This window comes from Roseivirga pacifica (assembly GCF_900111145.1).
In the GTDB taxonomy this organism is placed as follows: Bacteria; Bacteroidota; Bacteroidia; order Cytophagales; family Cyclobacteriaceae; genus Roseivirga; species Roseivirga pacifica.
Genome location: NZ_FOIR01000001.1, coordinates 1,218,600 through 1,276,270, shown reverse-complemented (window position 1 = coordinate 1,276,270; position 57,671 = coordinate 1,218,600). Strand labels below are relative to the sequence as shown.

The 57,671-nt window shown below is 42.4% G+C and carries 50 protein-coding genes (2 of these 50 cut by a window edge); 20 read left to right on the top strand and 30 right to left on the bottom strand.

Annotation, left to right across the window (positions count from 1 at the left end):
• The 4 genes in view from BMW98_RS05610 to BMW98_RS05595 are tightly spaced (at most 26 nt apart) and all read right to left on the bottom strand, a layout consistent with a single transcriptional unit that may run on beyond the window.
• On the bottom strand, positions 1-923 hold the 5' portion of the coding sequence (locus tag BMW98_RS05610; RefSeq protein WP_090257532.1) for a bifunctional heptose 7-phosphate kinase/heptose 1-phosphate adenyltransferase. It extends 73 nt beyond the left edge of the window; the window shows 923 of its 996 coding nt (coding positions 1-923); the start codon lies at positions 921-923; its stop codon lies beyond the left edge, outside the window.
• A complete protein-coding gene (locus BMW98_RS05605; RefSeq protein ID WP_090257531.1) occupies positions 924-2,120 on the bottom strand; it encodes a pyridoxal phosphate-dependent aminotransferase in 1,197 nt (398 codons plus the stop codon). It abuts the gene before it with no gap.
• A gap of 5 nt (positions 2,121-2,125) precedes the next feature.
• Positions 2,126-2,731 (bottom strand): recombination mediator RecR, encoded by a 606-nt coding sequence (gene recR / locus BMW98_RS05600; RefSeq protein ID WP_090257530.1) that lies wholly within the window; start codon positions 2,729-2,731, stop codon positions 2,126-2,128.
• A gap of 26 nt (positions 2,732-2,757) precedes the next feature.
• A complete protein-coding gene (locus BMW98_RS05595; protein ID WP_090257529.1) occupies positions 2,758-3,039 on the bottom strand; it encodes an ATP-dependent Clp protease adaptor ClpS in 282 nt (93 codons plus the stop codon).
• Positions 3,040-3,181: 142 nt separating this feature from the next.
• On the opposite strand from BMW98_RS05595, the gene BMW98_RS05590 reads away from it, so the two are divergent.
• From BMW98_RS05590 to BMW98_RS05580, 3 genes are all read left to right on the top strand, one after another.
• Positions 3,182-4,609, top strand: a complete 1,428-nt coding sequence (locus BMW98_RS05590) for a sodium:solute symporter (RefSeq protein WP_090257528.1) — start codon at positions 3,182-3,184, stop codon at positions 4,607-4,609.
• 374 nt (positions 4,610-4,983) lie between these two features.
• The gene (locus tag BMW98_RS05585; protein WP_090257527.1) at positions 4,984-5,994 is read left to right on the top strand and encodes a hypothetical protein; all 1,011 of its coding nucleotides are present in this window, start codon (positions 4,984-4,986) and stop codon (positions 5,992-5,994) included.
• Between the two features lie 117 nt (positions 5,995-6,111).
• Positions 6,112-6,606: a hypothetical protein gene (locus tag BMW98_RS05580; protein ID WP_090257526.1), complete on the top strand. Its 495-nt coding sequence runs from the start codon at positions 6,112-6,114 to the stop codon at positions 6,604-6,606.
• A gap of 177 nt (positions 6,607-6,783) precedes the next feature.
• Here BMW98_RS05580 and BMW98_RS05575 read toward each other — a convergent pair whose 3' ends face one another.
• From BMW98_RS05575 to BMW98_RS05565, 3 genes are read right to left on the bottom strand one after another with little or no spacing between them, the layout of a single operon-like run.
• Positions 6,784-7,521, bottom strand: coding sequence for a TerC family protein (locus BMW98_RS05575; protein ID WP_090257525.1), 738 nt, complete (start codon positions 7,519-7,521; stop codon positions 6,784-6,786).
• Positions 7,522-7,528: 7 nt separating this feature from the next.
• Positions 7,529-8,443 carry a mechanosensitive ion channel family protein gene (locus tag BMW98_RS05570; RefSeq protein WP_090257524.1) on the bottom strand — a complete coding sequence of 305 codons (915 nt, stop codon included), beginning with the start codon at positions 8,441-8,443 and terminating at the stop codon, positions 7,529-7,531.
• 32 nt (positions 8,444-8,475) lie between these two features.
• On the bottom strand, positions 8,476-8,814 hold the full coding sequence (locus tag BMW98_RS05565) for an MGMT family protein (protein WP_090257523.1): 339 nt from the start codon (positions 8,812-8,814) through the stop codon (positions 8,476-8,478).
• A 313-nt stretch (positions 8,815-9,127) separates the two neighbouring features.
• Between BMW98_RS05565 and BMW98_RS05555 the strand changes: the two genes are divergently transcribed.
• Together BMW98_RS05555 and BMW98_RS20640 are read left to right on the top strand one after the other, a co-directional pair.
• On the top strand, positions 9,128-10,636 hold the full coding sequence (locus BMW98_RS05555) for a sodium-dependent transporter (protein ID WP_090257521.1): 1,509 nt from the start codon (positions 9,128-9,130) through the stop codon (positions 10,634-10,636).
• Positions 10,633-10,761: a hypothetical protein gene (locus BMW98_RS20640; protein ID WP_262501582.1), complete on the top strand. Its 129-nt coding sequence runs from the start codon at positions 10,633-10,635 to the stop codon at positions 10,759-10,761. The genes BMW98_RS05555 and BMW98_RS20640 overlap by 4 nt, the downstream gene beginning before the upstream one ends.
• Positions 10,762-10,804: 43 nt before the next feature.
• On the opposite strand, the gene BMW98_RS05550 is transcribed toward BMW98_RS20640, so the two are convergent.
• From BMW98_RS05550 to BMW98_RS05505, 10 genes are all read right to left on the bottom strand, one after another.
• The gene (locus BMW98_RS05550) at positions 10,805-11,707 is read right to left on the bottom strand and encodes an SDR family oxidoreductase (RefSeq protein ID WP_090257520.1); all 903 of its coding nucleotides are present in this window, start codon (positions 11,705-11,707) and stop codon (positions 10,805-10,807) included.
• Positions 11,708-11,710: 3 nt separating this feature from the next.
• On the bottom strand, positions 11,711-12,589 hold the full coding sequence (locus tag BMW98_RS05545) for a peptidylprolyl isomerase (RefSeq protein ID WP_245733494.1): 879 nt from the start codon (positions 12,587-12,589) through the stop codon (positions 11,711-11,713).
• Complete coding sequence (locus BMW98_RS20660; RefSeq protein WP_090257518.1) at positions 12,576-13,439, bottom strand: peptidylprolyl isomerase; 864 nt, start codon at positions 13,437-13,439, stop codon at positions 12,576-12,578. The genes BMW98_RS05545 and BMW98_RS20660 overlap by 14 nt, the downstream gene beginning before the upstream one ends.
• A 3-nt stretch (positions 13,440-13,442) precedes the next feature.
• Positions 13,443-14,327, bottom strand: coding sequence for a peptidylprolyl isomerase (locus BMW98_RS05535; RefSeq protein ID WP_222843603.1), 885 nt, complete (start codon positions 14,325-14,327; stop codon positions 13,443-13,445).
• The gene (hemC, locus tag BMW98_RS05530; protein WP_090257517.1) at positions 14,324-15,244 is read right to left on the bottom strand and encodes a hydroxymethylbilane synthase; all 921 of its coding nucleotides are present in this window, start codon (positions 15,242-15,244) and stop codon (positions 14,324-14,326) included. The genes BMW98_RS05535 and hemC overlap by 4 nt, the downstream gene beginning before the upstream one ends.
• Positions 15,244-16,152 carry a 30S ribosomal protein S6--L-glutamate ligase gene (rimK, locus tag BMW98_RS05525; RefSeq protein ID WP_090257516.1) on the bottom strand — a complete coding sequence of 303 codons (909 nt, stop codon included), beginning with the start codon at positions 16,150-16,152 and terminating at the stop codon, positions 15,244-15,246. The genes hemC and rimK overlap by 1 nt, the downstream gene beginning before the upstream one ends.
• On the bottom strand, positions 16,149-16,595 hold the full coding sequence (locus BMW98_RS05520) for an ATP-dependent zinc protease family protein (RefSeq protein ID WP_090257515.1): 447 nt from the start codon (positions 16,593-16,595) through the stop codon (positions 16,149-16,151). Before BMW98_RS05520 ends, rimK begins: the two co-directional genes overlap by 4 nt.
• Positions 16,596-16,603: 8 nt before the next feature.
• Positions 16,604-17,728, bottom strand: a complete 1,125-nt coding sequence (locus tag BMW98_RS05515) for a DNA polymerase III subunit (protein ID WP_090257514.1) — start codon at positions 17,726-17,728, stop codon at positions 16,604-16,606.
• The gene (locus BMW98_RS05510) at positions 17,725-18,879 is read right to left on the bottom strand and encodes a GlmU family protein (protein ID WP_090257513.1); all 1,155 of its coding nucleotides are present in this window, start codon (positions 18,877-18,879) and stop codon (positions 17,725-17,727) included. The genes BMW98_RS05515 and BMW98_RS05510 overlap by 4 nt, the downstream gene beginning before the upstream one ends.
• Positions 18,880-18,947: 68 nt before the next feature.
• Positions 18,948-19,193, bottom strand: coding sequence for a type B 50S ribosomal protein L31 (locus tag BMW98_RS05505; RefSeq protein ID WP_090257512.1), 246 nt, complete (start codon positions 19,191-19,193; stop codon positions 18,948-18,950).
• Between the two features lie 157 nt (positions 19,194-19,350).
• Here BMW98_RS05505 and BMW98_RS05500 point away from each other — a divergent pair, with 157 nt between their 5' ends.
• The 4 genes from BMW98_RS05500 (at position 19,351) to BMW98_RS05485 (ending at position 25,075) form a co-directional block, all read left to right on the top strand.
• On the top strand, positions 19,351-21,018 hold the full coding sequence (locus BMW98_RS05500) for a hypothetical protein (protein WP_090257511.1): 1,668 nt from the start codon (positions 19,351-19,353) through the stop codon (positions 21,016-21,018).
• Positions 21,019-21,062: 44 nt separating this feature from the next.
• Positions 21,063-22,895, top strand: a complete 1,833-nt coding sequence (locus tag BMW98_RS05495) for an ABC transporter ATP-binding protein (protein WP_090257510.1) — start codon at positions 21,063-21,065, stop codon at positions 22,893-22,895.
• A 67-nt stretch (positions 22,896-22,962) separates the two neighbouring features.
• Positions 22,963-23,550: a D-sedoheptulose 7-phosphate isomerase gene (lpcA, locus tag BMW98_RS05490; RefSeq protein WP_090257509.1), complete on the top strand. Its 588-nt coding sequence runs from the start codon at positions 22,963-22,965 to the stop codon at positions 23,548-23,550.
• A complete protein-coding gene (locus BMW98_RS05485) occupies positions 23,540-25,075 on the top strand; it encodes a YifB family Mg chelatase-like AAA ATPase (RefSeq protein WP_090258223.1) in 1,536 nt (511 codons plus the stop codon). Before lpcA ends, BMW98_RS05485 begins: the two co-directional genes overlap by 11 nt.
• A 66-nt stretch (positions 25,076-25,141) precedes the next feature.
• On the opposite strand, the gene BMW98_RS05480 is transcribed toward BMW98_RS05485, so the two are convergent.
• Positions 25,142-25,504 carry a DUF6249 domain-containing protein gene (locus tag BMW98_RS05480; RefSeq protein WP_090257508.1) on the bottom strand — a complete coding sequence of 121 codons (363 nt, stop codon included), beginning with the start codon at positions 25,502-25,504 and terminating at the stop codon, positions 25,142-25,144.
• 151 nt (positions 25,505-25,655) lie between these two features.
• On the opposite strand from BMW98_RS05480, the gene BMW98_RS05475 reads away from it, so the two are divergent.
• From BMW98_RS05475 to BMW98_RS05465, 3 genes are read left to right on the top strand one after another with little or no spacing between them, the layout of a single operon-like run.
• Positions 25,656-26,246: an RNA polymerase sigma factor gene (locus BMW98_RS05475; RefSeq protein ID WP_090257507.1), complete on the top strand. Its 591-nt coding sequence runs from the start codon at positions 25,656-25,658 to the stop codon at positions 26,244-26,246.
• The gene (locus BMW98_RS05470; RefSeq protein WP_090257506.1) at positions 26,243-26,629 is read left to right on the top strand and encodes a hypothetical protein; all 387 of its coding nucleotides are present in this window, start codon (positions 26,243-26,245) and stop codon (positions 26,627-26,629) included. The genes BMW98_RS05475 and BMW98_RS05470 overlap by 4 nt, the downstream gene beginning before the upstream one ends.
• 59 nt (positions 26,630-26,688) lie before the next feature.
• On the top strand, positions 26,689-27,447 hold the full coding sequence (locus BMW98_RS05465) for a carboxypeptidase-like regulatory domain-containing protein (RefSeq protein ID WP_090257505.1): 759 nt from the start codon (positions 26,689-26,691) through the stop codon (positions 27,445-27,447).
• On the opposite strand, the gene BMW98_RS05460 is transcribed toward BMW98_RS05465, so the two are convergent.
• The gene (locus BMW98_RS05460) at positions 27,444-28,085 is read right to left on the bottom strand and encodes an arylesterase (RefSeq protein WP_090257504.1); all 642 of its coding nucleotides are present in this window, start codon (positions 28,083-28,085) and stop codon (positions 27,444-27,446) included. The two genes, BMW98_RS05465 and BMW98_RS05460, sit on opposite strands and share 4 nt — an antisense overlap.
• A 67-nt stretch (positions 28,086-28,152) precedes the next feature.
• On the opposite strand from BMW98_RS05460, the gene BMW98_RS05455 reads away from it, so the two are divergent.
• The 5 genes from BMW98_RS05455 (at position 28,153) to BMW98_RS05435 (ending at position 34,553) form a co-directional block, all read left to right on the top strand.
• Positions 28,153-28,851 carry an ABC transporter ATP-binding protein gene (locus BMW98_RS05455; RefSeq protein ID WP_090257503.1) on the top strand — a complete coding sequence of 233 codons (699 nt, stop codon included), beginning with the start codon at positions 28,153-28,155 and terminating at the stop codon, positions 28,849-28,851.
• A complete protein-coding gene (locus BMW98_RS05450; protein ID WP_245733493.1) occupies positions 28,848-31,397 on the top strand; it encodes an ABC transporter permease in 2,550 nt (849 codons plus the stop codon). Before BMW98_RS05455 ends, BMW98_RS05450 begins: the two co-directional genes overlap by 4 nt.
• A 102-nt stretch (positions 31,398-31,499) precedes the next feature.
• Positions 31,500-31,874: a hypothetical protein gene (locus BMW98_RS05445; protein ID WP_090257502.1), complete on the top strand. Its 375-nt coding sequence runs from the start codon at positions 31,500-31,502 to the stop codon at positions 31,872-31,874.
• 71 nt (positions 31,875-31,945) lie between these two features.
• Positions 31,946-33,529 (top strand): amidohydrolase family protein, encoded by a 1,584-nt coding sequence (locus BMW98_RS05440; protein ID WP_090257501.1) that lies wholly within the window; start codon positions 31,946-31,948, stop codon positions 33,527-33,529.
• A gap of 1 nt (position 33,530) precedes the next feature.
• Positions 33,531-34,553, top strand: coding sequence for a tetratricopeptide repeat protein (locus tag BMW98_RS05435; RefSeq protein WP_090257500.1), 1,023 nt, complete (start codon positions 33,531-33,533; stop codon positions 34,551-34,553).
• A gap of 76 nt (positions 34,554-34,629) precedes the next feature.
• On the opposite strand, the gene BMW98_RS05430 is transcribed toward BMW98_RS05435, so the two are convergent.
• From BMW98_RS05430 to BMW98_RS05420, 3 genes are read right to left on the bottom strand one after another with little or no spacing between them, the layout of a single operon-like run.
• Positions 34,630-35,553, bottom strand: a complete 924-nt coding sequence (locus BMW98_RS05430; RefSeq protein WP_121505232.1) for a hypothetical protein — start codon at positions 35,551-35,553, stop codon at positions 34,630-34,632.
• A gap of 24 nt (positions 35,554-35,577) precedes the next feature.
• A complete protein-coding gene (locus BMW98_RS05425) occupies positions 35,578-37,302 on the bottom strand; it encodes a SusD/RagB family nutrient-binding outer membrane lipoprotein (RefSeq protein ID WP_090257498.1) in 1,725 nt (574 codons plus the stop codon).
• A gap of 28 nt (positions 37,303-37,330) precedes the next feature.
• Complete coding sequence (locus BMW98_RS05420; protein WP_090257497.1) at positions 37,331-40,525, bottom strand: SusC/RagA family TonB-linked outer membrane protein; 3,195 nt, start codon at positions 40,523-40,525, stop codon at positions 37,331-37,333.
• A 523-nt stretch (positions 40,526-41,048) separates the two neighbouring features.
• On the opposite strand from BMW98_RS05420, the gene BMW98_RS05415 reads away from it, so the two are divergent.
• Positions 41,049-41,750 (top strand): hypothetical protein, encoded by a 702-nt coding sequence (locus BMW98_RS05415; RefSeq protein ID WP_090257496.1) that lies wholly within the window; start codon positions 41,049-41,051, stop codon positions 41,748-41,750.
• 69 nt (positions 41,751-41,819) lie between these two features.
• Here the strand turns inward: BMW98_RS05415 and BMW98_RS05410 are convergent, their stop codons facing one another.
• From BMW98_RS05410 to BMW98_RS05380, 8 genes are all read right to left on the bottom strand, one after another.
• Positions 41,820-43,238, bottom strand: a complete 1,419-nt coding sequence (locus BMW98_RS05410; RefSeq protein WP_162844690.1) for a SusD/RagB family nutrient-binding outer membrane lipoprotein — start codon at positions 43,236-43,238, stop codon at positions 41,820-41,822.
• A 5-nt stretch (positions 43,239-43,243) separates the two neighbouring features.
• Entirely contained in the window at positions 43,244-46,384 is a 3,141-nt protein-coding gene (locus BMW98_RS05405; RefSeq protein ID WP_090257494.1) for a SusC/RagA family TonB-linked outer membrane protein, read from the bottom strand.
• A gap of 305 nt (positions 46,385-46,689) precedes the next feature.
• The gene (locus tag BMW98_RS05400; protein ID WP_162844689.1) at positions 46,690-48,738 is read right to left on the bottom strand and encodes a carboxy terminal-processing peptidase; all 2,049 of its coding nucleotides are present in this window, start codon (positions 48,736-48,738) and stop codon (positions 46,690-46,692) included.
• 166 nt (positions 48,739-48,904) lie between these two features.
• On the bottom strand, positions 48,905-51,286 hold the full coding sequence (locus tag BMW98_RS05395) for an ABC transporter permease (RefSeq protein WP_090257492.1): 2,382 nt from the start codon (positions 51,284-51,286) through the stop codon (positions 48,905-48,907).
• Between the two features lie 77 nt (positions 51,287-51,363).
• The gene (locus BMW98_RS05390) at positions 51,364-52,308 is read right to left on the bottom strand and encodes a S41 family peptidase (RefSeq protein WP_090257491.1); all 945 of its coding nucleotides are present in this window, start codon (positions 52,306-52,308) and stop codon (positions 51,364-51,366) included.
• A 199-nt stretch (positions 52,309-52,507) separates the two neighbouring features.
• A complete protein-coding gene (locus tag BMW98_RS20410) occupies positions 52,508-52,678 on the bottom strand; it encodes a hypothetical protein (RefSeq protein WP_162844688.1) in 171 nt (56 codons plus the stop codon).
• A gap of 65 nt (positions 52,679-52,743) precedes the next feature.
• Positions 52,744-53,211 (bottom strand): MarR family winged helix-turn-helix transcriptional regulator, encoded by a 468-nt coding sequence (locus tag BMW98_RS05385; protein ID WP_090257490.1) that lies wholly within the window; start codon positions 53,209-53,211, stop codon positions 52,744-52,746.
• 3 nt (positions 53,212-53,214) lie between these two features.
• Positions 53,215-56,331, bottom strand: coding sequence for a VPS10 domain-containing protein (locus BMW98_RS05380; RefSeq protein WP_090257489.1), 3,117 nt, complete (start codon positions 56,329-56,331; stop codon positions 53,215-53,217).
• A gap of 139 nt (positions 56,332-56,470) precedes the next feature.
• Between BMW98_RS05380 and BMW98_RS05375 the strand changes: the two genes are divergently transcribed.
• Both BMW98_RS05375 and BMW98_RS05370 read left to right on the top strand, forming a co-directional pair.
• A complete protein-coding gene (locus BMW98_RS05375) occupies positions 56,471-56,977 on the top strand; it encodes a RidA family protein (protein ID WP_090257488.1) in 507 nt (168 codons plus the stop codon).
• Positions 56,970-57,671, top strand: partial view of a hypothetical protein gene (locus tag BMW98_RS05370; RefSeq protein WP_090257487.1) — the 5' portion only. The gene runs 426 nt beyond the window's last position; the window shows 702 of its 1,128 coding nt (coding positions 1-702); the start codon lies at positions 56,970-56,972; the stop codon falls past the right edge of the window. The genes BMW98_RS05375 and BMW98_RS05370 overlap by 8 nt, the downstream gene beginning before the upstream one ends.

Here is a 57,671-nt window from a genome sequence, read left to right as displayed (position 1 = left end):
TCACAAACCAAGCCTCCACCAAGGTTGGCGAGTGCAGCCGTTTGTTTTGCATTGAGGCCGGCAGCCAAGGCACAAGCCACAATACTAATTACCGTGTCGCCTGCTCCGGAAACATCAGAGATCTGACGCACGTGGGCAGGGATCAAATGCGTTTCGCCATTGTCTTTAATGAAAACACCATGCTCTGAAAGCGTTACCATGATCATTTTGGCATCAAGTGCTGCCTGCAAAGCCTTTGAAGCAGACTTAATAGAATCGAGGTTATTCGGATCTACATCAAGCTCCATACCTTCGCGAAGCTCCTTCAAATTCGGCTTGAAAAGCGTAGCGCCTTTGTAGTCTAGGAAGTTACGTTTCTTAGGGTCAACCACAGTTGGAATGCCCAGCTTATTGGCTTCGGCAATGGTGGTAGCAATCACGTTTTTTGTGATCACCCCTTTGTCGTAATCTTCAAAGATCACCACATCGCTTTCCGGCAAAAGGTTTTTAATGTGCGCCAAAAGGCTTTTTTCCTCAATGGCGCTTAACTCCTTATCGGTTTCATAATCGACACGAAGTAATTGATGCGAACCCGAAAGCACTCTTTCTTTTACCGTGGTCATGCGCTCCTCGCTGGTGATCACACCTTTGCTCGGAATGCCTTTTTCCTGTAAGCGATTTAGAAAGAATTCACCGTCCAAATCATCGCCCACAATGGCGCAAGGAATTGGCGTAGCACCCAATGCTTGCACATTCAAGGCTACGTTGGCAGCTCCTCCCAGTCGCTTTTCTTTCTTAGTAGCCAGCACCACTGGTACTGGAGCTTCAGGCGAAATTCGGCTCACCTTTCCCCATACGTAAGAATCGACCATCATGTCGCCAATTACCAAAACCTTAAGTTTTGAAAAGGCTTCAAAAAGAGCTTCCGGGTTCGTAAAAGTCATTTATGAAAGTTTTGCTAATACTTCTTTAATCTGGGCAATTGCCTTTCTCAAGTTTTCTTCTGATGCCGCATATGACAAGCGGATACAGTCAGGGTCGCCAAATGCCTCGCCAGTTACTACCGAAACGTGGGCATTGTCTAAAATGTACATAGCCAAATCGCTGGCATTGTTAATGGTAGTTGTGCCATCAGACTTGCCAAAGTAGGCGCTCACGTCTGGGAAGAAATAAAATGCACCTTGAGGCACATTGGTTTTTACACCCGGAATTTCATCCAATAACTCCTTCACCATTTCTCTTCTGCGTAAATACTCTTTGGCCATCTCTTGGGTAGGCGCAAGGTCGGTAGTTAACGCAGTTAGTGCAGCACGCTGTGCAATTGAACAGTTTGCCGAAGTAAACTGGCCTTGGATTTTGTTACAAGCCTTAGCCAACCAAAGTGGCGCGCCAATGTAACCAACTCTCCAGCCCGTCATGGCGAAGCCTTTGGCCATACCATTTACGGTTACAGTTCTATCGATCATACCCGGAATGGCACCAATGCTGGCATGCGCACCCGTATAGTTAATGTGCTCGTAAATTTCGTCAGAAACCACCACCATGTTTTCTTGCTTTAGCACTACCTCAGCAATAGCCTCAAGCTCCGCTTTTGTAAATACCGAACCGGTAGGATTACAAGGCGAAGAGAAAATCATCGCTTTAGTTTTTGGCGTAATTACCTCTGCCAACTGAGCGGCCGTAGCCTTAAAGTCATTGTCGATGCTGCCTTTTACATACACTGGCACACCGCCAGCCAATTCAATAAGTGCCGAATAGCTCACCCAGAATGGAGAGAATACTACTACTTCGTCACCCTCGTTGATAATGGCTTGGAAAATATTGGCAATAGACTGCTTAGCTCCATTCGAAACCACAATTTGATCAGGGCCATATTCCAGCCCATTTTCGTTTTTGAACTTAGCAGAGATTGCTTCCCTCAAATCGGCATAACCGTTTACTGGTGGGTAAGCAAAGTACTTACCTTCATCAATCGCGGCCTTTGCTCCATCTTGAATATGCTGAGGGGTTTTGAAATCGGGTTCTCCCAAACTAAGGCTAATCACGTTGATGCCTTTTGCTTTGTATTCTCGTGCTTTGGCGGCCATGGCAAGTGTAGCCGATTCCGCCATGTTCTTAATGCGGTTAGAAAGGATGTCCATACCTTTTATTCGTATATCGTTCTTGTCAAAATACTTCTTCCTAATGTAAGCTCATCGGCATACTCCAGCTCTCCTCCCATTGGGATTCCCCTGGCAATTGTAGTTACCTTCACGCCAAGCTCCTTCAGCTTTTTGGTCATGTAAAATGCCGTTGTATCGCCCTCCATTGTCGGATTCAGGGCCAATATTACCTCTTCTATTTGAGGCTCGCTATTTTTAATGCGATTTATTAATGATTCGATCTTAAGATCTTCGGGACCAATGCCTTCAATGGGCGAAATTAGCCCTCCCAAAACATGATAAAGTCCCTTGTATTGATGGGTATTTTCTATCGCCATTACATCGGGGGTATCTTGCACCACGCATACCGTGGCCAGGTCGCGCGTAATGGTTTTGCAAGTACAGTCGGTGGTTTCGGCAATAATATGGCAAGTGCTGCAATACTTTACGTCTTTGCGCAAATGCACAATGGCCTCGGCCAATTCGTTGGCACTCGACTGCTCTTGTTTAAGCAAATGAAGCACTAAACGAAGCGCAGTTTTTTTACCAATACCGGGCAGCTTAGAGATTTCCTCTATGGCGTTTTCAACAATTTTAGGGGGAAAGTTCAATGCGTTGAATTACAGTTGGCACATAATTATAGAACCGTGGCAGTAATACCTACCGACAGAATGCTTTCGCACATTGGGCGTAGCTCGGTAAAGCTGCCGTGCTTTACGGTACACTTGCCCTTGTAGTGGATGAGCAATGTACACTGTTCGGCCTGCTCAACGGAATGATTGCAAACCTTAACCAATGTGTTGATCACGTGTTCGAAAGTATTTACATCATCATTGAACACTACAAGGTCGCACAGGTCGTCCTCTACAACCTCTTCTAAAACTTCAACTGATTCTTGTTCCTGATAGCTTAGGCGCATACTTATAGGTTTTGTGCAAATTTAATGAAATTCATTGTCTTAACCAGTTGCTGAGGTGTATGGTTGAGCGGAAATTGGCAATCGCTCTTCTGATTTACGTTTAACTGTTTTCTGATTACTGATATACTGATATCTTTACCCAATGAGTCCTGAACTGGTAATTGGCCTAATTGGAGGCTATTTTTTAATGCTGATCATTGTTGCTCGCCTTACTTCAAAGGGAGCCAACACACAAACTTTCTTTACTGCCAACCGCAAAAGCCCATGGTATTTAGTGGCTTTCGGTATGATTGGAGCATCCTTAAGCGGGGTAACTTTCATTTCCGTTCCGGGCGAAGTAGGCAACAGCTTCTTCTCTTACTTTCAGGTGGTAATCGGATACTTGCTTGGTTACTTGGTTATTGCCACAGTGCTAATGCCGCTGTATTACAGGCTGAATTTAGTTACCATTTATTCTTACTTGGAAGAGCGCTTTGGATTTTGGAGCTATAAAACCGGTTCTGCCTTCTTCTTACTAAGTCGTGTTGTTGGTGCCTCCTTTCGATTGTTCTTAGTGGCCATAGTATTACAAACTGCCATATTCAATGCGTATGGCATTCCATTTTGGGTATCGGTATTGGTGACCATTTTGCTTATTTGGGTGTATACTTTTCAAGGCGGAATTAAAACCATTGTTTGGACAGACACCTTGCAAACCTTCTTTATGCTGACCGCAGTGGTGGTAACCATTTACCTGATCACCAAAGAGCTTGGCTGGAGTTTGGGCGAAACCATTACGCAAATCAAAGGCAGCGAACTTTCGAAAACATTCTACTGGGAATGGGACAACGCCAAGTTCTTCCCGAAGCAGTTTATCTCTGGTGCGCTTATCGCTATTGTAATGACAGGTTTGGATCAGGACATGATGCAAAAAAACCTTACCTGTAAAACACTGAAAGACGCGCAGAAAAACGTGTTCTGGTTTAGTGTGGTGCTGATTTTCGCAAACCTGCTTTTCTTAAGCATGGGTGCTCTGTTGTACTTTTATGCCAACAGCAAAGGCATTCCTATTCCTGAAAAAACAGACACGCTTTATCCATTGTTAGCGATGGATCATCTGGGCACCTTGGCCGGAGTGGTTTTCTTGCTGGGAATTATTGCTGCGGCTTACTCTAGTGCCGACTCAGCATTAACCGCCCTCACCACGGCTTTCTGTGTCGACTTTTTGAACTTTGATAAGCGAGAAGAAGCCGACAAAAAACGTACGCGTTTGAAAGTACATGTAGGCTTCTCGATATTGCTATTCTTGGTGATTTTGGTCTTTAATGCCATTAATGACGACAGCGTGATCAACTCCATCTTTAAGGCCGCGGGCTATACCTATGGGCCAATTTTGGGGCTTTTCAGCTTTGGTTTGTTAACGAAAAGAGCGATTCAAGATAAGTACGCGACAGTTGTTTGTGTAGCCGCGCCAATCCTTTCTTTCATTATAGATGTGAATACCGGTGGCTGGTTTGGCTTCTTTATTTTGGCCTTAAACGGTGCTTTAACATTCCTTGGTTTGTTGTTGATTTCGAGAAGGGAAGAATAGTCCCCCACTCAAGTGTTAACACAGAAAATGCTTCGGTGAGGACACCGAAGCTGGCAAACTCATCACAATTGATGCTTACCATTACCCTATACGGTTAAAACAGAGACTTATTAAACTGGGTCGACCCCTCCGCTACGGTCGGGGAGGAAAGGCTTTTGTAGGGACAATTGCATCTAACTACTGAGGTCGGGGAGAAAAGATAAGACACTCATCCTCGATTGTATCTAGGATGGGAGAATAAGAGGTTTGCAACCTCATGTATAGCAACACAAAGCTGTCTCAAATTACAGCCTTTGCTCCCTTCTTAAGCCCGCTTATTTATCTGGCCATGAGGCTTTAATTCGTAGGCTTATCTTTGTGTAAAATTCAGCGCTATGGTAACAGCATCAAGTTTAAACAGAAACAGAATCGGTTTATTCATTTTGATTGCGGGCGCCATACTGAGCGTGAGTTGGTGGCTAATGAATGCGACTCAATTTTCGGCTGACAGGTCTGCCCTAGCGGTTGGTAGTTCTTTAGACATTGCCATTCTTATTCCTCTTTTTTACTTTCTACTGATTCGAAAAACTGAGATTCCGAAAATCACCTTGCTACCGATTACGGTTCTCAGCTTAATTATAGCTTATCAAATTATTCCTACCGAAAACCATAGCACTTTGGGCTATATAGAGTTGGCTCTCTTTCCCATTGAAATTGGAGTGATAGGCTACCTGATTTACAGTGTTAGAAAAATTGTAAAAGGCATGGGTGCGAAAGATCATAGCCTAAGAGATTTCCCTGAAGCTTTGAAAAGCCTTTTGTTAGAAAAGAACACGAAGCCGCTTTTGGCGAATGTCGTTTCGTCCGAAGCGTCACTTTTTTACTACACATTTACCGGTTGGAGGAAGCCGAAAGCACTAGCGCAAAACGAATTTAGCAGCACCAAAAGCTCAAACTATGGCCTGATTTTCGGCTTTATACTGTTCATTTTGCCTGTTGAAACGGTTGTACTTCATATTCTTCTAAACTCATTCAGCCCAATACTGGCTTGGGTGCTTACAGGCATTAGCATCTATAGCCTATTCTTTGTTTTTGGTGATAGAAACGCCATGCGCCATCGCCCAAGTAGTGTAGAAACAAACGGGTTACAACTCAAAACCGGCATTCGCTGGTCCGTGTTTGTTCCATTCGATCAGGTAAGCCAAATTGAGTACCGTGAAGGAGATAGTAGCGAAGAAAAGTTCGTGAACCTAAGCCCATTCGGTGCGGGCAATGTAGTAATCACCATGAAGGATCCGATTGAAGTGAACGGCATCTATGGCCTGAAGAAAACTACCGACAAACTCGTTTTAAGTATAGATCAGCTGGAAGAGTTTAAGGCACAATTGTCTAACGCGCTCAACTAAGACAACTTATTAAACTGTGTCACCCACTGCGGTCGGGGAAAAAAGAGGTTTACAACCCCCTGAATAACACACTCACACTGGTTTCAACCAATTTGAGCAAAGTGGTGTCTTTATAATATGAGCCATACCAAAAACTTTCAGAGCAAGTATCTAATACTACTTTTCATCTACCTATTTTCGTGTAGCAAACAACCTGAACCAGCAATTGAGCACCCTTTGAATGGTACTTGGCGACTAATTGAAACTGGAAGCCCGACCGACCCGAATAATGTAAGCGCTGTAAATAATGGTTATTTCCTGCGTTTTCAATCGAACGGAGAGGTAAGGGCTGTATGCCGAAACTATGAAGAGCTATTGGATAATGGGATAGTGAAAGGTTTATGTTGGCAAGTGAACACAGCATCTATTACAGGCACTTACCTTGTTGAAGAAGACGACAATTATAACAAGGTCTTTATAGAATTGAATGAAGATGTACCTAACATCGATTCATCTGACGGAAGAAGCAGAAACTATATTTTCTATTTCGAAGAAGGCTTTCTCTTCCTTTTAAACGAATCGTGCGATGAAGGCTGCTACGACAAGTTTGGACAGGTTTTACCGATAGATTAAAGAAAACTATTCTTCAAGCCACAAGCTGTGTCCTCACAGCGTAATACAGGACCATTTGTGAAGACACAAATGGTGGCAGAGTGTAAGATACATCTCTTAAGAGCCCTATGAAATAGAGTGAAAATTTGTCATTGGCCACCAGCCTTCGCTAATACCCAATGACAAATAACCAGAAACCTATTCTTTGATGCGCTTTTTCAAGCGAATGGCCTCTGCATTCTTTCTGCGCTTCATATTTAGTATCTCTACTGTAAGTGAGAAGAACACTGCAAAGTAGATATAACCTTTCGGCACGTGCTCACCAATTCCTTCCAACACCAACATAAACCCGATTAGGATTAGGAACGACATGGCCAGCATTTGCAATGATGGATGACGATTGATAAAGGCACTGATCTTTCCAGCAAATGTCATCATCACAATCATTGCCAGGGTTACGGCCACAATCATAATAAATACGTGCTCAGTTAAGCCCACAGCTGTCAAAATAGAATCGAACGAGAACACCATATCCAAGGCCACAATCTGCAAAATAACCTTGCTCATGGTTGTAGCTTTTTGCTTAGTTTCATGATGGTGATCCACCTCTAGCGATTCGTGAATTTCGGTAGTACTTTTTCCTATTAGGAACAAACCACCAACAATAAGAATAAGGTCTTTCACACTTACATCGTGCTCCAAAACTGTAAAGAGTGGCTCCGTAAAACCAATGATCCAGCTGATTCCTAAAAGCAGACCGATGCGCATTACCAAAGCCAAAATTAAACCGAGGTTTCTGGCTTTGCTTTGCTGCTTTTCGGGCAGGCGATTTGAAATGATTGAGATAAATATGATGTTATCTACACCTAGTACTATCTCTAAAAAAGTAAGGGTGAGTAACGCAATTATCCCTTCTGATGTAAGTAAGGCTTCCATTTATTAATTAGTCTTCTTTTCTATTTTTAATGTCTTTTGAGTAGGCCAAGATCGATTTGTTCACAAACCTTCTTACAGGCCTTTCTAAATCTTTTTGCCTTCTATCTAAGGTAATGTGCAGTTTTAAAACCACAGCATCTTTCTTAATCGATTCAATCTTCAGGCTAAACTTCTCTAGCGATATTTTTGGAAACTCGCCCTTCAAAGCCTCTGTAATATATGCTTCCAAATCGTCTACACTCGAGATGGCCTCGGGCAGTAATTCAAAGTCGAAACTTAGTTTTTTAAAGTTCTTTTTCGAGCTGTTTACCACGGTAGATGATGCTACAAGCGCATTTGGCACGTACACAATTTCATCATCATCGTTTAGCAGCACCACATTCATCAAGGTAATATCCATTATTCGGCCGCTGTATTCACCCACCTTTATATAATCGCTTAGCGAAAACTGGTTAGAGAACATCATGATAAATCCGTTGATTACGTTCACAATGTATTCCCTGGAAATAATGGCGATGGCCGCAGCCACAATGCTTATTGAGGTAAAGAATTGCTTGGTTTCTACATTGAAGAAATACAACACCGAAATGATGAGCATAAGCACTTGCAGCATTGACGCAATGCGGTTAACGGCAAGAATGAAATTGTCCTTAAAATCGGACTCTTTGTGCTTTCGCCTTAGGTACAGGTAAACAAAAACTGTACGGGCAAAAGAGATTAATACTATGCTGGTAAAGTAATAGAAAAGTGCAGGCAAAATATTGCCGTCTAAGTGTAGGCTTTCAAAGCTCTCTTCAAAAAACAATCGCCAACTAAAGCCAATAACCAAAACCGCCAGCTTAAGTACAAAGTACAGCCGTTTCTTATTTTCTAGCCTTACCTGATCTTTGGGCTTGTTCGTTTTTCTTGTTCTGTTAACCATTCGAGCAGCAAAATTAGTCTAAAAAGCACAATTCAAAGCGCCAGTTCGGTGTTTGGATCCCAGAATATTTTGTCAAAGTTTTTGATCTTATCATTGACCACTTCTACGCCTTCGGCCTCTAGCCGTTCTTGCATAATGGTAGGCGTTTCGAAATGACTTTTACCGGTTAATACGCCCGCCCGATTTACTACACGATGAGCCGGCACATCGGCCATTCCGTGTGCTGCATTCATGGCCCAGCCCACCATTCTGGCACTGCCCTTTGTTCCCAAATAGTTGGCAATGGCTCCGTAGTTAGTGGCCCTTCCGCTCGGAATCAGCCGCACTACCTCATAAACATCATTAAAAAAATTACTGTGGTCTTTTGCCATAATTTGAAGCTACCAAAAAAACGGCTCAGCCAAAAGTCTTTTCACCGCTACCATTGCTCATATGGCATTCATAAAATTTCGAGCTTCTGAAAAAGCCCCGTGCCGATAAAATAAAATTCTACCATCAATGAAAACCCATACTTATCTTTCATAATTAAGCTATAAGCCAAACGCTGTTCGGAATACATTTTTTTCGGCTTTTGTCTGTTGCCAAGTCCATCAAACAATACTTGGGATTCTGACTTATTTATATAGCTTACCAAGCTTGTAGAAGTAATAAAATCAACCATTTAAGCAAAAAAACTAAAGCTACATGGCAGAAAAAAGAGAAGAGTTTAGTAATCGGTGGGGGATTATTTTGGCCGCACTGGGAATGGCCATTGGTGCCGGTAACCTGTGGAGGTTTCCACGGATTGCCGGAGAACACGGTGGTACTTTCATCATCCTTTGGATGTTCTTCCTGGTAATTTGGTCCATTCCCCTTTTAATGGCAGAACTCGCCATAGGTAAACATTATAGAAAAGGAACATTAGGGTCGCTCGGAAGTCTTTCCGGCAAAAAATTTAATTGGATGGGCACCTTTGTTACGCTGGTAACAGTGGGTATTGCCTTCTATTATTCGGTGGTAACAGGCTGGTCGCTTCGCTACTTTTTACTCAACACACAGAATTTAGTTAACTACCTGTTCGGCTCGGGGGCTATGAATGAAAGCTTTGCTGACCCGAATGTAAACTTTATGGATAATTTCTGGGCAAGCCTTTCTAATTCTAGCTGGGAGGCCGTGCTCTGTTACATGGTAACTATTACCGTGGCCATTTGGGTACTTGGCAAAGGCATTAAAAAAGGCCTTGAAAAGACCAATAAGATATTGATCCCTACCCTGTTCATCTTGCTTTTGGTTGTTTCGGCTTTTGCCATTCAAATGCCAGGTGGGGTTGAAGGTTTGGAATACCTCTTTACCATTGATGTAGAAAAATTTAAAGACCCTATTATTTGGATTGAAGCCATTACTGACTCTGCTTGGAGTACCGGTGCCGGCTGGGGTTTAATGATTACAATCGGATCATTCTCTAGACAGAAAGAAGACGTTACCCTCAACACCTTCCTTGGTGCGTTTGGTAACAACACCGCAGCCCTACTTGCTGCAATGGCCATTTTGCCGGCAGTATTCGCTATGGCAGCCACACCTGCAGAGGCCATCGACTTCTTACACGGTGGAAATACTGCGTTGGTGTTTACTATTTTGCCGCAGCTATTTGCACAAATGCCAGGAGGCCCCTTCCTATCATGGATATTCTTTGGTGCCTTTGCAATGGCAGCGTTTAGCTCCATTCTACCAATGATGCAGCTAATTATTAAGAACTTAACCGACTATGAAATACCTAAGAAAAAGGCCGCCATTATTGCCGGTGCCGCTTGTTTTGTGGTTGGTTTTCCATCAGCTTGGTGGCTCGATTTCTTCGAGAATCAAGACTGGGTTTGGGGTGTAGGACTACTTGTAAGTGGAATATTCATTTCATTCCTCATCATTAAGTATGGCCCAATGAAGTTCAAAAAAGACTTTATCGATCAGAACTCTGACTTTAAGGTTTCGAAATACTACTTCGCGGGAATGATCTATTTCAACTTTGTAGCAGGACTTTTCCTTGTTTACTGGTGGATGGACCAAGGTTACAGTGAGTATCCATGGTTCGATGAAAACGGTAAATGGAACGTAATCGACAAGTTCAGTAACGCTACAATTGTTACGCAGTGGGCAGTGGCATTAGTAATTGCCGTGGTATTTAATGGATGGTTTTATAGAAAATTCGTGAAAAAATGAGTCAAGAAGCAATAATTGGAATGATCATATGCCTCTCCATTACAGTGGGAGGTTTCTTAACCTTTTTAGTAATCGCACTAAGAGCAGATAAAGACGAAGACCCTGAAACGGGTGAAACGGCTTAACCACCCCTAATCCCTCCTTAAACAAGGAAGGGAATGGTAATAATTAAGCTTTAATTTGCTCAGCCACTATGGCTATTCCTTCATCAAAAGAACGAGGCTCGTATCCTAACTGGGTGCGAGCCTTTTCTATAATTAACCCTGTTCTTGGTGGACGTTTAGCGGTTTGCGTAAAGGTAGAGGCATCGGCCTTAGTCATGGTACTAACATCTAAGTTGAAAAAGTCTGCCGTTTTAATGGCCATTTGGTAAGGAGTCAGCACATCTTTACCCGAAATATTGAAAACACCTTCAGCTTTTTGCTTAGCCATTAGATAGCAGCCCATCGCTAAATCTTCAGCCAGGGTTGGGCTACGCAACTGGTCATCAACTACTTTAATCTCCTTTTTATCTTCTAGGCTTTTCTTTACCCAAAGAATGATGTTATTGCGGCTCATATCGTGGGCAATGCCGTATACCAACACCGTGCGAGCAACGCCATAACTAATCGAACTCTTGAAAAGCAATTCTTCCGCAGCCAACTTACTCTCTCCGTAGTAGCTTATCGGGTTTGGCTTACCTTCTTCATCATAAGGGCCATCTTCACCATCAAAAATAAAGTCGGTTGAAAGGTGAAGTAGGTACGCTCCTGTGTTTTCACAAGCCTCAATCAAATACTCAACTGCATCTACATTCAGTTTCCAACATGCTTCTTGCTCTGTCTCGCATTGGTCTACATTCGTCATGGCTGCTGTGTGCACCACTGCATCGGGCTTAAAGCGCTCAATGGTTGCCAAAACGTCCGCCCTATTGGTAATATCCAGCGATTGGTAAGTATACTTTTCTTCAGGAATTGGCAGCCTGTTAGCACCACGAGCCGTGGCAATCAGTTCATCTTCTCCTTTTGCTAGTATAAGCTGCACCAGCTTTTGGCCCAAAAGACCATTCGAACCTGTTATAAGAATTTTCATAGTTTACTGTTGTGGATATTGATAACCGTATTTTTGTTCAATTTCGGATTTTTTCATCTTAACCACACGCACATTCATACGGATTTCTGATGTTGGCCTGTCTCGTGCGTCAGTCTCAGTTGTAGCAATTTCATCTATCACTTCAATTCCCTCCAGCACCTGGCCAAACACCGTATACTCGCCATCTAAGTGCGGAGCACCACCATCAGTAGCGTAAATATCTTTTGCCCATTGTTCGAAGCCCGGGTCGGGTTGCGGGCCAAATCGTTTCTCAATTACCGGCAGCGAGTTAAAGATCAATTCCTTTTGTGCTTTGTTAAAGTCGTAGGTAGAATCCTCTTCCAACTGACCAACATGGTAGTAGTATTTCTCTGTAAGTTCCGGATAGCGCTTAGACTTTAACATGCGCTCGAAAAAACCATAAAGCTTAAGATACTGCCTTCTATCGGCACGCTCCAAAAGCCCCTCCTCATCAAAAGTTTTTCCATGTATAATGTAGAACTGCGAACCGCTCGATTCTTTTAAAGGGTTAGAAGCATCGCCCATTCGTGCAGCGGCAATCCCCCCTTTTTTGTGTATGTACCTTTCTGGTCTAAACTCAGCTTCCAAACGATAATTCGCACCCTTCTCTTCCGTTCCGGTAGAAAGGTCGCCCGTTTGGATCATAAACTCCTCAATCACTCTATGAAAAAGCACCGAATCGTATTTACCTTCTTTAGCCAGCTTTAAAAAGTTCGCTTTATGAATTGGTGTATCATCATAAAGAATGGCTGTCATATCACCATATGGTGTTTCTATTACCACTATTTCGTCTGTTTCAGCGCAAGAAAAGGCCATAAAGGCGAGCAGAAATAAGAGCAAAAAATGCTTAAGGGTAGACATAGCCATACTTTTTAGTGATTTTCTTTTTGCGCATATATTCCACCGAAATAAACATGCGCACATCTTCGATTGGGCGGTCTGCCCTATCAGTTTCTACTTCGGAAATTTTGTCAATTACATCTAAACCAGCAATCACCTGCCCAAAAACGGTGTATTGCCCATCGAGAAATGGAGCACCGCCAATGGTTGTGTAAGCTTCCACTTGTGCTTCAGAAAGTTTGATTACTCGGCCAGTAGCTTCTTCCAATTCTTTGTATCGCTCTTCAGCCAACTTAGCAATGGCATCTACACCGCCCTCCATATAAGCTTCGCGCAAGGCTTTTACCAATTCGTGCTCTGGGTTATTTCTAAAAAGCTCCATGGCCACCTCTTCTATTTTAGCATCAGGCAAGCCTTCAATATCTTCTCTTTTGTGTACTTCGCCCTCCACAATATAAAACTGGCTTCCGCTCGATTCCCTTTCTGGGTTTACCCGATCGCCTGTTCTTGCCGCAGAAAGCGCTCCTTTCTTGTGAAAAAACTGTGGGTTAATTTCTGCCGGCACACGATAACCCGGGCCACCATTACCCAACCTTTGGTTTGCTCCGGCATTTTTTGAGTTAGGGTCTCCACCCTGAATCATAAACTCATCGATTACACGGTGAAAAAGCAGGCTATCATAAAAGCCCTCCTCAATCAACTTCAGAAAGTTCTCCTTATGCTGTGGAGTTTCATCGTAAAGAATGGCCTGCATTTCGCCATAATTAGTCGAAATAGTGACTAGATAATCTTTTTTAGACTTCTTCTGAAAAGAGAAGCCTTGATTAAACAAGGCTCCTAATATTGTAATGACAAGTAATGTTCGTTTCATGAATTATTGAATGTACGGGTTTCCGTAGCGTTCGGCAATCTCTTTTTTAGGTAGCTCCTCCACCGTTACGAACATGCGCACATCTTGCGATGGACGGTCTGCTGAATTGGTTTGAACAGCCGCAATAGCATCTACCACATCTAAACCAGAAATAACCTGACCGAATACAGTGTATTGCTCGTCTAACCATGGTGAACCACCAATGGTAGAGTATACTTCAATTCTTTCTTTTGGTGTAATCATTTTAAGGCCTGTAGCTTCTGCAAGCTCATCTTTCTTTTCCTTCACCTTGGCTATATAGGCAGCATCACCACCCGTTTGGAAAGCCGTGTAAAACTCAATAGAAAGTGGATGCTGTGGCTGGTTCTGCAACAAGCTCTGCGCGGCATTCATCATTGGATTTTCACCCTCAAGGCTCTGCGCAGGAATTACCTGCCCCTGAACAATGTAGAACTGGCTACCGCTCGACTCTCTTTCTGGGTTTACAGCATCGGACTGACGCGCAGCCGAAAGGGCTCCTTTTTTATGGTAATACTTATCGTTGAATTCTGCAGGCACAGTATAACCAGGGCCACCATTACCAAGTCTATCTCCAGGCTGTGCGTTTTTCGAGTTCGGGTCACCACCTTGAATCATAAAGCCAGGGATTACTCGGTGAAACAGCAAACTATCGAAGAAGCCTTCGTTGGCAAGCTTCACAAAGTTTTCTTTGTGTTTAGGTGTTTCGTCATGAAGAATGGCCTTCATTTCACCCAAGTTGGTTTTAATGGTTACTAGGTAATCGTTACCCTCTAAAGCACCCTCGCTAGAAGAGCCGCTGCCTCCACAACTCCATACTACCAATGCCATCATTAGCATGGCAAAAAGTCCTTTTAATCTATTATTCATAATTGGTTTTTGATTTCGTCAAGTATCTGTTTTCCGCCCGAAGTTAATACCTCCGAGGCCAATTCAAAGCCCAACTTCATTGGTTTATCGAGCGGGCCAGTTTTGGTGATTCTTATCTCTTCTTTTCCATCGAGCGAAATAATTCCTCCCACAATTTTCAGTGCATCGCCCTGAATAGTTGCCATAGCAAAAACAGGAATGCTACAGCCGCCATCCATTGTTTTCAGGAAAGAACGCTCTGCCAAAAGGCATGAAGCCGTTGGTCCGTGATTCAAAATTCGTTTGAGTGATTTCTTCTTATCATCATCGAGCGAGTTGTGTACCTCTATTGCCACACTGCCCTGCCCAACCGCTGGCGTAAATTGATCTAAAGGCAGATGCTGACTGATCATCTCCTCGTAGCCCATGCGGTGCACACCCGCATAAGCAAGCAAAAGCGCATCGCAAGCACCTTCGTTCATTTTACGAATGCGAGTTTGCAAATTACCCCGCACCGCCACAGTTTTTACCTTAGGATAATGCGCCTTTAAAGTGGCTACCCTTCTGGTAGAAGAGGTACCCAAAAGCACTTCCGAATCTGGCGTAAGGTTGATTTTTTTATTGCTTACAATTACATCGTTGGCTTGTTCACGCTCCATAAATGCAATCAATTCAAAACCTTCCGGCAGAGAAGACTGCATGTCTTTGGCACTGTGCACGGCAATGTCAATAGTGCCGTTTTGCAGCTGCTCTTCAATTTCTTCGGTAAAAACGCCCTTGCTACCAATTTTAGCGATTGAAACATCAAGGATCTTATCTCCCTTGGTTTCAATGGTCACTATTTCTGTTTCAAAACCGGCTGCTTTAAGCTTGTCTTCCACATGGTGGGCTTGCCACAAAGCCAGTTTACTCCCCCTCGTTCCTATCTTAATTTTCATTAGGCTTTTAGTTTGCTAATGGTGCCTTTTTTCTTTGGCTGATTTTTTTCGATGTATTCTACTATTCGTCCGGCAATGTCCACCCCGGTGGCTTTTTCAATTCCCTCTAACCCTGGCGATGAATTCACCTCCAAAATTAACGGACCTCTGGCCGATTGCAGTATGTCTACACCCGCCACGGAAAGTCCCATAGCGTTTGCAGCTTTTATAGCGGCTGTGCGCTCTGCACGGCTAAGCTTAACCACCTCGGCATTACCACCTCGGTGCAGGTTGCTTCTAAACTCACCTTCTTTTCCGGTACGTTTCATGGCACCTACCACTTTGCCATCAACAACAAAAACCCGTAAGTCAGAAGCTTTCGCTTCTTTAATAAATTCCTGAACAATGATTCGTGCTTTCAACCCATGAAATGCCTCTACAACCGACTGAGCGGCTTTTCTGGTTTCGGCTAGCACCACCCCAAGCCCTTGAGTTCCCTCTAAAAGCTTGATAATAACAGGCGCACCACCAACGGTATCAATTAGGTTTTTTTCTTCTTTCGAATAGTTAGTGAAGGCAGTTTTTGGCATTGGCAAACCGGCTCCACTTAGCAACTGCAAACTTCTGAGCTTATCTCTCGAGCGTACGATTGACTGCGAATAAGTAGTGCTAAAAACTCCCATCATCTCGAACTGACGCACCACGGCCGTACCATAAAAGGTTACCGAGGCACCAATTCTTGGAATTACGGCACTAATGCCTTCCAATTTTTCTCCTTGATAGTATATGGAGGGGCCTTCTGCTTCAATTACCAAATCGCACTTTAGGTGGTCAATCACCACGCCTTCGTGCCCTCTGGCCTCAATAGCTTGTAATAGCCTTCTTGTTGAATAGAGGCTTGAATTTCTTGAAAGTACCGCGATTTTCATTTTTTCAGTTTCGCTTGATATGATAGGTTCTTTTTACTTACGTCTACAACAAATCGTTTGGCCAACAGCTTTCTTCCCAACAAAATCGGGAATTTCATTTTGCTTCTATCTGCCAATGAAAGCTCCATTTTAACCTTTTTACCAAAGAACACAGCATTTGTTGTAATGATGAAACGCTCTTCCATCTGGCCATTGCTGCTTCTTATTCGCTTCTTTTTGAAGTTACTGGTTACAAACCTTCTGGCTTTCTTCTCGTGAATTTTGCTGCCCGATAAATAAAAGGTAAGCTGTTCAACTCCGTTGATCTCTTTAACCTTAACGCGCGAGCAATTTATGGAAGAAGTGTAAGCGCCAGTATCTACTTTGGCTTCTACGTTTTCCAGCTCAAAATCAGGCAAATCGATGATTTCCTGTCTACCGATTGTTTGTAATTTCTTTGCCATCCACAAAATTAGCTTCTCGCAATTTGGGCAATGGTAAGCGATAAATCAAGGAAGAGGATTTTCGGGTTGGCATTTCGCTCAATATGATACTGCGCCTCGTCAAATTTAGGCGCTATTTTCATTATTTTTTCTTCGGTAAAAACCTTGCTGAATTTACCGATAAAATCTTCTTCTCCCTCTGGAATTCTCGCCATCTGAGGCACTTGCACCAAATGGATCATGCTTTCGCGCATTACTTTTGATGCCGTAGCAAGCAATGCCAACTGAAACTCTTTACCCTTCTTTTGAAATGCATCGCCCAGCGCAATTAAATTTTCAAAATTATAAGTAAAGCACTGCCTGAACCAGTCTTTAAACACCTCTTGCGTGTCGCTTTCATTGCCCGTTGCCAAGCGTTTGGCTTCTCGCAAATTGCCTTCACTAAAGTAAGCCAGCTTTTGTGCTTTTTCTGCTTCAAGCGAAAATTCATTTTCTAGGCTTTCAATAATCTCGCTATCATTAAACGGCCTAATCAAAAGCTTTTGCGTTCGAGAGGTAATGGTGGTTAACAACTTATTTGGGTCGTTTGAAACCATTAGGAAAATGGTTTGAGCAGGCGGCTCTTCCAAAATCTTTAGAATACCATTGGCCGCATTGGCATGCATTACCTCTGGCAACCAAATGATCATCACCTTGTATTTACCTTCGAAAGCCTTTAGCGACAGGGCGCGAATAATGTTCTTACTCTCGTGAGTCGGAATCATTAAAAGTTTGTTTTCCCAGCCAAAATGAGCAGCCCAGTCCGTAACATTGCCATAGGGAGTTTGGAGTAAAAATTCTCTCCATTCCTTTAAAAACTTGTCACTCGTAGCATCTTCCCTTTTGAATTTTGGCGTGGCAGCCGTTGGAAAGATAAAGTTCACATCGGGGTGAACGAACTTACTATTCTTTTCGCAAGATGGGCAAACGCCACAGGCATCGTCTGGGCCAGGGTTTTGGCAGTTTAGGTAAGCCGCAAAAGCCAAGGCCATTGCCAAATTTGCAGAACCTTCGCCCCCGGCAAAAAGCTGCGCGTGGGCAACATGGTTTGCATTTACTGCATCAATTAGTTTTTGCTTAACCTCGCCTAAGCCTGTAATATCCTGAAACCTCATGCCTTATCCCAAATTCTGTATTCGCTGGTCAATTCAAAAACCCTGTCTACAATTCTTTTTTCTACCTCGTCAAATGACTCGCCTCTTCTACCCATGGCAGCATCGGCCACCTCGTAGAATTTACGTGGCTGAAAAGTAGTAAAACCAGCGGCTCCACCCCAAGAGAAAGATGGAACAAAATTTCGAGGAAAACCAGCACCGAAAATATTGGCGCCCACACCCGTAACCGTTCCGGTATTAAACATGGTATTGATACTACATTTGGAATGATCGCCCATCATTAGCCCACAAAACTGAAGGCCAGTATTAGCAAAACGGCCAGTGGCATAATCCCAAAGCTTTACCTTAGCATAGTTATTTTTAAGGTTCGAAGTATTGGTATCGGCACCCAAATTGCACCATTCGCCAATTACGGAATTACCCAAGTAACCATCGTGCGCTTTGTTAGAGTAACCAAAAATTACTGAGTTACCCACTTCGCCCCCAATTTTAGAATACGGCCCTACGGTAATATCTCCCCGCATTTTCCCACCTATATTTACAGTAGAACCCTCGCACAAGGCAAAAGCTCCAGAAATAATGGTTCCGGCCTGAATTGTTGTATTCTTTCCAATGTACACTGGGCCATTCTCGGCATCAATAATTGCTGCTCTTATAGAGGCCCCTTCTTCTATAAAGAGGTTTTCTTTTCCGTAAACTACGGTGTGAGGGTCGGTAATTTCTTGCGAGGTTCTACCAGCCGTAATTAAGGCAAAGTCGGCTTCAAGCTGCTCTCGGTTATTCCTAAAAATATCCCAGGTATGTTCTACCAGCCTAAAGTTGCCTTCGAACTCCACTTGTTCAGCTGCACCTTCTGAAGTTGCAAGAACTTGGCCGTTCGCCACAAGCTGTTCGCCAGCTTTAAGCTGCTTAATAGCATCGGCCAGCTGAGCATTTGGACAAAGCGCTCCGTTAACTTTTAAGCTTGCCGAAGAATCGCCAAATTTTTCTTGAAGATAGTCTTGCGTACTAAAGCCCACATTGAATCCGTATTTCTCCCATTTTTCGGAGATTTTGAGGATTCCTATGCGTATTTCGGCTACAGGGCGAGTAAATGTGAAGGGTTTTAATTGCTCCCTGATTTCGGGAGAATCAAACAGTGCAATTTCCATGCACAAAAATAAAAAAGTCTCCATCCTTACAAATGGAGACTCTCATAAATGCTTTATGATTTAGAAGATTATTTCTTCTTGTATCTTCTGTTGAATTTCTCAACTCTACCAGCGGTATCCAAGAACATTTTCTTACCTGTGTAGAAAGGGTGTGAAGCAGAAGAAACTTCCACTTTAATTACAGGGTAAGTATTACCATCTTCCCACTCTACAGTTTCATCAGAAGTCATAGTAGACTTCGTTAAGAATTTGAACTCACTTTGAGTATCGTAAAATACAACTGGTTTATAATCAGGATGAATGTCTTTTTTCATGACGCTACTGTTTGCTATTCCCAAAAAGGACTGCAAATGTAGTGACCTATTTATTAATACACAACCCTTAGCCAATTATTATTCAACAAATTAAATGAATTTACGGGTATAGCGCGAGTATCGTGTAGAAGTATTTAATTTGAAGCACACTAAGCCTATGAAAAAGTTCATAATTGCCTTCGCCTTTTTGGTTTCAATTGTTCAGCTACACGGACAAAGCACTTTTATCTCTTACAACCGAGATTATTATCATTTAATAGACAGGTTCGACATACTTTATTCAGGAAAAGAACTTCGGCTTAAAACCACCTATAAACCAATCAGAAGGGCAGAATTGACCAACTTTCTTAAGGGAATGGAAAGTCGATACGAGATGCTTTCACCTCAAGACAAATTCAATTATGAATACTTGATGAACGACAACTGGGAGACAGCCGGCAACAAGTATAACAGCAATGACAAATCGTGGTGGGACATATTCTACAACCGCAAGTCGGACTTTCTTTATTATGAGGCCGAGAATTTCACCCTGAGGTTAAATCCGGTAATTGACTTTTCCGCAGGGAAGGAAACAGACAATGACGAATTTCTCTATACCAACACGCGAGGCCTAGAAGTTCAGGGCACCATTGATGATAAAATTGGTTTCTATACTTTTCTTACCACCACACAACTCAGGGTACCATCTTATGTAGGCTGGTACAACACTAGGTACAAGGCTTTTCCTAATGAGGGGTTCTACAAAATAGATGATCATGACAAAACGCTTTTTGACCTTACCCATGCGAGAGGTTATTTCACCTTTAACCTAACCAATAGCATAGATATTCAGGCAGGATACGATAAGCAGTTTATTGGAAGCGGAATTAGATCCATGGTGCTTTCGGACATTTCGAGCCCAATGTTGTTTGGCAAGATCAACACAAGACTAGGCCCATTTTTATACACCAACTTATGGGCTGAGTTAACCGAAGACATTATTTTTTCTGGAGGGGGAAGCCCAGCTGATGGCAGCTACCCGAAAAAATTTATGGCCATGCACAGGCTGGGTGTAGACATTACATCTAAGCTCAACTTGGGGGTGTACGAAGTAATTATTGCTGACGATGCCGACATTAACTATTTCAACCCAATTATCTTTTATCGTGCTATTGAACAGCAGCAAGGCAGCCCTGACAACATATTATTGGGCATGGACTTTCAGTGGAACCTACTTAACAAGTTTCAGCTATACGGGCAATTTATGCTAGACGAATTCTTGATTGATGCCCTAAGAAGTGGCGATGGAGACTGGCGCAATAAGTTTGGCGTACAATTGGGCGGAAAGTACATCAATGCCTTCAATATAAACAACCTAGATTTTGGGGCTGAAGCTAACTTTGCCAGGCCATATTTTTATGCTTACGACCGCCCAGAGTTAAGCTATACAAACTACCGCAACCCATTGGCTCACCCACTTGGCGCCAATCTTAAGGAGTTCATTCTTACAGCCCGTTATCAGCCAATTAACAGATTAACCGTTAGTGGTAAAGTAATCCGCAGCCAGTTTGGCGAAGATGAAAACGGACTAAACTATGGCGGCAACCCATTGCTGAGTACTGACGACAGAGTTGGCGCCACAGGCAATACAATTGGTCAAGGTGTAGCAACAACCAACACCTATTTGGAACTAACAGGCTCCTACATGCTGTTGCAAAACCTGTTTGTCGACTGGAAGAATATTTACAGGAACTTTGATAGTGAAGACGCTACAAGAAGTAGCAGCCCTTTTATTTCAATGCTTTCGCTTAGATGGAATATTGCTCAGAGGCAACACGAGTTTTAATTATACAGTATAATATCCCTAACTTGCCGCCTCTTATTTAAAATATGAGCACCTACGGTCGTATTATTTCCTTTGCGAAACCCTATCACAGGTATTTTCCGCAGTACATAGTTTTTGCTTTTTTAGCCATCATTTTTGGCTTAATGAACTTGGCGTTACTGGAGCCGCTCTTCTCTGTTATTTTCGAAACCAAAACAACAGAGCAGCTCACCGAAATTGCCAACGCCCCGAGAACAGGCCTTAATATTGACTCCATTAAGAGCGTTTTCTTCGAAAAGCTTTTAGATGTAAAAGCACAATACGGCAAGCAAAGCATGCTGATTTATGTAAGCTTGGTAATTGGTGCTTCGGCCTTGCTTTCCAACCTTTTCACCTACCTATCGAATGTTACCATGGGCTACTTAAAAGCCGATGTAATTCAGAAAATTCGAGCAAAAGTTTTTCTAAACACCACAGGCCTGCACCTTGGTTTTTTCTCTGGCGAAAGAAAAGGAGACATCATGTCGCGCATGACCAATGATGTGCAAGAAATAGAAAACACACTCGTAAGCTCATTAAAAGTGTTTTTCCGCGAACCAGCCACAATTATTGTTTACCTGGCCTACTTGTTTTCAACCTCGGTAAAGCTTACGCTTTTCACTTTGGTCTTCTTCCCAATCATGGGCTTTGTAATTTCTGAAATTGTAAAGCGATTAAAGAAAAAAGCAATTATGAGCCAAGAATCGTTAGGTAGAATTGTAAACCTGATGGACGAGGTTTTTGGCGGCATGCGCGTTATCAAAGCCTTCAACGCAAAAGGCTACATAAACGAATTATTCGATAAGGAAACCCAAACCTACAAGCGCATTAACAAATCCATGGCGCGAAAGAATGAACTGGCATCTCCGGTTTCTCAGTTCTTGGGCATTATTGTGGTAGCTACACTATTAGTTTACGGTGGAAATTTGGTGCTAAGCGAAGATACTAACCTTGACCCAGAAGGTTTGATGGCATACATTATTGTATTCAGTCAAATTCTTAACCCAGCAAAAAGTATTTCGCAGTCTATTAGCAGTATTCAGCGTGGCATGGCTTCAGCAACCCGTATTTTCAAACTGATTGACGAGCAACCTAAGATCAATAACATCGAGCAGGCCACCCAAAAACACGATTTTGAAAATGCTTTGGTCTTTGAAAATGTAGGGTTTCGCTATGAGAAGGAATACGTACTTCAAGGCATTAACCTTACCGTTGAAAAAGGCAAAACCATTGCACTCGTGGGGTCTTCTGGTGCTGGAAAATCGACTTTGGCAGATTTGGTCCCTCGATTCTACGACCCAACAGAAGGCAGCATTCAAATTGACGGTGTTGATATCCGCAACATCGACATTAATTCACTCCGTGGCTTAATGGGGATTGTAACCCAAGAATCGATTCTTTTCAACGATACCGTTGCCAAGAACATCGCCTTTGCTATGCCAAATGCAAGCCAAGCCGAGATTGAGCAGGCAGCAAAAATTGCCAATGCCCACGACTTTATAATGGAGCTAGAAAAAGGTTACGAAACGAATATTGGCGACCGTGGCGGTAAACTTTCTGGTGGTCAAAGGCAACGCTTAAGCATTGCCCGTGCCGTAATGAAAAACCCTCCGATTCTGATACTAGACGAAGCCACCTCGGCCCTCGATACCGAATCGGAAAAGTTAGTGCAACAAGCACTGACAAACCTTATGAAAAGCCGCACCTCAATCGTGATAGCCCACAGATTGAGCACAATTCAGCATGCTGATACAATTCTGGTTATGGACAAAGGAAGAGTTGTAGAAAGCGGCAATCACGACACGCTTATGGCACAACAAGGCATGTACCATAGGTTAATCACAATGCAATCTATTTAGACTAATCGAAGATTTTTATTGTCTTCAAACTCAATAATTGTTTTATTCAATTAATAACAAACACCTAATGGACGCTAAACAGTTGATTCTTGACGAGCTAAATGAAGCCGCAAAGGTGCTCGATCAGTTTTTGAGCAATGATGCAAATATTGCCCAAATTGAAAAAACTGCTGTATTAATGGCCAATGCCATTAAAGATGGAGGGAAGATATTTTCATGTGGTAACGGTGGCTCACACTGCGATGCCATGCACTTTGCCGAAGAACTAACCGGCCGGTACCGAGAAGATCGCAAAGCCCTACCCGCTATCGCAATTTCTGATGTAAGCCATATTTCATGCGTTTCGAACGACTTTGGCTACGACTTCATCTTTTCAAGATACATTGAAGGCTTAGGAAAAGAGGGCGATGTACTACTTGCCATTAGCACCAGCGGAAACTCGAAAAACGTGCTTCGCGCAGCCGAAATGGCCAAGCAAAAGAAAATGAAAATTGTGGCACTTACGGGTAAAAACGGTGGAGACCTACGCGAATTGGCCGATTTAGAAATTCGTGTACCGCACTATGGCTATGCCGATAGAATTCAGGAAATACATATTAAAGTAATACACATACTCATTCAATTGATAGAAAAACACACTGTTGATACTCTCTAAAGGATATGGAAGTGCAGTATTTGGCGTAAATGCCCAGGTTATCACCATCGAGGTAAATATTGTTGATGGCACCAAATTCTACCTTTCCGGCTTACCAGATGGGGCCGTTAAGGAATCGGAACATCGCATAGAGTCGGTTTTCAAATATTTTGAATACCGAATGCCGCGTAAAAAAGTGGTGGTAAACATGGCTCCTGCCGACATTCGTAAAGAAGGTTCTTCTTACGATTTACCCATTGCATTAGGCGTACTCAAGTCATCGGGGCAAATTACTGCTCCCGATATGGAAAAGTACGTGATTATGGGCGAGCTCGCGCTAGACGGCAACTTACGGCCAATCAAAGGGGCGCTTCCTATTGCTATTGAGGCCAGAAAACAGGGTTTCAAAGGATTTATTCTTCCTTCGGAAAATGCCAATGAAGCTGCCATTGTAAACAACTTGGATGTAATTGGGGTAGACAACCTGATTGAAGCCATTGAGTTTTTGGATGGAAAGCGCGAAATAGAACCATTGGCATACGACACCCGAGAGCATTTTTACAATCAGCTAAACGATTACGAGGCCGATTTTTCGAATGTTCAAGGGCAAGAAAACATAAAAAGAGCGCTGGAAATTGCCGCTGCCGGTGGGCACAATGTAATTATGATTGGTCCACCGGGAGCAGGTAAAACCATGCTGGCCAAAAGGCTACCATCGATTTTACCTCCATTAGACCTTCACGAGGCGCTCGAAACCACCAAGATTCATTCAGTGGCCGGCAAATTAGGAGGCAACGCCCAGCTAATTACCCGCAGGCCTTTTCGTAGCCCTCACCACACCATTTCTGATGTAGCTTTGGTTGGCGGTGGCGGTGTACCACAACCGGGTGAAATTTCGCTTTCGCACAATGGTGTGCTGTTTTTAGACGAACTTCCCGAATTTAAAAGAACTGTGCTGGAAGTAATGCGCCAACCATTGGAAGAGCGTAAAGTAACCATTAGCCGAGCGAAGATTTCCGTAGACTTTCCTGCCAATTTCATGCTCATCGCCAGCATGAATCCCTGCCCTTGCGGCTATTACAATCACCCCGAAAAAGAATGTGTTTGCGGAGCAGGACAAGTACAGCGCTACCTTAACAAGGTGAGTGGCCCACTGCTCGACAGGATTGATTTGCATGTAGAAGTTACGCCCGTTTCGTTCGATGAGATGACACAAAATCGTAAAGCTGAAAGCAGCGAACAAATTCGTAAACGTGTAATTACTGCAAGAACAATTCAGCAAGAACGCTTTAAAGAAATGGAGATCCACTCCAACAGTATGATGGGCAGCCAAATGGTAAAAGAGGTTTGCCAGATTAACGAGGCAGGTAAAACGCTACTCAAAACTGCTATGGAGCGTTTGGGACTTTCTGCCAGAGCCTACGACCGTATTTTGAAAGTGAGCCGCACCATTGCCGACCTAGACGGCAAAGAAAACATAGGCATAGAACACCTTGCCGAAGCCATTCAATACCGCAGCTTAGACAGAGAAGGCTGGGCTAGCTGAACCAATTGAACATAGAAAAGCCCTTACGTTTCCATAAGGGCCTTACATCCAAATCTATCAATGCTATTATTGATTCAGTTTTTTGTTTAGGAAAAAAGTGGAAACAAAGCCTATTCCAACCATTAGGAATACACACACAAAGTAAGGCATTGGATTTCCACGGTTAATCATGCCTCCTGAATACAAGGAATCTTGTACTAAAAAGCCTAGTACAATTCCCAAAGAAATACAGATAAACACTGTACCAATTAGAATAGTAAAAAAGTAATTTCTCTTTTTTGGTTCTGTCTGAAAAAGCTTGGCATCAGCGCCTTTTTCAATCAGCATTATTTTCTCTTTGTGTCGTGTATGTATCGTATAATAAATTAACCCTACTGTACCCGCCACCAGGCTGGTAAAGAATAAAGCGAATGCGGTTCCTTCGTGCATAACAATTCGATTTTGTGTTCAATGGCTTTGATGTCAGTCTTCGAGTTAAGGTTACACGCTAGCCTAAAAATATTCATTTTGATTTAGCTCCATAAGTTTCGAGTTTTAAGTGTAACCTCATTAAAAGTACTGTAGTCTAACCCCAAAACAAATGAAAGGGCACAATGAATCTTACGCTATGGAGTTAATTATCGCTAAGGTAAAACAAGGCGATATGGTAGCGTTCAATGCCCTGATTGACGAGTACAAAGCGATGGCTTTCACGCTTTCTTTACGGTTATTAAAAAATCGAGAAGACGCTGAAGAAGCCACACAAGACGCCTTTGTTAAGGCCTATAAAAACATTGGTCAGTTTGAAGGGAAATCAAAGTTCTCCACTTGGCTTTATACCATTGTTTATCACACCGCACTTACGCAAATGCGCAAGAGAAAGCTGGAAACGACAGACATAAGCAATGAACTGATTGAAAACTCGGGGGCATTTTCAGAGTCGGGGAAAGAGTGGCAGCGCCTGCAGCGTGTAGAGCGTAGCAACTACATACAGCAAGCGCTAGACCGACTATTGGAAGACGACCAAGTGGCCATTACTTTGTTTTACCTTAACGAAAATTCATTAGCCGAAATATCAGAAATTACGGGCTGGGAAATGTCTAACGTAAAAGTTAGATTGCACAGAGCACGCAAACGCCTACTTGGCGCGTTGGAACAGTTGTTAGACGATGAAGTAAAATCGTTGTTATGAGTAAGTTCGAATTGTCAGACAAAGAATTAAAGCGGCTTCTGCAGGAAGAAGGCCTGGAGGAACCATCATTGCGTTTTAATAAAAGCGTACTGAACAAAGTAGCCGCGTACGAACAAGCCAAGCGACTAAAAACACCGCTTTGGCTCAAACTTGTACTTGGCGTTTTCGCTTTATTGCCAGCCGCATATTTAGTTTTTGGCGGGCTCAACCTCGATTTTGGCGAGCAAACGCAAAAAAACATTCAATGGCCCTCTGTAAGTATTAACTTGGATTTCCTAACCAATTCCACCTACTTCTTCTTTACCTTTTTGGTGGTTGGCGCCATTTGGATGGCCATTATTTTCAACCGTTTTTTGGAGCAATACAACCATAAGCATCGTTAAATTCGGTTAATCGCTTCTTTGTGCTTGCCATTATCCTCAACTTTAGGTGAATAAATGGCATGCAGCGGTTTCTTTTCATATCCATATTGCTCTTATCGGTCGGTACGCTTTTTTCGCAAGAAGGCACCCCTTTTGAATTAAAAGGCCGCGTTGTCGACTCAGAAACGGGCGATCCAATAACCTTTGCCAGCATTGTAATTACAACCCGTAAAAAGGGCTTGGCCTCTAACCATATAGGCGAGTTTGAGTTTGAGGCGCAAGTAGGCGATGTGGTTAAAATCACTTCGATTGGGTATAACGATTACCACCTAATACTCACTGAAGATTTCGCCAAAGAAGAAAATCGAATCACATTTTTTATGGACTCAAAAGCGTACGTGCTCGACTCTGTGGTGGTATTCCATATGACGGATAATTTCTACCTAAAAAAGAAAAAATGGGACACGCTACAAGTTGAGAACCCTTACTTAAATACGGTTAATCCAACTGACTGGAGCAAAACACAATTTATACCCAATACAGATGGAACTGCTGGTGTTAGCATTGCTGGGCTGCTAAACGTTTTCGACAAAAAACACAAGCAGCAACAACGGCTAAAAAAGCTAGAAGAAGCAAGCGAGTTTGAGAAAGAGCGAAAAGCAAAAATAGATGCCAAATTCAACAAAAAGCTTGTAAAACGAGTAACCCGAATTGACGACCGGGTAATTGATGAGTTTATGGACTTTTGCGATTTTAGAGATGCCGAAATTCTCTACGCTTCCGAATACGAGCTTACCATGAAAATACTCGATCGGTACAAGGCTTTTCTCATTCGTTAGAGCAAAGGCTTTAGCGCTTCCCAAACCGTTTCGACAACAATTTTATGGCCTTCCTCATTTGGGTGAATGCCATCCGAAAGATTTAAATTTTTATCTCCTCCCACATTTTCAAGCAGAAAAGGTATAAAGGCCACGCCTTTATCTTCGGCTACTTTTGGAAAAAGGTTCTTGAACTGCGTGGTATAATCTTGCCCCAAATTTGGTGGAATTTGCATCCCTGCCAATATTATCTTGGTATCAGCATTAGCGGCACGCACCTTGTCAATAATTGCTTTCAGATTCTTTTCCGTTTCTTCCAAACTTAGGCCGCGCAAGCCATCATTTCCGCCCAACTCCAACATCAAAATGGCTGGCTTCGACCTTAAGACCCAGTCGATACGGTTGAGTCCTCCCATACTGGTTTCACCACTCAAACCAGCATTTACGGCAGTATAATTAAGCCCTTCGGACTGTAATTTTTGATCGATTAGAGCCGGAAAAGCATTTTCGGTAGCAATACCATAACCAGCTGTAATACTATCGCCAAAGAACACAATTGTTTGCTTTTCATTCTGGGTTTTGGTGAGTATACTACTGATTAAAGTAATTGAGACCAATACGGACGTGAGGGTTCGAAACATTTCTTGCTTAAAATTCATTTAACTGAAATATAAACGAACTTAATAAAGAATCGTTCGTCAACCATATATCCGAATAACCCAAAACATGGATCATATTTTAGAGGTTAGCCAGCTAACCAAAACATATAACAGCGGTGCACGCGCACTTACCGTTCTTTCCGATATTAATTTTAGCATAAAAGCTGGCGATAAATTTAGCATAGTGGGCTCTTCTGGTAGTGGAAAAACCACCCTACTAGGGCTTTGTGCTGGCCTAGACAGGGCCTCTTCTGGCAATGTGCTGCTCAATGGCGTATCGCTAAGCAAGCTGAATGAAGATGAGCGAGCAGCTGTTCGCAACCAGCATGTTGGGTTTGTTTTTCAGAATTTTCAGTTGCTACCAACGCTTACCGCGCTAGAAAATGTGATGGTGCCCATGGAGTTAAGAGGCGAAAAGGGGATTCAAAAATACGCCATGGAATTGCTAGACAGAGTAGGCTTGGCCAAACGCCACGACCACTACCCTACCCAACTTTCGGGCGGTGAGCAACAACGCATTTCCATTGCTCGTGCCTTTTCCAACAGGCCAAAAATTCTCTTTGCTGATGAACCAACAGGAAATTTAGACGAAGAAACTTCTCAGAAAATTGAGGACCTCATTTTCCAGTTAAACAAGGAAGAGGGCACCACTTTGGTAATGGTAACCCACGACATGGAATTGGCTGCCAAAACGGATAGGATTGTGCGACTGAAAGGCGGAGTAATTCTAGACGACTCTTTAACCAATAGCCCGGCCACTGAATGAGTAAAGCAGCAAAACCTTCGTGGAAATGGTATTGGCTAATGGCATGGCGCGATGCCCGCAAAAGCAAAGCGAGATTATTCCTCTTCATTTCGTCCATTGTTATAGGTATTGCCGCTTTAGTTGCCATCAACTCTTTTAGCGACAACCTAAAAAACGATATCAACAACCAAGCAAAAGAACTGCTTGGTGCAGACCTAGAACTAGGAAGCAACGATTCCACTTTTAATTATGCCTTTGTAGATACGCTCGACTACGAAATTTCATACGAGAACAGCTTCGCTTCAATGGTTTACTTTCCAAAAACGCAGGAAAGCAGGCTGGTAGATGTAAGGGCACTTGCGGGTGAATTCCCTTATTACGGTACAATTGAAACCGAACCGATTGAAGCAGAAAGCACCTTCCGTGACGGCCAAGCCAAAGCGCTTGTAGACCAGAGCGTAATGATTCAGTATGGCATTGAATTAGGAGACTCGATTAAAGTAGGGCAAGTAACTTTTAAGGTAGAAGGCTCATTGATTAGTTCGCCATCTCAGTCTTTTGCAGCCACTTTGGTAGCACCGGCAGTCTATATTCCGATGAAATACCTCAACGAAACGGGGCTTGTGCAAAGAGGCAGTCGCGTTTATTACCGTAGGTTTTACAAGTTTAACGACTTACCTGAAGACTTTGATTTTGAGGCTCAAGTAGAAGCAGATGAAGACACATTAAGGCTTTCTGAAATTCGCGTTGAGACCATAGAAGAGCGCAAGGAAGAAACTGGCGAAACATTTCAGAACCTTGCCAACTTCCTAAACCTGGTAGCCTTTGTGGCGCTGCTGCTTGGCTGCGTTGGTGTGGCCAGTGCCGTGCATATTTACATGAAGGAAAAGGTGAAAACCGTAGCAATTCTGCGTTGTATGGGCGCAAAAGGCCGCGATGCTTTTCAAGTCTTCTTGATTCAAATTGCCGTAGTAGGCCTTATTGGATCTATTTTAGGAGCTTTTGCTGGCACACTTATTCAAAGTGTGTTACCAAAAGTTTTCGCAGACTTTTTACTGGTAGAAGTTACACTCAGCCTGTCCTGGCCTTCAATTATCGGAGGTATAGTTACAGGGCTTTTCATTTCTGTTCTTTTCGCATTAAGTCCCTTAATTGCCGTAAGGAAAGCCTCTCCGCTAATCTCCATTCGAGGCGTTGAAAGCACAAGCAACACACGGGATCCACTGCGCTGGTTGGTGTACGCAGGCATAGCTGTCTTTATTATCGGTTTTGCTTTCGTACAAATGAAAGACCTGCAGGACAGCATCGTTTTTACCTTTGCCATACTTGTAGCATTTGGTTTTTTAGGACTTGTGGCGAAGTTCTTTATGTGGCTGGTAAAAAAGCTGTTTCCATCATCGTGGAGCTATGTTTGGCGCCAAAGCTTAGCCAACCTTTATAGGCCGAATAACCAAACATTAGTACTTATCGCCTCTATCGGACTAGGTACTGCACTCATCACTACACTCTACTTTATACAAGGAATGCTAATAAGCCAAGTGGAAATTACCACCGATGAAAACAGGCCTAACATGATGGTTTTCGATATGCAGACTTATCAGAAAGACGGCATTGCAGAACTGGCTAAAAGCTATGACCTACCAGTTCTGCAAGAAGTACCCATTGTGACTATGCGCCTAAAATCGGTAAATGATACTACTTACGAGCAGATTCTAGCCGACACGACCATTGAGCGTAGAGGAGGAATATTCCGCAGAGAATGGCGCGTAACTTATCGCGATACGCTCATTGAATCGGAAAAGGTGGTTCAAGGCGAACTGAGAAAAGTTAACACTCCCAACGACAGTATTTTTGTGAGCCTTGAAGAGGATTATGCCACCCGAAACAACATAGCGCTAGGCGATAAGTTGGTGTGGGATGTTCAGGGCGTTCCGATTACTACATACCTTGGGAGCACCAGAGAAATAGATTGGGAGCGGGTTCAAACCAACTTTTTGGCACTCTTCCCTTCAAATACCCTAGAGCCGGCACCACAATTTCATGTATTAATTACGCGTGTTCCTTCAACAGAAGTTGGAGCGCTTTTTCAGCGAGATGTGGTAAAGCAATACCCGAGCGTTTCAGTAATTGACATTGGCTTGATCCTAAACACCGTAGATGACATTCTCGATAAAATCGCGTTTGTGATTCGGTTTATGGCACTTTTCAGCATTCTTACGGGGCTATTGGTACTGGTTTCTTCTGTTATTCTCTCCAAGTTTCAGCGCATTAAAGAGAGTGTACTTTTAAGAACCATGGGCGGAAGTAAAAAACAGATTCTAACCATAAATTCACTGGAGTACTTTTTCTTAGGAAGCTTAGCTTCTCTCTCGGGCATATTGCTGGCGTTGGCGGGCAGTTGGGGCTTGGCGTTTTACTCTTTCGATAGCACATTTATTCCTAACCCTCTTCCCATGGTGGTCGTTTTCGTGAGTATTACTTCGCTTACCGTTGTTATTGGCTTACTCAATAGCCGTGGCATTTTAAGCAAACCACCGCTAGAGGTACTTCGCAACGAAATACAATAAGGATATTAAAACGATTATTTGTGTTATGAACCACTCACTCAGTAAATTCAACCTACTAAGAATGAACGAGTAAAATTACAACAGATAACAAATCAAAAACTTATGAAGACTTTGTGTATTTTATTACTCAGCGTATTCCTTTCACCTTTTAATACTCCGCAGGATCTCAACAAAGCAGCAGGTAACTGGGAAGGAACATTAGCACTACCTGGAGGGCAATCGCTTAAAATTGTTTTCCATGTAATGAATAAAGACGGAGAACTTTCTGCCACCATGGATAGCCCAGACCAGAATGCTTTTGGCTTAAAAATGGATGAAGCAACTTTTAAAGACAACACCATTAAAATGACAATGAATCAAATTCAAGGTACTTATGAAGGAACCTTAAAGGACGGAAAATTCATTGGTAAGTGGAGTCAGTCGGGTCAGAGTTTCGATCTTAACCTGACCAGAATAAAGAAAACCGGAGACAGCTAAGCCACTGTTATAGTTTATATTGTTAAAGGTTGACGAATTGAATATCTTTTAATTCGTCAACCTTTATTTTTATGAACAAGCTTACAATCAGATCCTTATTTGGCTTACTGTTTCTATTAATCACTAGCTTCTCTTTTGCTCAAATTGAAGATGCTCCCGAGCGCAGTGAAGGTGAAGGCCCATTCGAAAGACTCATTATTCGCGGGGTAACACTCATTAATGGCAATGGAGCTCCACCAACCGGCCCCGTAGACATTATTGTAGAGCAAAACATAATCAAAGGCATTTACAATGTAGGCTACCCTGGCCTACCAATTCGTGAACAAGACAGGCCCAAAGCCAGACCGGGAGATAAAGAATACGACCTTGAGGGCATGTATTTATTGCCCGGATTTATAGATATGCACGGTCATATTGGCGGACGCGCCCAAGGCACCCCTTCAGAGTATGTTTTCAAATTATGGCTGGCCCATGGCATTACCACCATACGCGACCCTTCGGCCGGCAATGGTTTAGAGTGGGTTTTAAAACACAAGGAGAAGAGTAACAAAAACACTATTACAGCGCCTAGAATTTTTGCGTATACCGGGTTTGGACAGGGCGCCAAAGAGCCCATTTCCTCTCCAGAATTAGCCAGAAAGTGGGTACAGCAAAATGCGGCCAATGGTGCCGATGGTATTAAATTCTTCGGTGCCGCACCCGACATTATGCAAGCGGCATTGGAAGAAAACAAAAGGCTTGGCCTTCGTTCGGCTATGCATCATGCCCAAATGGACGTAACCCGATGGAATGTGCTTAACTCTGCAAGAGCTGGCCTAACCAGTATGGAGCATTGGTATGGTTTACCTGAAGCACTTTTTACAGATCGAAAAGTTCAAAACTATTCGCTAGACTACAACTACCGCAACGAACAAGACCGTTTTGGCGAAGCAGGCAGGTTGTGGAAACAAGCTGCTAAACCATATTCTGGGCACTGGAACAAGGTAATGAACGAACTATTGGAGCTTGACTTTACGCTAGACCCAACCTTTAACATTTACGATGCAAATAGGGATTTAATGAGAGCGTATTCTGCCGAATGGCACCAAACTTACACCCTCCCCTCTTTGTGGGATTTCTATAAACCGTCAAGAAGATCACACGGCTCTTACTGGTTTTACTGGGGCACTGAAGAGGAGGTGGCCTGGAAGGAAAACTATCGCTTGTGGATGACCTTTATAAACGAATATAAAAACAGAGGAGGACGCGTTACTGCAGGGTCAGATTCCGGCTTTATCTTTCAACTATATGGCTTTGGCTTTATAAGGGAACTGGAGCTTTTAAGAGAAGCAGGTTTTCATCCGCTAGAAGTTATTATGAGTGCTACCCTAAATGGAGCCGAAGCCTTGGGAGCTGATGACATGCTCGGTACTGTGGAAGTTGGTAAGTACGCAGACTTTGTGATTCTAGAAGAAAACCCACTGCAAAACCTAAAAACACTCTATGGAACGGGTACCCTAAAACTGAACGACAACAATGAAATTGCCCGAGTTGGCGGGGTAAAATACACTGTGAAGGATGGAATTGTTTATGATGCCAAAAAGCTATTGGAAGATGTAAAGCGAATGGTTGACGAAAAGAAAAATGGCATGAGTTTTAAAATGACAACCAAGTAATATGAAAAAGCACTTTATAAGTGGCTTAATGTTATCAGCCCTGCTTATTGCCACAGCCTGTGACAAAAAGGAGCAAACATACGAGCTAAAAGACTTTCAGGGTCTATCACTTTTGGGCGATTCATTGAATATACCCAATCGAACGACAGCACAGGTAGATGCCTTAACAGCCAGTCTAAACGAAGCCAAAGCCAAGTTCGAGGCGAATCCTTCGGAAATGAGCACAATCTGGTTAGGGCGTAGGTATGCTTACCTATCAGATTATCAAAAAGCCATAGAGGTATTTTCTGAAGGCCTTAAACAGTACCCAAATTCTTACAAACTATACCGCCACCGTGGGCATCGATACATAAGCTTGCGGCAGTTCGACAAAGCCATTGCTGATTTTGAAAAGGCGTATGAGTTAATGCCAAAAGGTGTTTTGGAAACTGAACCAGATGGCGCACCTAACAAACCAAACATTCCACTTTCCAATACGCAATTCAACGTTTTATATCACTATGGATTAGCACATTATCTAAAGGGAGAGTTTGCAAAAGCTGAGCCTATTTATGAAGAATTACTCGCAAACTACTGCGACAACCTCGACCTCTTTGTAGCCACAACAGATTGGCTGTACATGACTCTAAAAAGACAAAATAAAGATGAAGAGGCCGCAAAGCTCTTAACGAATATTCTTACTGAGACAAAAGTACTTGAAACGGCAAAAGAACTTACAGAAATCGCCAACGCCATTATGCTAGATAAGGTGCTTGGGTACAGAACTGAAATAATTGAAAATGACAGCTATTACAAAAGGCTTTTGATGTATAAGGGTGAGTTACCAGTGGAAGAGCTCTTTAAAACTAACAATGAAGATGTTGCGCTTAGCTTGGCAACCCAAGGCTATGGTGTAGCCAATTGGCACCTCTATAATGGAAATATAGCTAAAGCCAAAGAAATACTTACTCAAGTGCTATCAGGCACAAGCTGGGCAGCCTTTGGCTACATTGCTGCCGAGGCAGATATGAAGCGGCTGGAATGATGGCTAAGTAGATTTTTGTAAAGCATAAAAAAAGGCCGCTAAAAGCGGCCTCTTTTCTCTATCTAATTTCTAACTATTAATTCAAAGTAATTGGCCAGTTAGCCCCACCAGTATAATGGATTACTGCACTTCCCGACTCACCATAGGTATTATCCCAGATAATTGTCCAGTCATTTCCTACTATGGTTGAAGTAAAGTTCCAAGTATCACCGTATTTATCAACCGTACCAGTAAACGAAACTTCCGTACAAACATCAGTAAACGTTAGGCTAGTACTATTATCAATACCTCCATAGCATGATGTATAAGCCCCAAACGACCAATCTGAGAAATGATAAACACCACCACCTTGTGCTACAATGTCAACTTGACCACTACCCGATCCAGCGTTACACCAGAATAAGCTACCATCATAATCATAGCTACCAGTTAAGTCAGAGGGACATGCAGCCGGCAGGGTAAAGTCGAAGTGCCCTGCAAATGCCGAACCATTAACAGCAGCAGAAGCATTATCTGCACCATAAACAGCACCATCACCTTCAAAAGTTAAATAACCTTTAAAAACAAAGTTATCTCCAGGAGAAAGGTCAGCAAAACTCAAACCAAGGGCATTCATAATCTGATCACCAGTAACACTTATGTTTTCCTTAGCTCTCAAACCATTCGGACCATCAACAAAATCAGCCTGAGTAAAGCTAATAAGTTTATCTACTGTTTGATCGCTGCCCGAAACTGGTTCGTATACTAGGTTAACATAGTACTCTTCTACTCGTTGACCATTTTGTTGATCAACAAACTCAACAGAGTAAGTATAAGTAGAAGCTCTAGCCGATTGCTCGTCCAGCACATTCACAAGCTTATCACTTTCCTCAATAAGCTTAACATATCCTGCCTTTTTAGCATCATCAAATGTTAGTATTGGCGCCAAGTCAGGATCGGCACAACCGAACACTCCAACTATAAGCCCCAACATCACTATTAATATATTCTTGTTTTTCATCATTTTCTGTTCAAATAGTTAGACTTAGTAAACAGTTGCACTTCCATTATCCCAGAACACTTGATCCGTAATTGACTTCTGAGAAGCATTAGGGTTTCTAGTCACGTGATCTGATGGCAAGAAGAACGATCTCATAAATTCACCTGGGCCTTGCTCTAATGCAGGTGCCATATTACTAGGCATGCCAGTTCTTCTATACATGTTATAAGACTCGATACCATTACCCCAAAGCGCGATATAATATTCATTCATAATAATATCAAGTCGCTCAGTATCATTAGCAGCATTATCGTAAGCATCAAGTACGTAGTCAACATAATCGTCAACATCATCCTGATCTGCACCATAAAGTTCTTTTACAGTACCAGTACCACCACCTCTAATTTCAACTGATCTAGAGAAAGTCCCTGGATCTCTTGATTCAAAGCCGATAACCTTTTCAAATGACTTTCTCATTCCAGACTCAAGCATAGTTCTTGGGTTATCTGAAGTACCCAATGTCAATGCAGCTTCAGCTCTTAAGAAGTCTACATAAGTAGACAACATCATTGGCCAAATACCTTGCCCAAGAGCACCTGTAGTACCTTGTTGTTGCTGATCTTCAAACGTACTATCATCGAACTGACCACCGAAAGGATACAATCCATAAATAGTTCTTAGGTTACCATCAGGCGGAATACCTTCGTTATTCAAGTGATCTCTACCAAGGTAACCATCACCAGGGTAAGCCACACAATAAGGTAATCTAGGGTCAACATCATCATACCAATCTGGCTTCGATGCCTGATCTGGTAAATTTGAGAAGTGACAAGAGTAAACGTTTTGATCAAGTGCGCTTGCATCCTCTGTTTGACGATAGAAATAATACCTAAGTCTAGGGTCAACAAATGGATTTCCTCCACCATCTTCCTTATCAGCTCTAAGCTTCCACATATAATAGTTAGACATATAAGCTCCATCTGAAGTCTCATAAGAGTTATTATAGTTAGGGTGACGAGAATTCGGGTTCACTCGGCTAGTACCATAAGAAAACTCCCAATCTTCAGACTCATCCTCTATAACTCCAGCAGTAATTGCTGCATTTACCTCTGCAGCAGCACTTGCATTAACCAATCTAGTTGTAACAGCTGCTCTCAACTTTAAAGTATTAGCTAGCTTAATCCAGTCATCTGCATCACCACCATAGAAGTTGTCATAAGCAGGTGAAGCTGCATTGGTACCAGTAAGGTCAGTAATTGCCTCGTCAAGCATAGCAATGGCAGCTGTATAGATATCAGCACCAGAATCTGCATTAGGAGCAATCACATTTGTGCCTTGCAAAGCTTCAGTGTACGGAACATCTCCAAACACATCAACCAAAAGCATCATAGAGTAAGCTTTCATGATTTTTGTAGACCCCACATGGATATCTAACCCAATTGGCTCAGCAAGATTTTGAACCACCTCAATATCAGCCCATAAACCCGCATAAACATTACTCCATACACCATTAAAAGAGCTCGCATTTGAAGCATCAATATATTGGTAAGCACTAGTGTTTGCAGTCATTCTAGAAAGCGAAGCTGGCCAGTACCACATATTGCCAGCAATACTTCTCATCGTTAGTTGAACACTATTATAAACATCATCTAAAGATGCCCCTTCAGGGGTTACCTGAGTAGGGTTCTGTAGGTTCTCATCTAATTCATCACATGCTGAGATGCACAAAGCGAACATCACCAACACTATCAATTTATTGTAAATCTTCATTTTCAATTCTTTTTAGATTTCCTACTACTTAAAAAGTTAGATTGATAGACATACCCCATCTCTTAGCCGTTGGAGCAGTACGGAAGTCGAAACCTCTACCATTACCAACACCTAAACTCAATACTTCAGGGTCAAAATTCATACCCTCTGGGAAGTTAGGAGCCTTAAAGAACAAGTTCTCACCAGAAATAGAGATACCTGCGCTACCAAACGGAGTCTTGCTCAATAAAGAAGCAGGAAGTGCATAAGACACTGAAACCTCTCTTAATCTCACAACGGAAGCATCGAATACAGATCCGCTATTGGCTCCGAAATAAGCATCGAAGAACACATCACCCATATAAGTTTGAATGTCGTTTGGAGTACCATCAGACTTCACACCATTAAGAATAATTGGCTGGAATCTGTTTTGGCCTGTATCAACAGTATTTCCACGAGCCATCATTGAACCTACAGTAGTAGAGTAGATGTCGCCACCGTGAGTATAAGACCATTGGAATCCGAATGAAATACCTTTCCAAGTAACTGTGTTAATCCAGTTTGTTTGGAAATCAGGGTTAGGGTTACCAATAGTTACGATTTCAGAATTTGCTGTATAAGAACCTTGATTGTTCACAATCAGCTCTCCATCATCATTTCTGTTAAAGTCAGTACCTCTCATTACGCCATAAGGTTCACCTTCGATAGCATAGTTACCAAGGTTACTGTAACCCGCGATACCAATTTCAGTAAGTCCATCTACCAAAATCTCATCAACAACAGGTCTGTTTCTAGTGTAATTCAAAGTCAAATTCCACTCTATTTCGCCTCTTACAGGAGTCAAGTTCAACGCTGCCTCAATACCTTTGTTAGTTACTGTAGCACCGTTTGTAGATGTACTAGTGTAACCAGTTGAAGGATCTAGAGGAAGGTTAATGATCAAATCCTCTGAAGTTTTATTGTACAAAGAAACGTCAATTCCAACTCGGTTATTTAAGAATTGCGCCTCAATACCTAACTCCCACTCTTTGTGAGTTTCAGGCTTCAAGTTAGGGTTACCCAAGAAGTTAGAAACTGCGTTGGTATTTAGTACTGTTCCTTCAGGACCAACAAACACATTTGTTGAAGCATTCAATACACTTCTTGTATTATAAGGACTAGGATAACCTGCTGAAGTACCATAACCTAGACGAATTTTTGCAAAGTCTAACACATTGCTATTCTGAAGTGCTGGAATTGCCTCAACTGGCAAGAAAGATACACTAGCCGAAGGATAGAAAATCGTTCTGTTATCTTTTTCTAACGTTGAAGTCCAGTCATTTCTACCTTGGAAAGAGGCATAAAGGAAATCTCTGTAACCTAGTGAAGCTGTTACGTAAGCTCCCATGTTATAAACATTTCTCTCGCCACTACTAGCAGTTGACGCCACAAACTTGTCGTGAGCAAATAGCCCATAAACCAATTGCTGCTGGCTATTAGTAGAAGTTGAAGTCAATGTGGTTTCTCTGTAGTTAAAACCTACCAAACCGTTCAGTGACCAATCATCGTTAAACCTTTGATTGAATGCCAAGTTAGCTACATGGTCCTTCCATACAGATGTTCTAGAAGAAGTATTGTAATAACCGTCATTGTCGCCAGAACCAGAGCCTTTATTTACAGTTCTTTCGTTAATCTGCGTATAGTTATCCAAAGAGAATCTATAGGTAGCAGTCAACCAATCTGTTAAGTCATAAGACAACTGAATATTACCGAAGAAACGCTGAAGATTCTCCATATCAGTTTTATTATTCAAGTTCCAATAAGGGTTCTCAATGGTTGAACCACGTCTGTAGTAAACGTTAGAACCGTCAATTGGAGATTGGTAAGGTAGGTTACCCAAGTCAATAGATCTTGGTGTAAACAATACAGCCGCGAATAAACCGGTACCAGCACCACCAAAAGCAGGGTTAGTCAATGGTCTTCTAATTTCAGAATCAACATAGTTAAAGGTACCCTGAACTTTAAGTCCATTTTCTAATTCGGTTTTGATACCTAAACCAAAGTTGCTTTTTCTCTGATAGTTAGATTTTCCACCACCCCTCATCTCATCCAAGGCAGGAGTAAATCCACCATCATCAAGATAAGAGTAAGTAGCACTTATAGACGACCCTTTACCCAAGCTTTTAGCAATAGAAAGAGAGGTATTGTATGTCATTGCAGGGTCTGCAAAGAAATCTTCAACCCCTTCATATGCTCTGTAGTCGTAACGCTGACCAATAAACTCAGGAAAATCATCATTGTACTGTGCCTGGTCATAAGGGTGAGCAATTGTACCATCAGCAGCAATACCATTACTACCTTGAGTATCAAAAGAAGGCCCCCAAGTAGAGAAGAACCATCCAAAGTCACCACCAAAACCATTACCATAAACATTCTGATAATCAGGAAGGTTAGCAACTTTTGTAGCAGATACTTGTTGAGATACAGAAACCTCGAAACCTTTGCTAGCATCAGCACCGGCATTACCATTCTTAGTAGTAATTAAGATTACACCATTTCTACCAGCCTCACCATAAAGTACGGTAGCTGAAAGTCCTTTAAGAATAGAAACATTCTCGATACTCTGTGGATCTAAATCCAAGAAACGAGATGAAGCGGCACCACCACCACCAGCGAAGCTACCATCATTATTGGTGTCTGAGTTGAACGGAACACCATCTACAACGAATAGTGGTTGGTTAGATCCCGTGATAGAAGAGTAACCTCTAATAATCACGTTAGTACCAGAACCAGCCATGCCAGAAGTTTGTGTAATGTCAACACCAGTTGCCTTACCTCTTAAAAGCTTGGCAACATCCTTCTGAGTTTTAGCCTGTAACTGGCCTTTGTCCAATGAGGCCACACCATAACCAAGAGAGGCCTTCTCTTGAGTTACACCAAGTGCAGTTACCACAACCTCTCCGGCATCAGTAACATCTGGCTGCATTTGAACATTGATTGTCGTTTGGCTCCCTACCGTGATTTCTTGGGTGGTATAACCCAAAAATCGGTAGACCAAAACTGCGTCATCCCCTGGTACGGAGATGCGGTAGGTACCATCGGCATTCGTAGGAACACCCTGAACAGTACCCTTGAGCAATACGTTTACCCCGGGCAAACCCAGCCCCGTTTCATCGGTGACTGTACCGGAGATAGTACGCTCTTGTGCCTGCGTTAATACGCACACAAGCACTGACATTAAAGTAGTCAGTAATACTCTCTTCATAGTAAGTAGTTTTAGTAATAATTAAATTATTTGTAAAAAATAACTCGGTTGAACTACCAAATCTAAAAGAAAATCAGACCAATGAAAATAAACTGTAAGATTTTTGAATGTTTGTCTTTTTATAATTGAGCAAAATTTTTTGAAATAAAATCCCTATTATTCAAAATATTAACAAACCTAAAACCCAATTATCAACCAACAGTTCTTTTAACATTAATTTAACAAACGGTTGCGCAGAATAAACTTTTGTTAAGATTTGTTAACAAACACAATAAAAACTCCCAAAGCACCTCTGAGCCAAAATTATATAACACACCAATCCTTCAACCCCATACAAAACACAAAAAGACCGAACAATGAACAAAGTAAATATGGAACAAACCTCTTAAACAGACCTCGGTTGAGTTTATTAAAAAATCAATTGCCCCCTCCTATTAAGGACTTGTGAAGACACTAGAAAATGGCGAAATTACTATGACAAAACATTTGAGTTTATTTACAATCGAAATAACATTTTTGAATCATGAAACTATTCAAACCCCTAATGCTACTGTTACTTTTTAGTAGCTACAATCTAATCGCACAACACAATTTAAGAAGGGCATTATCTAACGAATTCACTGGACTAGGCAGCCTTTGGACGGAAGACAACTTGGACGAAACCGTACCTACATACGGAACACCCTTGCTATTTAACAATTGGCCGGTTGGCAAGGTAATCCTGGAAAACAAAGAGAGTTATGACAATGTGAGATGCAATTACAACTCTGCAGAAAACCTTATGCTATTAGCAGACCCCAAAACTAGAGCTGTTTACGAAATACCTATGGACAAAATTGCTTCATTTTCCTTTGAGGAAGCGGGCCAAACACGAGTTTTTAAAATCACTGATGGCAACAAACTCGATATTAAAAATGTAGACAAAGTGCTATATGAAGAGTTTACCTTATCAAATGATCAAAAACTTGCAAAAGTGATTCAGAAATCTTTCAACCCAAAAGATGAGTTTGCAAGACCAGGAAACATAAGCAATGATTGGAACGCAATCGTAAAGCTTTTTGAAATAAAAAACGGAGCATTCGAAAAATTCAAAAACAGCCGAAAAGGGTATATGACGATTCTGAACTCGACAGCTTTTAACGCATTAAAAACACATATACAGAAAACGCAAGACGTATCTTGGAAAGACCATGAAGAAGTACTTAGCTTTTTAGCCTCACTCTAAAAGACTTGGCTTAAAAATAAAAAAGGAGGTCAAAGACCTCCTTTTTTATTTATTCAATTTCCGACAGGATTAGTTATCCCACCAAACTCTAGTTGACATTACATCTGCTCCTTGTCTATCAACAGCAGCATTGATGTTAGCTTCATTCAAGTTATATTCTCTCGAAGTATAAGCTCTTCTTCTTGGGATTTCTCTTCCCTCTTGAGCATTTGGCGCAGGCATCAAAGTTGGGTAATCCAATCTTCTCCACTCACTCCAAGATTCCATACCATTGGTATAAAGCGCTAACCACTTTTGCTCTCCGATTAACTGTCTGTAATTCGCCGCATCATAAACAACGGCAGCCTCAGTTAAATAGGCAGCAGCATCTGCAGCATCAACACCAAAGTACTCCATGCTCGATAGAATTGCTTCGTTATAAGTAGCAGCTGCATCACCAGCTACCCAACCTCTTGCAATCGCCTCAGCTTGTAAGAAAAGTAATTCTGAATGCGTCATAATTACACCAGCCGAAGTGGCAGATCTTACAAAATCACCAGGGAAAGAAATTGAGGCATTGGTAACACTACCCGCAATTGCTTCAGAAACACCATAAGGCATACCAACAATCTCATCAGTAGTATTGTCACCTGTTGTATTTGCATAAACAGGCAATCTCGGGTCATTGCGTTGCTTCATAAAATCAACCAATACATCACTTACAGCATAATCTGTTCTTGTTAAGAAGTGCTGATAGTAAGGGTTATCGTTGGCAGCATCAGACAAGTAAGCGTAAAGTGCATTATCAGAATTATCTGCAAACACATCAGCACCAAGTGCAGACGAAACCACAGACTCAGCAACAGCAGGAGCCACTTCAGACATTCTCATACCTACACGCACTCTTAATGAGTTAGCAAACTTTCTCCATTTAGCCATATCGCCTCCATAAATGATATCGCCTTCCATACCAGCTGCATTCACATCAATTTGTGCGGCAGCCTCTTCAAGTTCATTTACTAGGCTAGTATAAATAGACTCTTGCGTATCATAAGCAGGTGTAATGTTATCTACACCAGCCAATGCTTCAGAGTAAGGAATCTCACCCCAGATATCAGTTATTTCCTGAAAAAGCCACACTTTGATAATTCGAGCAACGGCAATCTGGTTATCGTTAGAACCAGAAGCTGCAGCAGCTCCCTTTGTAGCTTCATTTGTATTCAGGTTAATAATTGTCTGCAAATCGGCAAGCGCTCCAGTATAGTAACCATTAAAGCTTGCTTCTTCTGTCTCGTATGTCGAAGTACTTGTGTACTGTGTTTCCGCCCAGTGTTGAGCGTACAACATGCCGGTAGTATTGAAGCTATAAATAGCCGATCTCTGCGCACTTGTCATTAAATACGCTGTTGGTACCGATACCGGATCATTCGGGTTAGTATTCAGCTCTTCAAAATCGCCTGTACAACCCACAAATAAGAATAATACAAGTATGTATTTTATATGTTTCATGTTCATTAGAATCTAAAGGTTAAGTTGAATCCGATTGATCTTGTGCTTGGGTGCTGTCCATTCTCAAAACCTTGAGTATTACCAGAACCATATGCACTTTCAGGGTCTACGTTTGGCACATTCTTATGAAGAATCGCCAAGTTTCTACCAATCAATGCTATATCAACCCCATTTAATGGAAGAGTAGAAAGCATGCTTTGAGGCAAAGAGTAAGATAGTCTTACCTCTCTAAGCTTGATGAAAGAAGCATCGTACAAGTAGTACTCTCTTCTTGAAGACAAGTGCTTAAAGTACTCTTGCGCATCAACATAAACATCGTTTGGAGAACCGTCAGACTTAACACCATCAGCTAAAACACCACCTCCAGCAGACACATCGTCACGGATAGGGTTGCCCTTAGCGTTTGTACCTACAGTAGTTTGGAACATACCTGAGTAAGTACCATATCTGTTAGATACAGAGTAAAGCGTACCTCCATCTTGGAAGTCGATATGCGCACTTAGGTTAAATCCTTTGTAGCTAAACGAGTTAGTAAAACCACCAGTCCAGTTTGGCAAATAAGAACCATAAGTTTGGTTAGTTGCTCTTTCGAAGTAGCCATCATCCGTAACAACTTTGTCTCCATTATCATTGTAAACAAATCCGTCAGTTACGAAAGTACCGTAAGGCTCACCAATTTTCGCATTGATTGATGGACCCCAGCTAGCAATTAGATAATTGGTTTGTCCTTCAGCAAGCTCGATAACTTCGTTTCTGTTTCTTGCCCAGTTAAAGTTAACATCCCAAGTAAGGCCATTTTCAGATCTTACAGGAGTACCTCTCAATGAAACCTCGATACCTTTGTTAACCATTTCACCTGCATTTACAATTGTACTGTTGTAACCAGTAGTACTAGCGATGTCAAGTGGCAAAATTTGGTCTGTAGCAGAAACATGATAATAAGTGAAATCTGCTCCAACTCTTGAATCCAAAAGGCTAAACTCAATACCAACCTCCTGAGAAGTGATTGTTTCAGGCTTCAAGTTAGGGTTGTTAATAGTGTTTGGCGTTGAATAAGCAGGGAAACTACCGTAGTTATTCTGACCATCGAAAGTAAGCTGAAGTTGGTAAGGGCTAGTATCATTACCAACCTGAGACCAGCTACCTCTAACTTTAGCAAACGACAGCACATCTAAGTTAATAAGCTCTGAAAGCACAACACTACCTGTAACTGAAGGATACAAGAATGAATTGTTATCTGCAGGAAGCGTTGAAGACCAGTCATTTCTCAAAGAAGCTTCCAAGAAGTAAGTTCCTTTGTAACCCAAACTTGCACTACCATAAACTGAATTAACCTCTTGGTTACTTTCATAGTCAGTAATGCTTGGTCTATCAATAGATGCGTTGATATTAAAGAAGTTAGGTACGTTCAAACCACCAACAGTTGAAGCACCGTTGCTATTGTATTTACTCTGTCTTGAGTTTGCACCAGCGTTAATACTTAAGTCCAATTCGTTATCAAATACTTTCTGATACTGAACAAGCAATTCGTAGTTGTTCTCTCTAAATTGTCTTACACTTTCGCTGTATGCATCTTGAGGAATAGAACCAGAGGCAATACTCTGCTCTCTTCTATCAGTATAAAAGTCAGTTCTTGCCCAACCTTGTACACTTAAACCAGGAGTAATTTGGTAACGCAAAGAGATATTACCAAACACTCTTTCTCTAGCCATATCGTTTGTACTGTTATTCAATACATAGTATGGGTTTTCCCAGTACAATGGATCTAAGTCCGTAGGGCTTTTGATGTTCCAAGTTCTATCAACACCATCTGCAGTTTGGTAGTTTTTCAACTTATCCATATCAAGCTGACGCTGGAACCACTGGTTAAAACTTGTCACCACGTTACCTGCTCCAGAACCATAACCATTACCAGGAATGTTATCATTCTTCAAGTTGATATAACTGAAGTTGGTTGAAGCTGTAAACTTTTCAGTAAGATTAGTACTCGCATTTAACGAGATAGTATTCTTAGCCAACTTGTTTTCAGGAATTACACTTGTAGAAGTATAGTTAGTCATACTCAACCTGTAACGGCTTGCGTCATTTCCGCCTGCAAGCGAAACATTGTTGTTTGTTGTCACACCAGTTTCGTAAAAATCTCTGATGTTGTTCTCATGCGGAACGAAAGGAGTCAATTTACCGAAGTCTGGGTCATCAGGGTACCAGCTGTACCACTGTCTTACCATTTGGCCATCCATTCTTGGTCCCCAGCTTTCATCAGCCGCGTAGTTCACTACAGGCTCGCCTTCGTAAGTATCGAAAGTTTGCTTGTAACCACCACCGTACTCATTTTGGTATTCTGGTAGAATTAAAGGATCGTTAAAAGTAACACTGGTAGAATAAGTTACACCAATACCCTTTCTCTTTGTTCCTTTTTTGGTAGTAATAAGAATCACACCATTAGCAGCACGCGAACCATAAAGTGCAGCAGCACTGGCTCCTTTAAGTACAGTTACCGACTCTACATCATCTGGGTTAATATCAGCAGCGGCATTACCGTAGTCAACACCTCCACCACCATTACCACCAGCATTAAAGTTGGAGTTATCGATTGGCGTACCATCAACCACAAATAGTGGTTGGTTGTTACCTGAAATTGAGTTTACACCACGAATAACAACTCTTGATGAAGAACCCGGGCCAGAACCATTGGTAATCTGAACACCGGCAATTTTACCAGAAAGAGAAGAAACAATGTTATCCGTTTTAACACGGTTCACATCATCACCACTTACCTCCTGCACCGAATAACCAAGAGACCTCTTATCCCTTGTAATACCTAATGCAGTTACAACAACCTCACCAGCATCGGCAATGTCAGGCTGCATTTCTACATTAATGGTAGACTGGCTACCTACAGTAATCTCTTGAGTGGTATAACCCAAGAATCGAAAAATTAGCACCGCATCTGGCCCAGGCACCGAAATCCTGTAAGTACCATCTGCGTTTGTTGGAACACCTTGTGTTGTTCCCTTGATAAGGACGTTCACCCCTGGTAAACCCAGCCCCGTTTCATCGGTAACTGTACCAGAGACAGCTCGTTCTTGTGCCTGTGCAAAAACCACAAGCACTGACAGTACAACTGTCAGCAAAACTCTGTTCATAGTTAGTAGTTTAAAGGTTATAAATAAAAAATACTACTCGGTTGAACCTTCAAATGTATAAGAAATGAATAGTATAAAAAATCTATTACACGAACGGAAAACGAAATAAAAAAGTGCAATTAGTGTATCGACATAATAATATTCGCAATACAGCACTCCAAACATATGTTTTTAACTTCAAAGATTCAAATGGTTTCGTTTGAACAAAATATAGTTTTGATTTAACTTAATTTCTCAGATACAAAAAAAGGCCATCTCACATACGAGATAGCCTTTTATAAATAAATGTAATTTTTAAAGAAATTTTATCCTTTTCGCTTCTTAGCTTCTATCTGGTCGGCCAGTAAGAGAATGCTTTCTTTTAAGTAAGCATCTTTAAGGTCATTAAGCGATCTGTCGCTTACTTTATTAGCCTCAAGTTCTTTCAATGAAGCCCCTACTTTCACCCTTGCATCGCGCTGTTCTTTTAGGTCATCTTGCTCCTTTTTTCGAACATCATAATTGAGCGACACCGAATGTAATTTGCGATTCTTTTTAACCAGCTCGATATCATACTTAAGGTCCACCAGTAGCTGATCCGTCTTTTCTCTTTGCTTCAATCGCTGATTTAAAAGGCTGATCAAATTCCCATCAACATAGTCTAACGGTGTAAAGTTAGCAGCCGGAATTTTATCCCAAGGCATAGCGCTTGGCTTAGAGCTTTCACCAAACTCCTCGGCACTAAATGCCGATGGCAAAGCCACGTCTGGAGTTACACCTAAATGCTGAGTACTACTGCCCGTTACTCTGTAAAACTTAGCCATGGTGTACTTAATAAGCCCAAGGTTTTCGTCTCCTGGATCGCGCAAAAACGCGTTCAACTCACGCACATTTTGTACCGTTCCTTTACCGTAAGTTTGCTCTCCTACAATTACACCTCGCTTATAGTCCTGAATAGCTCCAGCAAAAATTTCAGAAGCAGAAGCCGAGAACCTATTCACCAATACATTGAGCGGCCCATCATAGTACATGCTTTTGTTGTTGTCATCAAGCTGCTCTATCTGGTCTTTTTTGTATTTCACCTGAACTACCGTTCCTCCTGGCACAAAAAGGCCAGTCATGTTGATCGCTTCAAATAGTGCACCACCACCATTGTTTCGCAGGTCGAGCATAATGCCGTCAGCACCCTCTTTCTCCAATTCAGTTATCAGTTTCTTTACATCATTAGTGGTACTCGAGTAGTCCTCTGGGCTCTCTTCCATTTCCTCAGAGTTCAGGTAAAAATCAGGCACCGTAATTACACCAATCGTGTATTCTTGGCCATTTTCCGTGAACTGAACCACCTTACTCTTAGCCTTAGCGTCATCCAAATTGATTTTATCTCGAACGATTTTCACCTCCTTGGTTGGCGCACCAACACTTGAACCAGCAGGAAGCAACTCCAATCTTACAAGTGTTCCTTTTGGCCCGCGAATAATCCCAGCAACCTCATCAGATCTCCAACCCACAGTGTTTACCATCTCGCCATCCGCGCCTTGTGCAACACCTACAACTCTATCGTCTTTATTAATCTCGCCACTTAAGAAAGCCGGCCCACCAGGCCTCAACTCTACTATTTTGGTGAAATCATTATCCTGTTGCAGCGTAGCTCCAATTCCTTCAAGCGACTTTTTGCTCTGCATTTCAAAATCTTCTGCATTCAGCGGGGTGAAATAATTGGTATGCGGATCGAAAGCCTCAGTAACTGAGTTCATGTAAATTTCGAATACATCGTTGCTGTTGTACTTTTCTACATTACTTTGAAAACGCTCGTAGCGCGTCTTTAAAGTTTCGGCAATCTTTTTATTCTCAGACCCACTCAACTTCAAGTTCAACGCTTGATTTTTGAGATTCATTCGCCATAACTCATCAAGCTCAGCCTCTGTTTTTGCGTAAGGCAATTCCTCTCTGTCAAAGTAGTAAGTTTCATCTTTACTAAAGTCGAACTTATCCTCTACATGCGCCAAAGCATACTCCAAACGGTTTTTCAATCGCTTGTTGTAGATATTGAATATATAGAACGGCACCACCAGGTTTCCCTGCTTCAGGTCGTCATCTAACTTAAAACGGTATTTCTGGAAAGACTGAATATCTGAAGCCAGAAAGTAGTTTTTATTGCCATCTAGGGCTTCAATAAAGTTATCGAAAATTGCACTCGACAAAGAGTCGTCTAAGTCTATATCTCTGTAGTGGTAGAAGTTGAGGATAGGAACAATGATTTCCGCCTCCTTCATGTGAGATGCCGTTGGCTGGAAATACTTGGTTGTATCTCCTTGGCCCTGCACGCTTACTAGGCCAACTACCAACAACAATTTGATCCATATTAATTTTCTCATCTCCATCTTCTCTTTCTAAAATTGACGTTTGATTTTTTCGCAGGACACTAAAGGTAATTAAAACTCACTATGTTTTGTCCTACATTTTTAGCGTATTCAATTATTATACCGATATACGGCCGAAGTGTTACAAACACAACTGCTTAACACGTTAAATATTGTGAAATTACTCGTAACGCAAGGCGCGAACCGGATTGGCGGTAGCAGCCTTAATTGACTGGTATGTAACCGTTAAAAGGGCAATACCAAGGGCTACCACAGCAGATACAACAAACCAAAGCGGGTTGATGTTCACGCGGTACTCAAAGTCGCTTAACCAAAGGTTCATAATATAGTATGCAATTGGCGCAGCCAATAACACAGCAAACACAATTAAAAAAGAGAATTGTCGGGATAGAAGCACTACAATTCCGCCTACAGAAGCACCCAAGACTTTTCGCACACCAATTTCTTTGGTCTTTTGTTCTGCAGTAAAAGCCGAAAGTCCAAATAGGCCCAGACAAGCAATGAAAATCGCCAACCAAGTAAAACTGAACACCAGCTTACCAAAGCGCTCATCTGATGCGTACTGCTGACCGAATTCCTCATCGAAAAAGCGATACTCCAACGGACTGCTCGGATAAATTTCGTCCCAAGCAGATTGAATAAACTGAATGGTTTGAGATGCGTTGCTAGCGTTGAATTTTACCGCCAAATTACCACCACCATCAGGGTTATAGAACATGGCAAGTGGCTCAATTTTGTGGCGCATATTGGTAAAATGAAAGTCCTTTACCACACCAATTATAGTTCGTTCTTGCTGACCAAAGCCAACCTTTTTACCAATCGGTTCTTCCCAACCTAACTCCCTTACAAATGCCTCATTTACCAAAATAGCTTCTTGCTGATCTGTAGCCATATCGCGGCTATACATTCTGCCTTCCAGCATTTCCATCTCCATCAACTCCATAAAATACTCATCAAAGCCGAATACAGATATAATCCAAGTATCTTCTTCAGGCACGCCCTCCGGCCTAACCCCTCTCCTGCCAAAGGTTCTGCCGGGCATTCCGCCTGTTCTGGCAGTTGCCAAAATATCCGGGCTTTGCTCCAACTTATTCTTCAACACCGAGATGGATTGCTGTAAACTCGGGTGACCGATGTTTAGCGTGAGCACCTGCTCCGGATCGAAACCTTTATCAATATTGCGCTGGTGCTGCAACTGGTCGTACACTATGGCGGTACCAATAATCATTACGATGGAAATGGTAAACTGAAAAACTACCAAACCCTTTCTCAACATCACGCCCTTTGTACTGGTTTTGAAAGAACCCCTTAAAGTACTTATTGGGTTGAAAGCGGAAAGCATAAAGGCCGGATAACTGCCAGAAAGCACCCCCAAACCAATGGCGAACAATAGGGCAAAAAGCACCCATTGTAGGTTTGAAATAAAGTAAAGTGCCAAGTTTTGTTCAATAGGTAAATTGACTAAAGCACCTACCAAGGAAACAATAAGCAACGCCAAAACTAAGGAGACCAAGCACAACACAACCGACTCTAAAATAAACTGGTTGATCAGCTGCACCCTGAAAGCTCCAAAAACCTTTCGCACCCCAACTTCTTGCGCTCTATTGGCCGAACGTGCAGTGGAAAGATTCATGAAATTGAATGAGGCAATAAGTATAACAAACACGCCTACCGCAGCCAGTGTATACACATAGCTTATGTCGGTTTTATTCAAATTATAATTTTCGAAGAGAATGCCACTTGACTTTAAGTGCGCATCGGCCAAAGGCTGAAGCGTAACTTTAAAGTTGTCGCCCACATCGTTGGCACGAATGAGCTCTTCCATTTTAGTCTCCACATTGGCTTCAGAAGCCGGGTCGGCCAATTCAACATAAGTAACCATGCTTATGCTCTGCCATGAGTGCAAAAACTGATAAAATCCAGATGTAGTGTCAGCTTGTTGCATGGAAACTATCACATCGAAATTGAGGTGAGAATTTTGATCGATGTCTTTCATTACGGCCACCACTTCCAAACCAGCTTGGTTGCCAATATCAATGCGTTTGCCTATCGCTCTTTCACCACCAAAGGTGCGCTCGGCCATCGACTGTGTAACCACCACAGTGTTGGGCTGCTCAAGCGCACTTTCTGTATCACCATCGACCAGTTCAAAATCGAATACATCGAACAATGACGGTTCGGCATAGGCAAAGTGTTCGGTGTAAAATCCCTGCTGCTCGTAATTGATTAGCTGCCTGCCTTGCGGAATCATGCGTACCCTATCTACCACCTCTGGAAAGTTTTCTTCCATGGCTTCTCCCAAAGCAGGCAAGGTAATGCCGACCAAGTTGCTACTTACACCAAGGGCCTCATCAATAGTAAGTACCCTGAATATGTTGTCTGCTTTTTTGTGAAATCGGTCGTAGCTCATTTCGTTCTGAACGAACAAAAAGATGATGATACAGCAGGCAAAGCCAATGGAAAGCCCCGCAATATTAATGGCTGAAGTTCCTCTGCTTTTGAGCAAGCTTCTCAGCGCGATTTTCAAATAATTCTTAAACATGTTGCTTTGAGTTTTTTACAGGATGTAATCTAAGGTTGCAAAAGTTCTAAGATGCGAAAATTTACGTAAGTGGTTTCTTATTTGTTGTTAGAAATTGCTTTTCTGGCCAATTCAAGTGCTTTTGTTAGGGCCTCTTCTGCCGGAACATCAATGTCTGGAGTCACTCCTACACCTTCCCAGTTTGTTTGGGTAACCGGATTTATCGCTCTACCCTGTGGTACGTTCACTAAAAAACCATCTGTTATCAACATCGGCCCGCCAGGGTGCGCACCTCCGCCCGTAACCTCACCAATAATGGTTGCTCTTTTAAGGTTTTTTAAATCGTAGGTAAATTCTTCGGCAGCAGAAAAAGTATAGTTGCTCGTAAGCACATACACGGGTATATCTGGTTTAATCTGACTGGCAAAAGCCGGATTTGTCCAAGTTTCTGAATAGCGATCATCTGGCCGCCAATAGAAAGTATTGAGGTGGGTAGCTTCTGCAAATAGATAGCTACAGATAAAGCGGATCATGGAAGGAGAGCCTCCACCGTTCTTTCGTAAATCGAAAATAATAGCATCCGACTCAATCAACTTATCCATTGCCGGCACAGCCACATCTTCGGCATTCCGGACATCGGCAAATCCGCGTAAATCCAAATAGCCAATATTGCCTGCCAAAATTTCCACTTCCTCAAAACCGAAGTTAGTTGAAGGCTCACGCCCACCATGCGGGTCTCTGTTCCGAATGGCCTCAACACGTTCAGGGTCGAAGCGTACACGAATATGCTTGTCGTATACAACGGACTTCAAGTCTGCATCCAGCGCTTCTGCCAGTTCTCTTGGTGATTTATAGTCTGCGTAATCCCCCTTATTCAGTTTTTTGAGCACCAGGTCGTGCATGGCTGCACCTTTATCGGGATACACATAGTTCTTGTTCATGATGTCGGCTAGGCGCCTCACCACTTTTTCGGCATCATAGTCCTGTGCTTTGACCAGAAGCACGCAAAGACTAAAGCCCATTATTAAGCTGAGTTTTTTCATTTTGACCAATTTACGTAATCACTTACGTTTTTAATCAAAATGAGTTTTCTTTAGTAACACTCGTTAACACAAAAATTGAAAAGGTTTAGGGGCTAAATAGTGATTACAAGCCAGAGTCATTTTGCTGTGTTAGAGAAACTTTGTTACCGCTTGGTCTCCAGAAAGTAAGTAGAGTAAAATGTTCGTATCGACAAGTAAACTATTCCCACTCATCTCTTAGCTTGTTTTGATAAGCTACAGGGTCTTCTTCAAGCTTAAGAGTTCCGCTATACTTACTAGCGTCAAACCCTTTCTTGTCAGCTTTGGCCATTTCTTGAAGAATATTATCAAGTCGTTCCTTTTTGTCGCCTTTTTTAATGTCTCGAATCATATCAATACCGAATATAACGAAATATTGGCTCAGTAGTTAGGAAACATAAAAGCTCAAACCCAAACCTACTTCACTCTGTCATAAATAGATTTTTGGTCTAGTGCGGTTTCAACTTTGGCCAGGGCGGCCAATAGGTCTGTTGACTCAACCAAAAGTTCATCGTTGGCAGCCTTTATCTTCTTCCACAGCGGCTCCATTCTCTCAACCAAGCTCAACCCTTTATCTGATAGTTTGATAAGGCGCTTGCGCTGGTCTACTTCATCTTTGCGCTCCTCTGCCAAACCTTCCTTTACCAACTTATTGGCCACTTGGTTTACGGCTGGGTGCGTTTGCTGTACCATGGCGGCTAATTCAGTTACAGCCAATTCTTCCCCATTCTTCAGGGCATGAAAAAGCGTGAACCACCTAGGTTCAAAGTCGAATGACGACTCTTTATAAATTTGAGCAACATCTTTAGCTAGTCGCTCGCTTAAATTTTTAAGTCGGGTAGCCAGCGCGAGGCTACCCAACTCTTCAATAATGTTTCGTTCCAAGTATTACTTCTTTTTAGGGGCAATAAACGGCACCGACTCAGTTCTGATAAAGTCCATCAACTTATCTAAACCCAGTTGCACATTGGCAACATCGTTCATCACAGCTGCATACTTTTCTTTCATCTCAGCGGTTCTCATTTTATGCCCATTTGTTACCGGTGGCTCAATGCCATCAACCGTGCCATAAATGTGATATAGCTCGGCTTCCAACTTATTCGGAAAGTTCACCACATCCTGAAATGTTTGCTGTTTTGGCTGAACCATTTGCTCTTCAACAGCATCTATCGTTTCAATTATCTCGTTGGCAAACTCATGTACCTGCGGCCACTCTTCTTCGGAAATCCTCGCTTTCAAATCGTTAACCTGTGTACGGATAGAACGAATATCATTCGCTTTTTCCTGCAAGCCATCAAGCATTTCTCTAATCTCAGCCAGTAACCTTTGCTGTTCAGCATAATCGGCTTGGGTAGCATCCCATCGTGGGTCTGGCTTTACCTCCAAATTCTTGATTACTTCATGTTCACCATAGGAAATTTTTACCGAATAAACTCCTGGTGCCACGCGATGGCCACCAGCGCCCATTCCTACAAAAATCCCATCAACACCTTCTGGGTTTGGCATGGCAAGGTTCCAATTCAAACGGTTCATTCCCGACTTCTTCGAAAACTTCTCTTGGCGCTTTTCGGCATCTGTAGCAAAATGACGAACAACCGCCCCCGAGGCATCCATAAATTCGATACTCATCGGTACAGAGTCCAAATTTTCCTTAATGTAATACATGATTGAGAAGCCTGGGTAAGGGTTTTGCCCAACGGTTGGATTCCCCGTTCTAAAGGCATTATCTCTAATGGTTGCCTCTGGTTCGTAAACATAAAAATCGGCCTCAGCGGCTTGACTCAATTCATACAGTGGATTCAAATCGTCCATTACCCAAAAGGCCCTGCCTTGTGTAGCGATGATCAGATCGTTGCCATGCACCATTAAATCTGTAACCGGAACAATCGGTAAATTCTGCTGAAACTTGCTCCATTTCTGTCCACCATCAAACGAAATGTACAGGGTAGTTTCGGTACCTGCATACAATAAGTTTTGCTGGTTCGGATCTTCTCTAACTACACGTACATGATCTTCTTCTGCAATGCCATTTGTAAGCGTGGCCCAAGTCTGCCCATAGTCAGTCGACTTGAAAATGTACGGTGTAAAATCATTGAACTTATAGCGGGTATAAGCCACGTAAACAGTTCCTTCAGTATGTGGCGACACTTCAATTTGATTTACCATGCCTTCGCCCACGTTTGGCAAAATAAGCTCCGTCCAGTTCTCGCCTCCATCCTTTGTAATGTGCATCATACCGTCATCAGCACCAGCGTAAAGTACATCTGGTGTATGTGGCGATTCTGCTAAGTAATAGATGGTGTGGTAAATTTCCCCACCTGCAGCCTCATTGGTAATTGGCCCACCACCCCAGTTTATGTGGGTAGTATCGTTTCTGGTTAAATCTGGGCTAATTTCTTCCCAAGTAATTCCTCTGTCCGAAGTTTTTAACACCTTATTTCCCGCATGATAGATCACAGAACGGTCGTGCTTTGAAGAAATAATTGGCGCATTCCAGTTGAAGCGATATTTCACGTCTTTCGGGTTGGTACCCAGCCCTAAGAACGGATGCGCCATAACATCTTTGGTTTGTCTTGTTTTGGCATTCCACTCATCTATAATTCCTTGGTAACAACCTGAGTACACATATTGAGGATCATCTGGATCGAAAGCTGAATAAGCACTTTCGCAACCGCCTACGGGAAAGAATTCATCCCAGCCAATGCCTCCGCCTTCGGCACGCGAAGCCACCGAAACCGAGCTATTATCTTGCTGGCCACCATATATGCGATAAGGGTATTGATTATCGGCATTTACACGATAGAATTGTGCGGTAGGCTGGTTTTGCTGTGTCGACCAGTTTTTACCACCGTTGATTGATACATTGGCACCACCATCGTTGGCATTAACCATATATTGTGGCTGCTCAGGGTTCACCCAAATCTGGTGATTGTCGCCATGTGGCGTATTCAAGTTCACAAATGTCTTCCCATTGTCTACCGACTGCACCAAAGGTGCGTTCATCACAAACACACTGTTTTCATCAGTTGGGTGCGCCTGAATGTGCATGTAATACCATGAGCGTGCTCTTAGCAAACGGTCTGGGTTGATGAGCTTCCAGCTATTTCCGCCATCATCGGAACGGTACAAACCACCGTTATCAGCTTCAATAATTGCCCACACCTTGTTCGGGTTGGCACGAGAAACAGACACTCCAATCTTTCCCATTACTCCTTTCGGAAGTCCTTTCGTTAATTCTTCCCAAGTATCGCCACCATCTTTTGAGCGATAGATACCTGAGCCAGGGCCTCCACTTTGTACTTTCCACGGAAACCTGCGGTGATCCCAATAAGCAGCATAAATAATACGCGGATTGGTCATGTCCATGCTCAAGTCACTCACTCCTGAGTTTTCATCTATATAATGCACCTTCTCCCAAGTCTCTCCTCCATCAGTCGAACGGTAAACCCCTCTTTCTTCAGTAGCACCATATGGGCTACCTTGGGCAGCGATAAATACTACATCGGGGTTATTAGGATGAATGGCAATTTTTGAAATTTGGCGTGTTCTTTCCAGTCCTATTTTCTTCCAGGTTTTACCACCATCAGTCGATTTGTAAACACCATCGCCATGCGAGGTCATCACCCCACGTACAGGCGCTTCGCCCATACCCACATAAACCACGTTTGGGTCTGATTCTGAAACGGCAATAGCACCCACAGAAGCAGTTGTAAAGTAGCCATCGGAAACATTCACCCAGCTTTCACCGGCATCGGTAGTTTTGTAAACACCGCCAGTAGCACCCATATAATAGGTCAGTGGGTCTTGTACCACACCAGCCACCGCGGTAGCCCTGCCTCCTCGGAACGGGCCGATGTTTCTAAATTCCATGGCATTGTAAAGTGCGGTATCGTAGGTAAGACCTTGCGGCTCCTGCTGTTTTTTCTTTCTGCGCTGAGCCGACAACTCAGGCGAAATAATGAGGCCACATAAAAGTAAGAGGCCTGCCAATCGGAGAATTCTCATAGTAATTCGGTTTTTAAAGGTTGAAGCCCAGACAAATGCGGTTTGATGGGCCGAGGCTTAAGATACTCACGGCCGCCAGCAAAAACCAACCAAATTTTGATGAGTTGAATTTGTATATTCATGCCAAACTCATGAACCAATGCGCACCAAGTACACTACCCTTTTAATATTAGCCATTGTTTTTTCTTTGGCAGCATGCAGCAAAGCACAAGAAAAGCCTGCCGAAGTAGTTCGCTTTGAAAGAGACGGCTCTTCCATTTTGAAAGGTGTAAAAGTGCCAGCCGGAAAAGACCTTTACTTTGCCAGCGGCATTGTGGCTTACCCTAAAGATGAAAGTTTACCTGATGGTGACCCCAATAGGTTCGGCAATACCTATGAGCAAAGCGTAAGCGCCTTAAAACGCATTGAAGAATATTTGGGCGAAGAAGACCTGAGCCTGAAAGATGTGGTGGCCATGAAAGTATATGTGGCTCCCGACCCTGCCAATGATAACAAACCCGACTTTGCCGCTTGGTTCAAAGCCTATTCAGAGTTTTTCGGCAACGAAACCAACCCCAATAAAGTAGCCCGATCGACCATTGGCGTATATACTTTAGTAAACCCTGATATGTTGATTGAAATTGAAGTGAGGGCGGTATATGAATAAGCTAGTTCTCTCCTTTCTACTCCTTTTAATTTCTTTAATCACCTTTAGTCAGGCAAGAACTGAACGAGAATGGATTTATTTACCCACCGATAACTTCGAGAAGAATGATAGTCTAAATACCTATTTGCCAATAATAATAAAGACCTATCAAGACTCGATCGAACTTATCAACTTCAATGGCTTTAGTTACAAAGAGTCCATTCATAACCACGAGTTAAGCCTCGAAATTGTTGATGAATCTTTGAGACTCAACCTAGAAAGTTCCAAACTCACCTTTCTCCCATTAGATAACTACTCAAGGTTCAAAAGGCCCAATTTGAAAACGAATTCATCAGAGTGGTTAAATAAACCACTATCAACGGGCACTACAAACCTCAACATCATTTTAAAGGATTCGCTTACCAATAATGTGTTTCAGTACCCCAATACCTTGAATAAAGAGCATAGCAGTGGCCTGAAAGACTATGAACTCATTTACTTTTATCACAAAGGAATGAGTCTTTTGCCTGATGGTGCTTGGCATTTTTTTGAATATCAAGACTTTCACTTTCTTATTCTAAAATCAAGAACACCATCTATGAGTCAATGGTATTTTATTACAGACAACACATCCAATTCTTTGAAATTATTCACATCAAAAGACGCTGGTTTTGAACAGTTACGCTTTAAGGTAATTGAAGCTGAGTATCTCGAT

Bases quoted from the DNA above. Each gene is read 5' to 3' on its own strand.
- BMW98_RS05550 (WP_090257520.1), bottom strand. From the start codon at position 11,707: ATGAAAATTCTTATAACAGGTTCGAATGGTCTTTTGGGCCAAAAGCTG.
- BMW98_RS05455 (WP_090257503.1), top strand. From the start codon at position 28,153: ATGGATCATATTTTAGAGGTTAGCCAGCTAACCAAAACATATAACAGC.
- BMW98_RS05495 (WP_090257510.1), top strand. From the start codon at position 21,063: ATGAGCACCTACGGTCGTATTATTTCCTTTGCGAAACCCTATCACAGG.
- BMW98_RS05420 (WP_090257497.1), bottom strand. From the start codon at position 40,525: ATGAAGAGAGTATTACTGACTACTTTAATGTCAGTGCTTGTGTGCGTA.
- BMW98_RS05510 (WP_090257513.1), bottom strand. From the start codon at position 18,879: ATGGAAATTGCACTGTTTGATTCTCCCGAAATCAGGGAGCAATTAAAA.
- BMW98_RS05400 (WP_162844689.1), bottom strand. From the start codon at position 48,738: ATGAGAAAATTAATATGGATCAAATTGTTGTTGGTAGTTGGCCTAGTA.
- rimK (WP_090257516.1), bottom strand. From the start codon at position 16,152: ATGAAAATCGCGGTACTTTCAAGAAATTCAAGCCTCTATTCAACAAGA.
- BMW98_RS05410 (WP_162844690.1), bottom strand. From the start codon at position 43,238: ATGAAACATATAAAATACATACTTGTATTATTCTTATTTGTGGGTTGT.
- BMW98_RS05590 (WP_090257528.1), top strand. From the start codon at position 3,182: ATGAGTCCTGAACTGGTAATTGGCCTAATTGGAGGCTATTTTTTAATG.
- BMW98_RS05430 (WP_121505232.1), bottom strand. From the start codon at position 35,553: ATGAAAAACAAGAATATATTAATAGTGATGTTGGGGCTTATAGTTGGA.
- BMW98_RS20410 (WP_162844688.1), bottom strand. From the start codon at position 52,678: ATGATTCGAGACATTAAAAAAGGCGACAAAAAGGAACGACTTGATAAT.
- BMW98_RS05375 (WP_090257488.1), top strand. From the start codon at position 56,471: ATGCGCACCAAGTACACTACCCTTTTAATATTAGCCATTGTTTTTTCT.
- BMW98_RS05580 (WP_090257526.1), top strand. From the start codon at position 6,112: ATGAGCCATACCAAAAACTTTCAGAGCAAGTATCTAATACTACTTTTC.
- BMW98_RS05460 (WP_090257504.1), bottom strand. From the start codon at position 28,085: ATGAATTTTAAGCAAGAAATGTTTCGAACCCTCACGTCCGTATTGGTC.
- BMW98_RS05435 (WP_090257500.1), top strand. From the start codon at position 33,531: ATGAAAAAGCACTTTATAAGTGGCTTAATGTTATCAGCCCTGCTTATT.
- BMW98_RS05415 (WP_090257496.1), top strand. From the start codon at position 41,049: ATGAAACTATTCAAACCCCTAATGCTACTGTTACTTTTTAGTAGCTAC.
- BMW98_RS20640 (WP_262501582.1), top strand. From the start codon at position 10,633: ATGAGTCAAGAAGCAATAATTGGAATGATCATATGCCTCTCCATTACA.
- BMW98_RS05390 (WP_090257491.1), bottom strand. From the start codon at position 52,308: ATGAAAAAACTCAGCTTAATAATGGGCTTTAGTCTTTGCGTGCTTCTG.
- BMW98_RS05535 (WP_222843603.1), bottom strand. From the start codon at position 14,327: ATGAATAATAGATTAAAAGGACTTTTTGCCATGCTAATGATGGCATTG.
- BMW98_RS05545 (WP_245733494.1), bottom strand. From the start codon at position 12,589: ATGTCTACCCTTAAGCATTTTTTGCTCTTATTTCTGCTCGCCTTTATG.
- BMW98_RS05445 (WP_090257502.1), top strand. From the start codon at position 31,500: ATGAAGACTTTGTGTATTTTATTACTCAGCGTATTCCTTTCACCTTTT.
- BMW98_RS05575 (WP_090257525.1), bottom strand. From the start codon at position 7,521: ATGGAAGCCTTACTTACATCAGAAGGGATAATTGCGTTACTCACCCTT.
- BMW98_RS05480 (WP_090257508.1), bottom strand. From the start codon at position 25,504: ATGCACGAAGGAACCGCATTCGCTTTATTCTTTACCAGCCTGGTGGCG.
- BMW98_RS05465 (WP_090257505.1), top strand. From the start codon at position 26,689: ATGCAGCGGTTTCTTTTCATATCCATATTGCTCTTATCGGTCGGTACG.
- BMW98_RS05470 (WP_090257506.1), top strand. From the start codon at position 26,243: ATGAGTAAGTTCGAATTGTCAGACAAAGAATTAAAGCGGCTTCTGCAG.
- BMW98_RS05395 (WP_090257492.1), bottom strand. From the start codon at position 51,286: ATGTTTAAGAATTATTTGAAAATCGCGCTGAGAAGCTTGCTCAAAAGC.
- BMW98_RS05595 (WP_090257529.1), bottom strand. From the start codon at position 3,039: ATGCGCCTAAGCTATCAGGAACAAGAATCAGTTGAAGTTTTAGAAGAG.
- BMW98_RS05405 (WP_090257494.1), bottom strand. From the start codon at position 46,384: ATGAACAGAGTTTTGCTGACAGTTGTACTGTCAGTGCTTGTGGTTTTT.
- BMW98_RS05440 (WP_090257501.1), top strand. From the start codon at position 31,946: ATGAACAAGCTTACAATCAGATCCTTATTTGGCTTACTGTTTCTATTA.
- BMW98_RS05515 (WP_090257514.1), bottom strand. From the start codon at position 17,728: ATGAGGTTTCAGGATATTACAGGCTTAGGCGAGGTTAAGCAAAAACTA.
- BMW98_RS05505 (WP_090257512.1), bottom strand. From the start codon at position 19,193: ATGAAAAAAGACATTCATCCTGATTATAAACCAGTTGTATTTTACGAT.
- BMW98_RS05380 (WP_090257489.1), bottom strand. From the start codon at position 56,331: ATGAGAATTCTCCGATTGGCAGGCCTCTTACTTTTATGTGGCCTCATT.
- BMW98_RS05555 (WP_090257521.1), top strand. From the start codon at position 9,128: ATGGCAGAAAAAAGAGAAGAGTTTAGTAATCGGTGGGGGATTATTTTG.
- BMW98_RS05585 (WP_090257527.1), top strand. From the start codon at position 4,984: ATGGTAACAGCATCAAGTTTAAACAGAAACAGAATCGGTTTATTCATT.
- hemC (WP_090257517.1), bottom strand. From the start codon at position 15,244: ATGAAAATTAAGATAGGAACGAGGGGGAGTAAACTGGCTTTGTGGCAA.
- BMW98_RS05425 (WP_090257498.1), bottom strand. From the start codon at position 37,302: ATGAAGATTTACAATAAATTGATAGTGTTGGTGATGTTCGCTTTGTGC.
- BMW98_RS05565 (WP_090257523.1), bottom strand. From the start codon at position 8,814: ATGGCAAAAGACCACAGTAATTTTTTTAATGATGTTTATGAGGTAGTG.
- BMW98_RS05500 (WP_090257511.1), top strand. From the start codon at position 19,351: ATGAAAAAGTTCATAATTGCCTTCGCCTTTTTGGTTTCAATTGTTCAG.
- BMW98_RS05570 (WP_090257524.1), bottom strand. From the start codon at position 8,443: ATGGTTAACAGAACAAGAAAAACGAACAAGCCCAAAGATCAGGTAAGG.
- BMW98_RS05605 (WP_090257531.1), bottom strand. From the start codon at position 2,120: ATGGACATCCTTTCTAACCGCATTAAGAACATGGCGGAATCGGCTACA.
- lpcA (WP_090257509.1), top strand. From the start codon at position 22,963: ATGGACGCTAAACAGTTGATTCTTGACGAGCTAAATGAAGCCGCAAAG.
- BMW98_RS05450 (WP_245733493.1), top strand. From the start codon at position 28,848: ATGAGTAAAGCAGCAAAACCTTCGTGGAAATGGTATTGGCTAATGGCA.
- BMW98_RS05475 (WP_090257507.1), top strand. From the start codon at position 25,656: ATGAAAGGGCACAATGAATCTTACGCTATGGAGTTAATTATCGCTAAG.
- BMW98_RS20660 (WP_090257518.1), bottom strand. From the start codon at position 13,439: ATGAAACGAACATTACTTGTCATTACAATATTAGGAGCCTTGTTTAAT.
- BMW98_RS05520 (WP_090257515.1), bottom strand. From the start codon at position 16,595: ATGGCAAAGAAATTACAAACAATCGGTAGACAGGAAATCATCGATTTG.